The 48,339-nt window shown below is 61.1% G+C and carries 50 protein-coding genes; 21 read left to right on the plus strand and 29 right to left on the minus strand.

Annotated elements, in window-relative coordinates; genetic code table 11:
- The 4 genes from minC to KBF66_RS06950 form a co-directional block, all read left to right on the plus strand.
- On the plus strand, positions 1–624 hold a 624-nt coding region (minC, locus tag KBF66_RS06935; RefSeq protein WP_296654450.1), incomplete at its 5' end, for a septum site-determining protein MinC.
- A gap of 25 nt (positions 625–649) precedes the next feature.
- The gene (minD, locus tag KBF66_RS06940; RefSeq protein WP_296654452.1) at positions 650–1,465 is read left to right on the plus strand and encodes a septum site-determining protein MinD; all 816 of its coding nucleotides are present in this window, start codon (positions 650–652) and stop codon (positions 1,463–1,465) included.
- Positions 1,466–1,469: 4 nt separating this feature from the next.
- Positions 1,470–1,730 carry a cell division topological specificity factor MinE gene (gene minE / locus KBF66_RS06945; RefSeq protein ID WP_296654454.1) on the plus strand — a complete coding sequence of 87 codons (261 nt, stop codon included), beginning with the start codon at positions 1,470–1,472 and terminating at the stop codon, positions 1,728–1,730.
- Between the two features lie 77 nt (positions 1,731–1,807).
- Positions 1,808–2,428 carry a c-type cytochrome gene (locus KBF66_RS06950; protein ID WP_296654456.1) on the plus strand — a complete coding sequence of 207 codons (621 nt, stop codon included), beginning with the start codon at positions 1,808–1,810 and terminating at the stop codon, positions 2,426–2,428.
- A 93-nt stretch (positions 2,429–2,521) separates the two neighbouring features.
- Here the strand turns inward: KBF66_RS06950 and KBF66_RS06955 are convergent, their stop codons facing one another.
- Complete coding sequence (locus KBF66_RS06955; protein WP_296654458.1) at positions 2,522–4,741, minus strand: heavy metal translocating P-type ATPase; 2,220 nt, start codon at positions 4,739–4,741, stop codon at positions 2,522–2,524.
- 75 nt (positions 4,742–4,816) lie between these two features.
- Here KBF66_RS06955 and KBF66_RS06960 point away from each other — a divergent pair, with 75 nt between their 5' ends.
- Together KBF66_RS06960 and KBF66_RS06965 are read left to right on the plus strand one after the other, a co-directional pair.
- Positions 4,817–5,014 (plus strand): heavy-metal-associated domain-containing protein, encoded by a 198-nt coding sequence (locus tag KBF66_RS06960; RefSeq protein ID WP_296654460.1) that lies wholly within the window; start codon positions 4,817–4,819, stop codon positions 5,012–5,014.
- 4 nt (positions 5,015–5,018) lie between these two features.
- Positions 5,019–5,693 carry a Crp/Fnr family transcriptional regulator gene (locus KBF66_RS06965; protein ID WP_296654462.1) on the plus strand — a complete coding sequence of 225 codons (675 nt, stop codon included), beginning with the start codon at positions 5,019–5,021 and terminating at the stop codon, positions 5,691–5,693.
- A gap of 3 nt (positions 5,694–5,696) precedes the next feature.
- Here KBF66_RS06965 and KBF66_RS06970 read toward each other — a convergent pair whose 3' ends face one another.
- The 4 genes from KBF66_RS06970 to KBF66_RS06985 all read right to left on the minus strand — a co-directional run bounded on the left by KBF66_RS06970 (position 5,697) and on the right by KBF66_RS06985 (position 11,684).
- Complete coding sequence (locus KBF66_RS06970) at positions 5,697–8,822, minus strand: PAS domain S-box protein (protein WP_296654464.1); 3,126 nt, start codon at positions 8,820–8,822, stop codon at positions 5,697–5,699.
- A 109-nt stretch (positions 8,823–8,931) separates the two neighbouring features.
- Positions 8,932–10,215, minus strand: coding sequence for a TRAP transporter large permease (locus tag KBF66_RS06975; RefSeq protein ID WP_296654467.1), 1,284 nt, complete (start codon positions 10,213–10,215; stop codon positions 8,932–8,934).
- The gene (locus KBF66_RS06980) at positions 10,212–10,703 is read right to left on the minus strand and encodes a TRAP transporter small permease (RefSeq protein ID WP_296654470.1); all 492 of its coding nucleotides are present in this window, start codon (positions 10,701–10,703) and stop codon (positions 10,212–10,214) included. Before KBF66_RS06980 ends, KBF66_RS06975 begins: the two co-directional genes overlap by 4 nt.
- 9 nt (positions 10,704–10,712) lie before the next feature.
- A complete protein-coding gene (locus tag KBF66_RS06985) occupies positions 10,713–11,684 on the minus strand; it encodes a C4-dicarboxylate TRAP transporter substrate-binding protein (RefSeq protein ID WP_296654472.1) in 972 nt (323 codons plus the stop codon).
- A 225-nt stretch (positions 11,685–11,909) separates the two neighbouring features.
- On the opposite strand from KBF66_RS06985, the gene manD reads away from it, so the two are divergent.
- Positions 11,910–13,115, plus strand: a complete 1,206-nt coding sequence (gene manD / locus KBF66_RS06990; protein ID WP_296654474.1) for a D-mannonate dehydratase ManD — start codon at positions 11,910–11,912, stop codon at positions 13,113–13,115.
- 49 nt (positions 13,116–13,164) lie between these two features.
- Here the strand turns inward: manD and KBF66_RS06995 are convergent, their stop codons facing one another.
- The 8 genes from KBF66_RS06995 to KBF66_RS07030 all read right to left on the minus strand — a co-directional run bounded on the left by KBF66_RS06995 (position 13,165) and on the right by KBF66_RS07030 (position 21,367).
- Positions 13,165–13,866, minus strand: a complete 702-nt coding sequence (locus KBF66_RS06995) for a GntR family transcriptional regulator (RefSeq protein ID WP_296654476.1) — start codon at positions 13,864–13,866, stop codon at positions 13,165–13,167.
- 57 nt (positions 13,867–13,923) lie between these two features.
- Positions 13,924–14,661 carry a 3-oxoacyl-ACP reductase FabG gene (fabG, locus tag KBF66_RS07000; protein WP_296654478.1) on the minus strand — a complete coding sequence of 246 codons (738 nt, stop codon included), beginning with the start codon at positions 14,659–14,661 and terminating at the stop codon, positions 13,924–13,926.
- Positions 14,658–15,092, minus strand: a complete 435-nt coding sequence (locus KBF66_RS07005) for a hydroxymyristoyl-ACP dehydratase (protein WP_296654481.1) — start codon at positions 15,090–15,092, stop codon at positions 14,658–14,660. The genes fabG and KBF66_RS07005 overlap by 4 nt, the downstream gene beginning before the upstream one ends.
- Positions 15,086–15,901, minus strand: a complete 816-nt coding sequence (locus KBF66_RS07010) for a beta-ketoacyl synthase chain length factor (protein ID WP_296654484.1) — start codon at positions 15,899–15,901, stop codon at positions 15,086–15,088. The genes KBF66_RS07005 and KBF66_RS07010 overlap by 7 nt, the downstream gene beginning before the upstream one ends.
- On the minus strand, positions 15,898–17,088 hold the full coding sequence (locus KBF66_RS07015; protein ID WP_296654486.1) for a beta-ketoacyl-[acyl-carrier-protein] synthase family protein: 1,191 nt from the start codon (positions 17,086–17,088) through the stop codon (positions 15,898–15,900). The genes KBF66_RS07010 and KBF66_RS07015 overlap by 4 nt, the downstream gene beginning before the upstream one ends.
- A 102-nt stretch (positions 17,089–17,190) precedes the next feature.
- On the minus strand, positions 17,191–19,686 hold the full coding sequence (locus tag KBF66_RS07020; RefSeq protein WP_296654488.1) for a right-handed parallel beta-helix repeat-containing protein: 2,496 nt from the start codon (positions 19,684–19,686) through the stop codon (positions 17,191–17,193).
- Positions 19,687–20,201: 515 nt separating this feature from the next.
- Positions 20,202–20,465 (minus strand): hypothetical protein, encoded by a 264-nt coding sequence (locus KBF66_RS07025; protein WP_296654490.1) that lies wholly within the window; start codon positions 20,463–20,465, stop codon positions 20,202–20,204.
- A 332-nt stretch (positions 20,466–20,797) separates the two neighbouring features.
- Positions 20,798–21,367 carry a hypothetical protein gene (locus tag KBF66_RS07030; RefSeq protein ID WP_296654492.1) on the minus strand — a complete coding sequence of 190 codons (570 nt, stop codon included), beginning with the start codon at positions 21,365–21,367 and terminating at the stop codon, positions 20,798–20,800.
- Between the two features lie 368 nt (positions 21,368–21,735).
- Here KBF66_RS07030 and KBF66_RS07035 point away from each other — a divergent pair, with 368 nt between their 5' ends.
- Both KBF66_RS07035 and KBF66_RS07040 read left to right on the plus strand, forming a co-directional pair.
- Positions 21,736–23,082 carry an AarF/ABC1/UbiB kinase family protein gene (locus KBF66_RS07035; RefSeq protein WP_296654494.1) on the plus strand — a complete coding sequence of 449 codons (1,347 nt, stop codon included), beginning with the start codon at positions 21,736–21,738 and terminating at the stop codon, positions 23,080–23,082.
- On the plus strand, positions 23,079–23,798 hold the full coding sequence (locus tag KBF66_RS07040; RefSeq protein WP_296654496.1) for a cupin domain-containing protein: 720 nt from the start codon (positions 23,079–23,081) through the stop codon (positions 23,796–23,798). The genes KBF66_RS07035 and KBF66_RS07040 overlap by 4 nt, the downstream gene beginning before the upstream one ends.
- Before the next feature lie 43 nt (positions 23,799–23,841).
- Here the strand turns inward: KBF66_RS07040 and KBF66_RS07045 are convergent, their stop codons facing one another.
- From KBF66_RS07045 to KBF66_RS07085, 10 genes are all read right to left on the minus strand, one after another.
- Complete coding sequence (locus KBF66_RS07045) at positions 23,842–24,564, minus strand: class I SAM-dependent methyltransferase (protein ID WP_296654498.1); 723 nt, start codon at positions 24,562–24,564, stop codon at positions 23,842–23,844.
- Complete coding sequence (locus tag KBF66_RS07050; protein ID WP_296654500.1) at positions 24,561–25,361, minus strand: polysaccharide deacetylase family protein; 801 nt, start codon at positions 25,359–25,361, stop codon at positions 24,561–24,563. The genes KBF66_RS07045 and KBF66_RS07050 overlap by 4 nt, the downstream gene beginning before the upstream one ends.
- The gene (locus KBF66_RS07055; protein WP_296654501.1) at positions 25,358–25,999 is read right to left on the minus strand and encodes an alpha/beta hydrolase; all 642 of its coding nucleotides are present in this window, start codon (positions 25,997–25,999) and stop codon (positions 25,358–25,360) included. The genes KBF66_RS07050 and KBF66_RS07055 overlap by 4 nt, the downstream gene beginning before the upstream one ends.
- Positions 26,000–26,075: 76 nt before the next feature.
- Complete coding sequence (locus tag KBF66_RS07060; protein ID WP_296654503.1) at positions 26,076–28,418, minus strand: MMPL family transporter; 2,343 nt, start codon at positions 28,416–28,418, stop codon at positions 26,076–26,078.
- Positions 28,415–28,969, minus strand: coding sequence for a LolA-related protein (locus KBF66_RS07065; protein WP_296654504.1), 555 nt, complete (start codon positions 28,967–28,969; stop codon positions 28,415–28,417). The genes KBF66_RS07060 and KBF66_RS07065 overlap by 4 nt, the downstream gene beginning before the upstream one ends.
- Before the next feature lie 14 nt (positions 28,970–28,983).
- Positions 28,984–29,889: an acyl-CoA synthetase gene (locus tag KBF66_RS07070; RefSeq protein WP_296654506.1), complete on the minus strand. Its 906-nt coding sequence runs from the start codon at positions 29,887–29,889 to the stop codon at positions 28,984–28,986.
- On the minus strand, positions 29,886–30,191 hold the full coding sequence (locus tag KBF66_RS19610) for a hypothetical protein (RefSeq protein WP_365732528.1): 306 nt from the start codon (positions 30,189–30,191) through the stop codon (positions 29,886–29,888). The genes KBF66_RS07070 and KBF66_RS19610 overlap by 4 nt, the downstream gene beginning before the upstream one ends.
- The gene (locus tag KBF66_RS07075; RefSeq protein ID WP_365732529.1) at positions 30,184–31,518 is read right to left on the minus strand and encodes an AMP-binding protein; all 1,335 of its coding nucleotides are present in this window, start codon (positions 31,516–31,518) and stop codon (positions 30,184–30,186) included. Before KBF66_RS07075 ends, KBF66_RS19610 begins: the two co-directional genes overlap by 8 nt.
- Positions 31,515–32,195, minus strand: coding sequence for a hypothetical protein (locus tag KBF66_RS07080; RefSeq protein ID WP_296654507.1), 681 nt, complete (start codon positions 32,193–32,195; stop codon positions 31,515–31,517). The genes KBF66_RS07075 and KBF66_RS07080 overlap by 4 nt, the downstream gene beginning before the upstream one ends.
- A complete protein-coding gene (locus KBF66_RS07085; protein ID WP_296654509.1) occupies positions 32,192–32,473 on the minus strand; it encodes a phosphopantetheine-binding protein in 282 nt (93 codons plus the stop codon). The genes KBF66_RS07080 and KBF66_RS07085 overlap by 4 nt, the downstream gene beginning before the upstream one ends.
- 161 nt (positions 32,474–32,634) lie before the next feature.
- Here KBF66_RS07085 and KBF66_RS07090 point away from each other — a divergent pair, with 161 nt between their 5' ends.
- Positions 32,635–33,282: a phosphatase PAP2 family protein gene (locus KBF66_RS07090; protein ID WP_296654511.1), complete on the plus strand. Its 648-nt coding sequence runs from the start codon at positions 32,635–32,637 to the stop codon at positions 33,280–33,282.
- 41 nt (positions 33,283–33,323) lie between these two features.
- On the opposite strand, the gene KBF66_RS07095 is transcribed toward KBF66_RS07090, so the two are convergent.
- Entirely contained in the window at positions 33,324–34,067 is a 744-nt protein-coding gene (locus KBF66_RS07095) for a lysophospholipid acyltransferase family protein (RefSeq protein ID WP_296654513.1), read from the minus strand.
- A 184-nt stretch (positions 34,068–34,251) separates the two neighbouring features.
- Here KBF66_RS07095 and KBF66_RS07100 point away from each other — a divergent pair, with 184 nt between their 5' ends.
- From KBF66_RS07100 to KBF66_RS07130, 7 genes are all read left to right on the plus strand, one after another.
- Positions 34,252–34,533 (plus strand): acyl carrier protein, encoded by a 282-nt coding sequence (locus KBF66_RS07100; RefSeq protein WP_296654515.1) that lies wholly within the window; start codon positions 34,252–34,254, stop codon positions 34,531–34,533.
- On the plus strand, positions 34,534–35,793 hold the full coding sequence (locus KBF66_RS07105; RefSeq protein ID WP_296654516.1) for a beta-ketoacyl-[acyl-carrier-protein] synthase family protein: 1,260 nt from the start codon (positions 34,534–34,536) through the stop codon (positions 35,791–35,793).
- Between the two features lie 11 nt (positions 35,794–35,804).
- The gene (locus KBF66_RS07110) at positions 35,805–36,299 is read left to right on the plus strand and encodes a 3-hydroxyacyl-ACP dehydratase (protein WP_296654517.1); all 495 of its coding nucleotides are present in this window, start codon (positions 35,805–35,807) and stop codon (positions 36,297–36,299) included.
- A gap of 71 nt (positions 36,300–36,370) precedes the next feature.
- A complete protein-coding gene (locus tag KBF66_RS07115) occupies positions 36,371–37,729 on the plus strand; it encodes an NAD(P)/FAD-dependent oxidoreductase (RefSeq protein ID WP_296654518.1) in 1,359 nt (452 codons plus the stop codon).
- A 51-nt stretch (positions 37,730–37,780) separates the two neighbouring features.
- Complete coding sequence (locus KBF66_RS07120; RefSeq protein WP_296654520.1) at positions 37,781–38,554, plus strand: glycosyltransferase family 2 protein; 774 nt, start codon at positions 37,781–37,783, stop codon at positions 38,552–38,554.
- A gap of 1 nt (position 38,555) precedes the next feature.
- Positions 38,556–39,314: a class I SAM-dependent methyltransferase gene (locus KBF66_RS07125; protein WP_296654522.1), complete on the plus strand. Its 759-nt coding sequence runs from the start codon at positions 38,556–38,558 to the stop codon at positions 39,312–39,314.
- Positions 39,311–40,504, plus strand: a complete 1,194-nt coding sequence (locus tag KBF66_RS07130; RefSeq protein WP_296654524.1) for a cation:proton antiporter — start codon at positions 39,311–39,313, stop codon at positions 40,502–40,504. The genes KBF66_RS07125 and KBF66_RS07130 overlap by 4 nt, the downstream gene beginning before the upstream one ends.
- Positions 40,505–40,554: 50 nt before the next feature.
- Here the strand turns inward: KBF66_RS07130 and KBF66_RS07135 are convergent, their stop codons facing one another.
- Positions 40,555–41,871: a DUF1015 domain-containing protein gene (locus KBF66_RS07135; protein ID WP_296654526.1), complete on the minus strand. Its 1,317-nt coding sequence runs from the start codon at positions 41,869–41,871 to the stop codon at positions 40,555–40,557.
- Positions 41,872–42,053: 182 nt separating this feature from the next.
- Here KBF66_RS07135 and KBF66_RS07140 point away from each other — a divergent pair, with 182 nt between their 5' ends.
- Positions 42,054–42,245, plus strand: coding sequence for a DUF2892 domain-containing protein (locus KBF66_RS07140; protein ID WP_296654528.1), 192 nt, complete (start codon positions 42,054–42,056; stop codon positions 42,243–42,245).
- A gap of 38 nt (positions 42,246–42,283) precedes the next feature.
- Here KBF66_RS07140 and KBF66_RS07145 read toward each other — a convergent pair whose 3' ends face one another.
- Together KBF66_RS07145 and KBF66_RS07150 are read right to left on the minus strand one after the other, a co-directional pair.
- Positions 42,284–43,135, minus strand: coding sequence for a bacteriohemerythrin (locus tag KBF66_RS07145; RefSeq protein WP_296654531.1), 852 nt, complete (start codon positions 43,133–43,135; stop codon positions 42,284–42,286).
- 95 nt (positions 43,136–43,230) lie between these two features.
- Positions 43,231–44,127, minus strand: coding sequence for a recombination-associated protein RdgC (locus tag KBF66_RS07150; protein WP_296654534.1), 897 nt, complete (start codon positions 44,125–44,127; stop codon positions 43,231–43,233).
- Between the two features lie 187 nt (positions 44,128–44,314).
- On the opposite strand from KBF66_RS07150, the gene KBF66_RS07155 reads away from it, so the two are divergent.
- From KBF66_RS07155 to KBF66_RS07165, 3 genes are all read left to right on the plus strand, one after another.
- On the plus strand, positions 44,315–44,818 hold the full coding sequence (locus KBF66_RS07155; protein ID WP_296654536.1) for a Spy/CpxP family protein refolding chaperone: 504 nt from the start codon (positions 44,315–44,317) through the stop codon (positions 44,816–44,818).
- A gap of 147 nt (positions 44,819–44,965) precedes the next feature.
- Entirely contained in the window at positions 44,966–45,796 is an 831-nt protein-coding gene (locus KBF66_RS07160; protein ID WP_296654538.1) for a DUF2189 domain-containing protein, read from the plus strand.
- Positions 45,796–46,008, plus strand: a complete 213-nt coding sequence (locus tag KBF66_RS07165; RefSeq protein ID WP_296654540.1) for a DUF2788 domain-containing protein — start codon at positions 45,796–45,798, stop codon at positions 46,006–46,008. The genes KBF66_RS07160 and KBF66_RS07165 overlap by 1 nt, the downstream gene beginning before the upstream one ends.
- A gap of 41 nt (positions 46,009–46,049) precedes the next feature.
- Here KBF66_RS07165 and KBF66_RS07170 read toward each other — a convergent pair whose 3' ends face one another.
- Positions 46,050–47,630, minus strand: coding sequence for a diguanylate cyclase (locus KBF66_RS07170; protein ID WP_296654541.1), 1,581 nt, complete (start codon positions 47,628–47,630; stop codon positions 46,050–46,052).
- Between the two features lie 16 nt (positions 47,631–47,646).
- Positions 47,647–48,339: EAL domain-containing protein (locus KBF66_RS07175; protein WP_296654543.1), on the minus strand; the 693-nt coding region annotated here is incomplete at its 5' end.

Raw genomic sequence — 48,339 nt, forward strand, 5'->3', positions numbered from 1 at the left:
CTGGTGCTTGATTTTTCAAAGCTGGATGGCCCGATTTCGCGGCACGCGGTCGAGACGCTGTTATCGACTTTGGCGGCCTGCCGCCTGAAGCCGGTGGCTTTCAGGGGCTGCCATCCTTCGGACCGGGCGGGTCTGTTGGAGCTGGGTCTGGTCGAGGCCCCGCCAGACCCGGTGCGATCAAAGTCGTCCGGCAAAACCGCTGAGCCCAAAGCATCTGCCGTCACCGCGGCACCGGTGATCCAGGAAGTGATTCGGGAGGTACGTGTCGAGGTACCCGGCCCGGCTACCCTGGTCATCGACAAGCCGGTTCGTTCGGGTCAGAAGATCTACGCCCGCGGGGCCGATCTGGTGTTGCTGGCCATGGTCAACCCGGGCGCCGAAGTGGTGGCCGATGGCAACATCCATGTGTACGCGCCCTTGCGAGGCAAGGCCATGGCGGGTGCCAGTGGCAACACCCGGGCGCGCATTTTTTCGATCTGCCTGGAGCCTGAACTGATTTCGATCGCCGGGGTATACCGGACCAGCGAAAATCCCCTGGCTGCCGGGATCCAAGGCAAGCCAGCGCAAGTGCGGTTGAGCGACGACGGCCAGGAAAAGCTGCTGTTTGAGGCTTTGACAGCCTGAACTATTTTTGAAAGACTCTGTAGACATGGCAAAAATCATTGTGGTGACTTCGGGCAAGGGTGGCGTTGGCAAGACGACCACCAGCGCCAGCTTTGCAACCGGGCTGGCGATGCGCGGCCACAAGACGGCGGTGATCGATTTTGATGTGGGCTTGCGCAATCTGGACCTGATCATGGGTTGCGAGCGCCGGGTGGTGTACGACCTGATCAATGTCATCCACGGTGAGGCCAACTTGAACCAGGCACTCATCAAGGACAAACAATGTGAAAACCTTTATGTTCTGGCGGCGTCGCAAACCCGCGACAAGGACGCTTTGACCCAGGACGGTGTTGAAAAGGTGCTGGCCGATCTGGGGTCGATGGATTTTGAATACATCGTGTGTGACTCACCCGCAGGCATTGAGACTGGCGCGCTGATGGCCATGCATTTTGCCGACGAGGCACTGGTGGTGACCAATCCAGAAGTGTCGTCAGTGCGCGACTCGGACCGCATTTTGGGTATGTTGGCGAGCAAAACCCGCCGCGCAATGCAAGGTGAGACACCGGTCAAGGAGCATTTGCTGATCACCCGCTACAACCCGTCGCGGGTCAATCAGGGCCAGATGCTCTCGTTGCAGGACATTCAGGACATCCTGCGTATCAAACTCATTGGTGTGATCCCGGAGAGTGAGACCGTTTTACAGGCGTCCAACCAGGGTGTACCGGCGGTTCACATGACCGGCAGCGATGTGGCCGAAGCCTACAAAGACGTGATTGACCGGTTTTTGGGCGAAGAAAAGCCCTTGCGTTTTACCGAACCACCCAAGCAAAGTCTGCTCAAGCGCCTGTTCGGGGGAAAGTAAAGCCATGTCGTTCTTTTCATTTTTCCTCGGTGAGAAAAAGAAAACCGCCAGTGTGGCCAAAGAACGGCTGCAGATTATTCTGGCGCATGAGCGCAGTGGGCGCGGGCCTTCCACACCAGACTACCTGCCGGACCTGCAGCGCGAGTTGATTGCTGTCATCAGCAAGTACGTCAAAATCAACCCGGACGATATCAAGGTCAATCTGGAGCGGCAAGATAACCTTGAAGTGCTCGAAGTCAAGATTGAATTGCCTGACAAACGCTGATTTAAATTGAATGTTGCAGCCTAAAATCGGATGAAAGAATGAACAGACAGTTGAGTCTGTTTGAAATTGGAGCCATCATGATCAAGCGTCAAGTCATTTCCCGTCTGGGTATGGTTGTTCTGGCCAGTTCGCCACTTTTTTTTGGTGTGGCACAGGCTGCCGATAAAACCGGACAACAAGTGGTGCAGGAAGTGTGTGCCAACTGCCACGTCAGCGGCAAGGACGGTGCCCCCATCATTGGTGATGTTGGTGCCTGGACCAAACATTCCAAGAATGGCCTGATCAAGTTGACCGAAAACGCCATTGCCGGCATCGGCAAAATGCCAGCCCATGGTGGACAGGCCAATTTGACTGACCTGGAAATGAGCCGTGCCGTGGCTTACATGGTCAGCGCTGGCAAGGCCAAAGACCCCAATAAGCCCTATGCGTCACCAAGCCGTGTGACAGGCGAACAACTGGTGGCAGAACGCTGCACGGTTTGTCATGAAAGTGGCAAGGAAGGTGCGCCGCGGATCGATGACTTTGCTGCCTGGAAACCTCGCCTGCAAAAAGGTGTGGAGAACCTGGTTCAATCCGCCATCAAAGGGCACAAAGCCATGCCTTCGCGCGCCGGCATGGCCAATCTGAGCGACACCGACTTGCGCAACGCCGTCACCTACCTGATCGTGCAAAGCGCCACTTACAAGCCTAAATCCTGAAACAGGATCTCGAAGGCTTCCAGACTGCAATAAATGTTGTAGCTATAAAGTCATAGCTAGATTGCGCTGAAGGCCATTTTTTCTTGAAATCTTTCATGGTTTCCAGCGTTTTAGCAGGAGTGCGTTGCTCATCACGCTGACTGAACTCAGCGCCATCGCCGCACCCGCCATCACCGGATTCAGGTAACCCAGGGCTGCCAGTGGAATGCCCGCCACGTTGTAGATAAGGGCCCAAAACAGGTTCTGCCTGATTTTGGCCACAGTGCGCCGTGAGATGTCCAGCGCTGCAGCCACCAGCAAGGGGTCACCACGCATCAGTGTGATGCCCGCTGCGTGCATGGCCACGTCGGTTGCGCCCTCTGCGTTGGCCATGGCCATGCCCACGTCGGCTGCCGCCAGTGCCGGTGCGTCGTTGACACCATCACCCACCATCACCACGGTTTTGCCACTGTCTTTGAGGGACCTGATATGGGCTTCCTTGTCGGCGGGCAAGACCTCGCTGATCACCTCGCCTGCTGTGACAGACAAACCCACGCGCAGAGCCATCGCCTGCGCCGCACTGCGGTGGTCACCCGAGAGCATCTGCACCTGCAGTCCCAAGGCTCGCAGCTTGCCGATGGCAGCGTTGGCCTGGGGCTTGGGTTCGTCGGAAAAACCCATCAGTGCCAGCAGCTGCAAGCCCTGCGGGGTGACCATGGCCATGCAAGCCAGCGTGCTGTCACTGGCTTGCAGGCGTTTGAAAGGCAGGTCAAAAGTGTCAAACTTGCCGCCTTGCTCCAGCATCCAGCTCGGGCTGCCAAGCTGGTAGCACACACCCTCGAGCTCACCACTGAGACCTCTGCCTGGCCATGACACGATGTTTTGCACGGCTGGCAATTCCAGAGATTGATCCGCGGCAGCGCGCACCACTGCGCGCGCCAGCGGATGGCTGCTGCCACTTTGCAGGGCAGCAGCCAGACGCAACAACTCGTTGGCCGCCACGTCGGGGTGAACCACAAACTCGGTCAACTGCGCTCGCCCAAGCGTCAGTGTGCCGGTTTTGTCAAACACCACCACATCGGCCTGGTGTGCCAGCTCAAGGGCTTGCGCGTCCTTGATCAGGATGCCATATTGCGCGGCCACACCGGTGCCAGCCATGATGGCCGCCGGCGTGGCCAGCCCCAGCGCACAAGGGCAGGCAATGACCAGTACCGTCACGGCGTGGATGATGGCCAGCTCCAGCACAAGTCCATTCAGCCACCATCCCAGGAATGTGGCGAGCGCGAGCAGCAGTACCACCGGCACAAACACCGCACTCACGCGATCCACCAGCCGCTGGATGGGCGCCTTGGCAGCCTGCGCGTCCTCAACCAGTCGGATGATGCCCGCCAGCACCGTGTCCACCCCGGTGGCCTGTACCCGCACCAATACCCGCCCGTCACCATTGAGGGTACCCCCGGTCACACGATCACCGGCCGCTTTGGCCACTGGCAAGGGTTCACCGGTCAACATCGACTCATCCACCTGCGTCTGGCCCTCAAAGATCAGACCATCCACGGCAAAACGTTCCCCCGGTCGCACCACCAGCTCATCACCGACCATGACCTCATCCATCGGCACGTCAAGTTCGCCATCCAGGCCAATCAGATGGGCCAGCTCCGGGCGCAACTGGTGCAAGGCACGGATGGCCGAGGTGGTTTGCCGCTTGGCGCGCGCCTCCAGCCACTTGCCCAACAGAACCAGACTGATGACCATGGCTGACGCTTCAAAATACAAATGCACCATGGCATCGGGTGCAGCCGTCAGCCACAGCCACATCGACAACAGCCAGGCCGCGCTGGTGCCGATGGCGACCAGCAGGTCCATATTGCCGCTAAGTGACAGCAGTGCGTGCCAGCCGGCCTTGTAAAAGCGAGCACCCAAAATGAACTGCACTGGCGTGGCCAGCAGACACTGCAGCCAGGCTGGCAACATCCAGTGCTGGCCAAACAGGCCGCCCAGCATGGGCAATGTCAGCGGAAGTGACAGGGCCAGGCCAAGCGCGACTGGCGCAAAACCAGCCCAGGCCGAGGTTTCCGTGGCATCAATGGCGGCGCTGGGTGCTACAGGTTCATACCCGGCATCTCGCACGGCACGGCGCAAACGTGCCTCGATGTTGTCGCCTGGTGCCACCATCACCCGCGCGGACTCGGTGGCCAGGTTGACCGCTACGTCCTGCACTCCAGGCACTCTCTTCAAGGCGCGCTCGGCACGTCCGACACAAGAGGCACAGGTCATGCCGCGAATGCCAAGGTCGATGCGCACGGAGTCGTTGTTGTTTTCTGGGGTTGTCATGAAGTGTTGATCTTGAGGGGACACGAAGGTTCACAATACGCGCTTTTGCAAGACACCCATTTTCCAAGCATTTCTATGAAACAAACTTTCCATGTGGACGGCATGACCTGTGAACATTGCGAAAAAGCCGTGGTACGCGCCATCAAGCAGCTCGATCGGGCAGCGCTGGTGCAGGCGGATCGCCTGACCAAGCGGGTCGAGGTGGAGTCGGGCTTGACCACTGAGGTGCTCAGGCAGGCCATCACCGACGAAGGTTACCGCGTGGTTGATTGACACCATGGCTGACCTTGCTGACTTGCCCATTGACCAGATATTGGGCCTGTATCCCTCGCTGGCGCAGGTGCAACCGGCACTGGCTGACCTGGGCCAGACACTGGCGGTATATCAGGTCCCCGCAGACACCGTGCTGTTCAGTGAAAACGCCGCCTGCCAGGGATTTCCGCTGGTCTTGCAAGGCGAAATCAAGGTCTCGCGCAATTCCGGTGACGGGCGGTCACTGGAGCTGTACCGGGTGGTGCCAGGCGAGTTGTGTCTGGTTTCCAGTGCCTCGCTGTTTCGTGCGCAGCCACTCTCCGCCTTCGGCGTTACCACCAAAAACAGCCAGTTCATGCTGATCAAGCCAGATCTGTTCAAACGCTGGATCGAAACCCCCGCGTTTCGCAATGATGTACTGGGTCTGTTCGCAGAGCGTATGGCAGACCTGACCGGTCTGATCGATGCGGTGGCCTTTCATAAGCTGGATCGGCGCCTGGCCGCTGCGCTGCTGGGTCGGGGCCAACAACTCAACCTGACCCATCAGGCACTGGCCGATGAACTCGGGACGGTGCGCGAGATCGTCACCCGCTTGTTGCGGCGTTTTGAGCGCGAAGGCTGGGTGGTGCTGGGTCGAGAGCAAATCCAGATTGTCAACAGTGCGGCCTTGCGGGCGTTGGTAAGTGCTAACTTGAACTGAAAGCTAGCGCCGCACCCACTTGAGAATGACCTCAAACAGGTCGTTGGGGTGGACCGGTTTGGACAGGAAGTCATTCATGCCGGCGCCAAAACAGCGATTGCGGTCTTCCACAAACGCGTTGCCGGTCATGGCGATCACCGGCACCTCAACGCCATTCGGCAGGGTACGTAGCTGGCGTGTCGCGTCGAGCCCGTCCATGCGAGGCATCTGCATGTCCATCAGGATCAGGTCATAGCGTTTGTTTCTGACACATTCCACGGCCTGCAGCCCGTCTTCGGCCAGGTCCACGACCGGCCAGATTTCCTGCAGCATGATGAGGGTGATTTCCTGGTTGAACGGGTCATCTTCCACCAGCAGCAACCGGCGGTCGGCGTAGTCACGCGCCAGTATGGTCTCCGCCGGCAGGGTGGGGACCGGTTTCTGACTGAGCGCACAAGCGGCGCCCCGGCGCAGGCGCGCAGTGAACCAGAATACGCTGCCCTGCCCCAATGTGCTGCTCGCTCCCGCATCCCCATCCATCAGTTGCGCCAGTTTTTTGGTGATGGCCAAACCCAGCCCGGTGCCGCCGTATTGGCGCGTGGTCGAGTTGTCGGCCTGCTCAAACGCGGTGAACAGCCGTGGCAGGACGGCAGGGGCAACACCAATGCCCTGATCCTCGACCTCGAAGCGAAGCAGTGAGGCATCCGCGGTGGACTCCAGCAACTGAACACGAAGGGTCACCGTCCCCCGATCGGAAAACTTGATGGCGTTGCTGCCGAAGTTGAGCAATCCCTGCTGCAGCCGGGTGGGGTCACCGACAAAATTGCAGCTGGACAGCTGGTTGTCGATCACGAAGGAAAGTTTTTTTGCCTGCACCTGATGGCTCAGGATCGACGCCACGTTGGCCACGATGGCACCCACATCCAGCGCCACCTCTTCCAGGGTGAACTTGCCCGCCTCGATTTTGGACAAGTCCAGGATGGTGTTGATGATTTCCAGCAGGTGGCTGCCTGCCATTTCAATTTTGCCCAAGCGCTCACTTTGTTCAGCGGTGACACCCGAGCGTCGGATCAGGTGCGTCATGCCAGTGATGGCATTGAGCGGGGTGCGAATTTCGTGCGACATATTGGCCAGAAATGCGCTCTTGGCCACTGTGGCGGCCTCAGCCTGCTGCTTGGCGTCGATCAAGGCTTGTTCCGCGGCCTTGCGTTGTGTGATGTCGGTCTGGAACGAGATCAAATGTGGCGACATTGCTTCGCCACCCTCATGATAGTAAATAGACACCTCCAGGGGCAGGTACTTCCCATCACGGCATCGCTGTTGTGTTTCGATGCTGATTTGCCCTTGGTTGCGGATGATTTCTTTGATGCGATCGTACTCAGACCTTGGAAAGTTGGGGTCGACATCCATCACGGTCAACTGGAGCATCTCGGCCACCTCGTAGCCGATCATCTGCGCCGCCTTCTGGTTCACGGCGATAAAGCGACCTGTTTCGAAATCGACCCAGTGGATGCCGATGCCAACGCACTCCATGGCAAACTGGGTGCTCAGCAGCTTCTGATGGGAGGCATTGAGTGCGCTGGTACGCTCGTCCACCAGCTGCTGCAGATGGTGCTGGTGCATCACCAGCGCCTCTTCGGTGCGTCGTTGCTCGGTGATGTCGTGCGAGATGCCCAGCACGCCCTGCAAGCTGCCATCGGAGCCGTACATGGGTGTCTTGCAGGTGCTCAAGAGGGCGCGACGGCCGTCAATCGCGTAGGTGATCCATTCCTCGTTGTAGGTCAGTCCCCCGGCTTCAATGGCGGCAAGGTCGTTGGTGCGGAAAAACTGCGCAAGTTCTTCATCCACAAAATCGAAGTCCGTTTTACCCACGATATTGGCCTCGATTTGACCAAAAAACGCCTCGAACGCCGGGTTGCAGGCCAGGTAAACACCCTTGACGTCCTTCAGCCAAACCAGCTCCGGGATGGTGTTGATCAAGGTGCGCAAGGTGTCGTGTTGCTTTTCCAGCGCTTGTTCGAGCGAACGTCGTTCAGAAATGTCGCGTGAAACCCCCAGCAGCGCGGGTTGCCCATTCCAGTGACCATGCACGATGCGGGTGTCCACCATGATCTCCGAGCCATCGGCCTTCAACAGTGGCAGCGGGCATGATTCACGCTTGCCCTGGAGCATCTCCGTGACAATGGACCAGGCCGAGGCGTGTACCCGCTCTGGGTGTACCGCCAGCACGGATTGTCCGAGCAGGCTTTTGTCGTATCCCAGCTTCAGGTGGACGGCCGGGTTGACGTAGAGCATCTCGCCCTGTGGGTTAAGCACGAACACAAAATCCTGCAGGGCGTTGAAGAAGCCGTCCAGGTTCTGGCGTTGATTGAGCGCGTCCTCGCGTGCCACCAGGCGCTCGATGGCCAGGCCGAACTGCTCGGCCAGGCTTTGCAGCAGCGTGATGGAAGCTGGGGGAAGCTGGCGCACATGTTTGCTGGCCAGATTGAGGCAGGCGTGGCCGCGTCCGGCAACCCGGATCGGTAACACCACCAGGGCCACAATGCCCTCGGCCTGAATTTGCGGCAAACGGACCAGGCCAGGGTCCGTACAGACATCCTGTGGCTCGATACAGCTGCAGACCATGGCACCGGCTTGGATCATACCGGCGCGTGGATCGTCGGGCTCGATGTTGCCGGTGTTGATCAGGAACGCCTGACTCAGGCCGCGACTGATCAGCAGGTCAAAGCCGCCGTCACCGCGTTCCCAGTACAGACCACCACCATCCAGATCCGAAAGACCCAGCACGGTATCGAGCATGGTGGCAATCAGGGTGGGGCGATCCGGGCTTTGCGCCAGCACTTCCAGGAATTTGCGTTGCAGTGTGGCGTGTTCCGCCAGACGCTCGCGCTCGGTGATGTCGGCCAGCACCCCAATGAGTTGAACGGATTCAGGGTCCGCCGGGTTTTCCAGCGGCTGCGACTGCAACTCAAACCACTGCCAGGTTCCCAAGGCGTCCATGACCCGGAACACCACTGACTGCGCACCTTCTGCGCCAGCGTGATCGAGAAAGTCCTGCAGTGCCGCAGCGTCCTGCGGATGGATGTGGGTGACATCAACATAACGGGCCAAACCTTGAAGGTTCAAATTCTGAACGATGTGGAGAGGCATGACGCTGGATTCTGGCTGCTGGGCAAATCAACTCTTCATCGTAGCGGTGGGGAAAAGCCCAGGGTTGATTTACGTCAAATGAGTACGGTTTTCTGTGGCACTGGTTGAATCACGGTCCAAACACCAGATCGGGCAGAAACAGCACACTGGTTGGCCAGACGATCATCAAGATGACCAAGGCGATGACCGCACCCAGCAGGGGTAAGGCTTCTTTGATGTATTCGTCCATCGGACACTTCAAGATGCCACAGACAGTGAACATGGCCACCCCGACAGGCGGTGTCATACCGCCCAATGTGACACAAGTCATCATTACCAGTCCAAAATGCACCGGATCAATGCCTACGCGCAGGATGATGGGCATCAGGATCGGGGTCAGCAGCAGCACAATCACGGTCGCTTCCAGAAACATGCCCAGCACCAGGATGAAGCTGATCAGCAGCAGCATCAGCGCTATCCGGTTTTCGGTGATGCTCACCAAAAACGAAGCGGCAGTCTGCGGCACACCCTCGAGCGTGATCATGTAGCCGATCATGGAGGAGAACATGATGATCAGCATGATCATGCCAATGTCGGCGACACTGTGGCGCAAAGCGTTCAGTAGCGCGTCCAGCGTCAGCTCGCGGTAGATCGCTCCACCGATGAAGATCGCGTATGCCACGGCAAAGGCACCCGCCTCGGACGGGGTGAAGATGCCATAGCGGATGCCGACAATCAGCAGAATCGGGAACATCAAGGCCCATTTGCACTCCCAGGTGCGATGCGCAATGACCTTGAAAGACGGTGCGTGCTCAAGTTCTGCGGTGTAACCACGCCGTCTGGCCACCAGGTAAGCCACACTCATCAGAACAATGGTCATCAGGACGCCGGGCACGATGCCGCCAACAAACAGCCGACCGATCGAGACGTTGCCCATGAACCCGTACAGGATCAGACCGATGCTCGGTGGAATGGTGGCGGTGATCAGTGAGCCAACCGCAATCACGGCGCTGGTGTAACCCCGTGTATAGCCACGCTTGATCATGTCCGGGCCCAGAATGCGGGCTTCCATCGCGGCGTCAGCAACGGCCGAGCCAGAAACGCCGCCCATCAGCGCACTGAGCATGATCGCCACCTGTGCCAAGCCACCACGCATCCAGCCGGTGAGCACGGTGGACAGCGAAATCAATCGGCTGGTGATGCCCGAGGCATTCATCAGATGCCCGGCAAACACAAACAAGGGCACCGCCAACAGCGGAAACGACTGGGTTGCGGTGGTGATCTTCTGGATCGCAATTTCGGGCGGCACCGGACCGAAAATATAAAACATCACCGCCGAGATACCGATGGCAAACGCCACCGGCATGCCCAGAAACATCAGCACCAGAAAAAGAAGTGTGAGGATGCCGCTCATATCGCTGTCCCGTCATGACCTTCGAGTGAAAGCACCTCGCGCCCGGTCAAACCGCGCCACAAACGGGTGACCGCCGTGCCCAGCATCAGCAGCGCGCCGACCGGAATGCACCCGGTGACCCAGCTATAACTGATCCCCACGTCACCCAGCACACGTTCCATGTTCTGCAAGGTCAGCTTGGTGCCGTACCAGACCAGAAAGCACAGAAAGGCGGCGATGGCCACCAGCCAGATCACCGCCAGGACTTTTCTGACCTGGCGCGGAAACTTCCTGATCAGGATGTCGATTTCGATGTGGGTATTTTTCTTCAGGGCCAGGTCCGCCCCCAGAACACAGGCCCAGGCAAAACTGAGCTGGGCCAGGTCTACCGCCCAAATGACCGGAACACCCGCCGTGCGGGTGGCAGCTCCGATCAGGACAAAGATGGAGGTCGCTGCAAAGAACGCCATGGCCAAGCGTTCCTCCAATTTGAAGAATAGGCTCGCCATGGCAGGTTCTTACTTGCCCAGGACCACATTGACCTGCTTGCGCAGATCGGTATAACCCAGCTTTTCATAGACACCGCTGGTTGAGGCGATGAACGGCTTGATGTCGATGTCGACGATCTGCACGCCTTTTTCGCGCATCAGCTTTTCGTAGTTACCAATCGAGTCGATGGTGGCTTTGGAGGCGGTATCGCCGGCCTTGAGCGCTTCATCACGGACCACCTTTTGCAAGTCGGCCGGCAGCTTGTCGAACCACACTTTGGAGCCCACCAGCCCGGTGATCAGGCTGATGTGCCCGGTCTTGGTGATGTACTTGACCACTTCGTACAAGCGTTGGCCATAGGTGGCGGGTGCCTGCGCCTCGGCGCCGTCAATCGCCTTCATCTGCAGCGCCGAGTACACCTCGGCCCAGGGCATGGGTGTCGGGGTGGCCCCCAGACCCCGCACCGTTTCCAGCCAGACCGGTGCGCCCGGGGTGCGCATGCGCACGCCAGCCAGGTCGGCGGGTTTGGTCACCGGTTTGTTGGTCAGCAGTTGGCGGTCCCCCTGGTACCAGTTGAACGAGAGCACCTGGTGACCACTGGCAGCACGCAGTTTCTGATTCCACTCCTCCATCATGGGCGACGTGACCACTTTGCGCATTTCGGTAAATCCGCTGGCCAGATACGGTGCACCCAGAATGCCAAACTCCTTGACAAAAGGTGCCAGCCGCCCGCCATCCACCAGCACCGCCACGCCGGCACCAGAGCGTGCCTGTTCGAGTACGTCTTCGTCAGACCCGAGCTGTGAGCTGGGAAACAGTTTGACCGAAATCTTGCCGCCGGAATTTTTCTCGACACCGTCCTTGAACTGTTGCAGGCCCTTGAACATCGGGTCATCGACGGTCAGCGACGAGTTGACGTTGAGGTTGAAATCTGCCGCAAAGGCAGCGGTGGCGACCAGCGCGGATGCTACGGCTACTGACAGCAGTTTGAGCATTTTCATGGTTGTTTCCTTGATCAAGTGTGTGGTTTGAAGCTCTTCGCCCTGAGGTTTTCCTCATAAAGCACTTGTATGGTAGTATTGTTTTTGCGATACTGCAATCGATTTATGAGCCGCGACGCAAAAGTTCATCTCGTTTTGGCGCAATTCTTGTGAAATTGGGTTTGAACCTCTGGCATCAATGACGCCATCGCCATCACCTTCGAAATTGACACGAAAGGGACTTCAATGAAAATTCTCAGCGCCAATGTGATCGTATGTTGCCCAGGGCGCAACTTTGTCACCTTGAAAATCACCACCGACGAGGGAGTGACCGGCCTGGGAGACGCCACTTTGAACGGCCGTGAACTCGCAGTTGCTGCTTACCTGCAAGATCACGTTTGCCCGGCGCTGATTGGCCGTGATCCGCAAAACATCGAGGATATCTGGCAATACCTGTACAAAGGTGCGTACTGGCGCCGCGGTCCGGTCACCATGTCGGCGATCGGCGCCGTCGACATGGCCTTGTGGGACATCAAAGGCAAGCTGGCCAACATGCCGGTTTACCAGCTTCTCGGTGGTGCATCGCGCGAGCACGTGATGGTCTACAGCCATGCCACCGGGCGCGATATTGCCGAAACACTGGACGCGTTTGCCCAATACCAGGAAAAGGGGTTCAAGGCGATCCGTGCGCAGTGTGGTGTGCCGGGCATGAAGTCCGTCTACGGGGTGTCCAAAGGCGGTGCTTACGAGCCTGCCACCAAAGGCTGGCCGCAGGAGCAGGTCTGGTCCACCGAGAAGTACCTCGATTTTGTCCCCAGCCTGTTTGAGGCCATCCGCAACCAGTTCGGTTTTGACACGCATTTGCTGCACGACGTGCACCACCGCCTGACCCCCATTGAAGCGGCCCGCCTGGGCAAATCGGTGGAGGACTACCGCCTGTTCTGGCTGGAAGACCCAACCCCGGCCGAGAACCAGGAAGCCTTTCGCCTGATTCGCCAGCATACCGTCACGCCGATCGCAGTTGGCGAGGTGTTCAATACCATCTGGGATTGCAAGCAGTTGATTGAAGAGCAGTTGATCGATTACATCCGCATGACGATCACCCACTCCGGCGGCATTACCCATATGCGCCGTATCGCCGACTTTGCCGCCCTATACCAGGTGCGCACCGGCAGCCATGGACCGTCTGACCTGTCACCCGTGTGCATGGGTGCCGCGCTGCACTTTGATTTGTGGGCGCCGAACTTCGGCATGCAGGAGTACATGGGTTACCACGAGCAGACCATGGAGGTTTTCCAGTGCGGCTGGAGCTTCATGGACGGCTTCATGCACCCCGGTGACAAACCTGGTCTGGGCGTAGAGATCGACGAGGAGCTGGCCAAAAAGTACCCCTACGAGCCAGCCTCACTGCCGGTTGCACGCCTGGAAGACGGCACCTTGTGGAACTGGTAGTCAGGGCAAAACCTGCCAGGTCGGCGCGATGTGAGGCAAGACGCCCGCGTCAGGAGGTTTCAAACAAGTCTGGGAAGTGCGCGGCAATGTCAGGCAAGGAGACAATGATTTCCCGCAGATGGGCTCGGGTGGCCGTTGCAGCGGCGTCTGGATCTCCGGCTTCGATGCCATCCACAATGCGGATGTGCTGCTCGATGATCAGATCGATCGGTGTTGCATCGTCAAGGCTGAGGTAGCGGATCCGGTCCATTTGCGCCTTGATGCCTTCAATCACCCGCCAGGCATGGGCGCGGCGAACCGACAGCGCAAGGGTGCGATGAAACTCTTCGTCCAGCGCCAGAAAGTCTTCATTTCGGCCATGCGCCACCGCTTTTTGTTGCTCTATCAGATCGCGCAGACCTTTGACGGCCTCCGGTGAGGCGGCGCTGGCGGCCTCCTGGGCCACGGCGACCTCGATGGCCTCGCGCACAAAACGCGCGTCAAGCACATCAGCGACCGAAATCTTCACCACAAAGGTGCCGCGCTGCGGCAAGATCGCCACCAGCCGTTCCTCGGCCAGTTTGATGAATGCCTCGCGCACCGGTTGGCGACTGGTGGCGTACTGTTTGGCGATCTCTGACTCTGACAGGGCCTGACCCGGGCGCAGTTCGCCACGGATGATGGCACCGCGCAGATGCCGATGCAGCTGGGTCCCGATAGAGACCGGCTCAATGTGCTGAAAAGCCCGAACGGAATGAAGAGTAGACCGCATGACACCAAGTATCGCACCAGGGTTCTGACGCATGGCGCATCGCGCCCCGCGCGGCGGTCAAATCATCGCGCCATTGATCGAAATCACTTGGCCCGAAATGTAGGCGGCCTGGTCAGATGCCAGGAAAGCGACCAGATCAGCCACCTCGTGGGCCTGACCAACGCGTTGCATGGGCACCAGTTTTTTGACGGTCTCGGCATCAAATGCGCCTTCAATCATGTCAGTGGCAATCAGGCCCGGTGCCACCGCATTGACGGTGATGCCACGGCTGGCCAGCTCCAGCGCCAGCGATTTGCTGGCCGCATGCAGGGCACCCTTGGCAGCCGAATAGTTCACCTGACCGCGGTTGCCGGTGATGGCTGCCACGGATGAAATGCTGATGATGCGCCCCCAGCGCTTGCGGATCATCGGCATCGTCAGCGGTTGGGTCACGTTGAAAAAACCGTTCAGCGACACATCAAGCACCCGGTCCCATTGCGCGCCGTTCATACCGGGGAACACCACATCGTCGTGGATGCCAGCGTTGTTCACCAGGATCTGAATGGCACCCTCACTCAGCAGGGTTTCCAGTGCGGTCAGCGTCGCCAAGCGGTCGGTGACATCAAAAACCACAGATTCGGCGCTCCCGCCCTGTGCAATGATGCGGGCCACCAGCGCCTGCGCCTTGTCCAGCGCCCGGTGGGTGTGCACGATGACATGCTGGCCGTCTGCCGCCAGGCGCTGGCAAATGGCAGCCCCAATGCCGCCGCTTCCGCCCGTGACCAGGGCTCTTTTTTTGTCGTTGCAGGGTGTCATAAAGTCTGCCTGTCAAGCACCACCGAAGCCCGGCCGTCCATCAGGCAGCGGCCCGCGTGGTGCAGCCTAAATTGGTACAACACCAGTCGCTCATCGCCCGACAGACGTTCGGCGCTCACCTGCAGTGGGCCGTCCAGGTCGTCAAGTCGTTGCACCTGCAGGTTCAGGCTGCGCACGCTGGTCAGGTAGCCTTGGCTGGGTGGGCTGCTGGGCCGGGTCAGCAACGCACCATGCACCGCCATCGCCTGCGCAGCGTATTCCACCCCGGACACCGCACCCAGCCGGTCGGCGTTGCGCAAGGGGTGGTCGCGGGCAAAGTGGCTGGCGGTTTCACACACGATGTGTTGCTCACTCCAGGCCAGCACCGTGTCGAGCAGACACATGCGGCCCTGGTGCGGAATGTGCGCCGCAATCCATTGCCGGTCTAACACGTTTGTAGGTCCAACTTGAGTTGCATCGGAGCCAGATAGTCAAGCACCACACCACCTGTTTGACCCAAAGCCAGCCGCTGCAACAGCGGCAGGGCGCGCAAGGCCGGTATCTGCAGGCGCAAGGTTTCCAGTGCGGCATCGTCCATGACATCGGCGGCGAGCGTGCTGGTCGTCAGCGTGACGCGGGCGAGAGACGATGCGTTGCGCTGCGGACTCAGCAGCAGCGCCACACCGCCACAGTCCGGCGTGTTGCGTTTGGCGTGCAGCGGTTGAGGGTATTCGCTGTCGTAGGCGACCAGCAGCACCGGCTGGCCGTCGCACACCACCTGGGTCAGCGCATCCAGCAGTCCGGCGCCAAAACTGGCATCAAAAGCCGCGATCACCTGGCAGGGTGCCATGCTGTGGGTGGCGATACCCCAGTAGCCGGCGGCGGCGTTGTGCACTGAATTGTGAAAACGGGTGGGCGAAATCTGTCGGTCGTCACTGGCGAGTTGCTCGCACAAGGCATGGCAGTTGTGGCCATCGGCTCCAGACGAGGCAAACACCGTGGCCAGACTGGCGGCATCAGCACCGGCGTGCTCCACCGCTTGCAAGCCCACGCCCAGACACAGTTTGATCACGCGGCTGGCGCGTCGGCGCTCGGCCGTTGGCAGCACCGCAGGCGCTGGCAGCACGCTGGCGGCTGCGGCATAGTCCTGCTCGCCGCGCAACACCGCGCGCGCGCTGGGCCAATCGGGCAGACCGGGGGCGATCAGGCCGATGCCGTCGATCCATGCCTGCGGAGCGCGGGTCGCCGTGGCTGCGCTCATGGGCTGACTCCCAAAATCAGGCTGCAGTTGCTGCCGCCAAAACCAAACGAATTGCTCAGCGCCGTTCGCAATTGCGCCGGTGCACTTTGGTGTTGATAGCGGATGGCCATCGCGGGGTCGAGCACCTGGGTTCCCGGGCTGCCGGGCAAAAGGCTCTCTTGGAGCGCCAGTGCGCAGACCAAGGCTTCAACTGCTCCCGAGGCACCCAGCGTGTGGCCGGTAGCCCCCTTTGTCGAGTTGCATGGCACGCGTTCGCCAAAGAGAGCTGCCACGGCCTGGCCCTCGGCCGCATCATTGGCTGGTGTGGCAGTGCCGTGCAGGTTGATGTAGTCGATGTCTGCCTCAGCCAGCCCAGCGCTGCGCAAGGCGGCCGCCATGGCCAGTTGCGCGCCCAGCCCTTGCGGGTGTGGAGCCGACATATGGTACGCATCGCTTGATTCACCCACGCCCAGCAGCAGCACCGACGCGGGGGCGGGCGTGTCAGCCCGCTCCAGCAGTGCAAAGGCAGCCGCCTCACCGATCGAGATACCGTCACGCGCGGTGTCATAGGGCCGACACGGTTGCGACGAAGTCAATTGCAGCGAGGCAAAGCCGTACAGGGTGGTCAGACACAGCGAGTCCACCCCGCCCACAATTGCCGCGTCGATGTGGCCCAGCGCGATCTGACGCGCCGCTGCGGCAAACACCTTGGCGCTGGATGAGCAGGCGGTGGACAGCGTCATTGCCATGCCCGTGAGGCCGAAATAGTCGCGGGTGAATTCGGTCAGCGAAAACGCGTTGTGGGTGCTGCGGTAGTTGAAGCTGTCGGGCAAGGCGCCATTGGCCGGGTCGCGTGCGCGGTAAGCCAGCTCGGTTTGAAAAATCCCGGCTGTGCTGGTGCCCAGAAAAACCCCGACGCGATCGCGACCGTGATGCGCCACGGCTTCACGCACCCGCTGCGCAAAGCCATCGGTTTCCAGCCCCATTTGGGTCAGCCGGTTGTTGCGGCAGTCGTAGTGGCGCAGCGGTTCAGGCAACACCTGTGCGTCCACCCCGGTCACTTCACCGACCCAGGTGGGGAGTTCCACCGATTCGAAACGGCAGGGTGTCAGACCCGAGCGCCCACTGCGCAGGGCGTCGCGGGTCGCCTCCAGCCCCCGGCCCAGGCAGGTGGTCAAGGTGGTGGCGGATAGCAGCAAAGGTGGCACAGGCGAACTCGAGTGATAAAGATCAGGATCTTAGTCGCTCGCCAAGGCGGACTACATCGCGCCCAGCTTCAACGGTAACGGTTATCTCACTCGCTTTGAGAGCTACTGTCCAAAAAATATCTTCTGCATCGTGAGCGTTGCGCTCTCCGACTCAAGTATTGCGCTGCATGAAATGCCAGCGGCGTCCGCGATCGCTGTGTTGCTGACTCCGGTTCGAGTTGCCCTGAGTGTGGCGTTCTCACTAAAAGTGAAGTCATAACTGACATTGCAGGCTCGATGAAACCTGGTGCCCTTGATTTTTGCCGTTGACCCTGTCAAAGACCCGCTAAGCAAGTCAAACAAATCCAGTTGCGGTACGACCAGAGCTCCACCGGAAGCGGCCCTAAAACTAATGCTTGTGTTGTCATTGAAATAGTTTGTCGCAATCATGTCCATACTATCCTGGTGCAAAGACAAATAATTGCCATCAGTCCAGGCATAGATCCCGTCATAAACACCTGTCGCAGCCACTGGTGGCGACACGGGCGCGCCAAAAGCGATCCTTTGCATGGTGCGTGTGGGGCTCTCGTTGGCAACCATTGCGCTGCACGAAATACCTGCCGCGTTTGCCATCGTGGTGTTGCTCACGCTGGTTCTGGTTGCGGTGATTGTGGCATTGGCACCAAAGACAAAGTCATAACTCACGTTGCAAGCCCTGTGAAACATGGTGCCGCTGATCTTTGCCGTTGTCCCAGTGACGGTCCCAGCAAGAAGATCAAACAGATCGAGCTGTGGAATGGATAAAGTGCCGCCAGTGGTTGCCGTAAAGCTAAAAGCTCCGTTGTCATTGAAATAGATGGTCGCAATCACCTTCGAGGCATCCTGGTGCAGCGACAAATAGTTGCCATCGGACCACAAGTAGATTCCGTCATATAGACCCACTGCAGAACCGGTTGACACGCTCACAGTCGCGCTTGCAACACTGCTCTTGCCGCCGCCATTGACACCTTGCACGGTGTAAGTGGTGTTGCTTGAGGGCATCACCGTACAGGTGGACGATGTTGTTCCAGCACAGGTGCCACCTGTCCATGTGTAGCTTGCTGCAATCGGGTTGCAATTGGCGGTGAGGGTTGAACTTGCGCCCGCGTTGATCAGTGCCGGATTGGCGCTCAGCGTACAAACAGGAGCGTTCGATGTATCGCCGTTCACTTCGTCGGCGCCAATGTCGTTGGCACCAACGCGCGGCTGCCGGTCGATGTCCTGCGCTACTTGCGCCAGCGTTTCACCTTTGTCTATGGCCGGGCTGCCGGGCAGCAAGTGGCCATCGGTCGTGACGCTGATCGCGCCGGTCAGGCTGCGGGCATCCACCATGTTCTGGGCGCGCCACTGCTCCAGCGTGCCACCATCGGCCAGCGTGCTGCCGGGACGATTGTCTGCAAAGTTGCAGGCACCAAGTGCGTTGTAAAACCAGTTGCTGTCCATGCCTGCACTGCCTTCGAGACCGTACAAGCCCGCAGCAGTGATCTCATTGGCCCATCGGATGCGCGCGCAGTCGCCACCGTTTTGAATAATCAGGTTGTTGCGGATGATGGGGTTGATATTGGCGGGCCGCCCGGCAGAAGGTTCAAAGTCCTGCAAGGTGACACCAAAGTAAATGGCGGCGTGCCCGGCCGATGCTGTGTTCACTACGGTGTTGTTCGCCACCACCGCGTCTTTGGCGGCGTACAGGCCAATGCCAGCGTAACCGGTGTCGCGCACCACGTTGTTGATCACGGTGCCGCGAATGCTCTCGTAGTAGCGGGGGTTCAGCACGGTGTCAAAGTAGTCCGGACTGGTGTCAAAGCCTACCATGATGCCACCCAGACCGGTGCGCTCAATACGGTTGCGTTGAACGGTGACATCCTGCGCCCCACCTTTGAAGTACAAACCGGTGGTGGCAATGTCGTGGATGTAGTTGTCTTCCACCAGCATGCGGCTGCCATTCACGTTGTCGATGCCTTCTGCGTTTTTGTCGTCCAGTGGCGTGCCTTCGGGGTAAATGCGGCCCGTGTTGTAAATTTCGCAGCGGCGGATGGTGATGCCATCACTCTTGGGCGTGATCTTGATCGCATCGCGCCCGGTGTCGTGAATCTTGCAGTCTTCCAGAATAATGTTGGACGCTCCCAAGCCCTGCCGGTTGTCCCGCGAGTCCCAGTCGGTCTGCATGAACACACCGTACAAGTTCCCACCCGTTATCTCAAGTCTGGAAAGGCTGCTGCCGGAAGCTGAGGGGTCAATCTGCACGCAAACACCGTCTTGCAGCGTAATGGGGCAGGAGATGACCGCCCATTCCCCTTCAAAAGAACGCAGCGTGAGCGGCACTCGCAGGCGCACCTCGTTCTCGTTGAACACGTTGTTTCCAACTGGCCCTCGCAAGGTGACGGTGTCGCCCGATCTCACCAGGCCGCGCGCCGGGTCAAGCAAAAAGCCCAAGCTCTTAAAGGGTGTTGCCACGCTCCCATTGCCCGCAACATCACTACCCAGCGGTGACACAAACCACTCGGTGGCATGGGCCGAAAAGCAACTCGTGGCAAACAAGGCTGAGGCACAGACTGCGCGCCTGATTTTGAAGCAGTTCATTCAAAATTCCTCAATTGAAAATGAATAAGGCGGCAAACGACAGATATCAGGCAGGCATCTCAATCACACGGGAACAAGCATCACACCATGCAGCGCTCTGCGTTCCAGGTCGATACCCTCGATTCGCTGCTTCACCTGCCGAACTTGGCAGATCGACCACACAAAGTCCTGAATTGGCGAGCGATATCCGGTGTGACAGATCTGCCTTGAGCAGCGTTCATCATCACCAAAAAGAACGAATTGATGCGGATCTTGCCATGGAATGGGATCTGATGCTCACACTGCAAACTTGCTTCTCGAACTCGGCAGATTGAATTCAGCGGTGGTCGTCATCAGGATCACAAACCATTCGACCCAATGTCCGCTTCAGTCCCCAATGGACTTGAAGTGGACCTCGGATTCAAGTCAAGTACTCAAGAGGGTCTGGAATCCAGAAAATGGCTGAATCATGAGCGAAACGAAGAAACGCAAAATTCAGACGCCAGAGTACAAAGCCAAGGTCGTTGGATCTCAGATTACAGGCGTTTGACGCCTGACACATAGCCGATCAGGACGCCATCAGCATACAACGCGCCTTCGGGGGCGCCAGCCTCGGCGTAGAACTCCAGTTCTCGCTCCACCATGGCCCGTGGCCGCGGATTTGGAACGGCAGCGAGTCTGCGGGCAATTCTGGTCAGAACCAGGCCGGCGGCCCGCAAAACTGCGGCCATCAGTAGGCGGGCCCGATATCCCATTTCGGGTGCAACAGGGGCATAACTCCAATACAAGTTCTTTATCATGATAATTTCTCCTTGCCCACTGTGCGTTGAGTTGTCAACTTCGTGGGCGCACTGGGTCTGTGTAGATTTCAGTCATTCGTTTCACGGGAATTCGCCGGGATACAGATGTGCGCTCAGCGGCGTCAGTCGAATCACTTAAGCGGACTCGGCTGACGTCGCCCCTGGCGGTGCGACATCGTTGACGCATTTCAGGCTGCGGACAACATGGATGCGTTGTGGGTTGATGGGTGATCCTGGTTCGCCAGAAATCTGTGAGGAGATCCGACAAACTTGCCCTAATGATAAACAAAATATTATCTTGAGCAAGCAATTGTTGCTCAAGTGCGCCAGCGCTACTTCTTTTGTTTCAAAGGCGCAACACTGGCTTGTGTCTTGCGCCACAGTGCGAAAGCCTCGTCAGCCGCCGACGGGGTTTGGGGCGTATTGGGCGGGGAACTGCTTGCTGAGCGTGTGCTCGCTGGAGCGGGCGTCAATGCTTCACCGAGTAAGTCAAGCAGGCGAGTGCGCGCACGCTGCGGGTGGCGTCGGTAGTAGGTGAGGACCAGTCCGACGATAAAGCGTTCGTCATCATCTTGCGGACCTGGACTGTCATTGCCCGTAGCGGGCAGGTGGCCGTCAGGGTCGGCGGGGGTGAGTTGGGTGGCATGGACCTGATCCATCCAGCCATGGGGTTTTTGGCACAGTTGCTCAAACTGCCGTGCCAGTCGCTCGCCGATCTGCCGTGATCGACTCTTGATTTGACTCCAGTAACTCGGCTGAACCTGAACCCGCAGTGCAAACCGGCCTTCCAATCCCCGCAACGTTGCCGCGTCTGGGTGCTTCACCGTGTTGTGGACGAACTCATCAAACAGCGCCAAAGCGTTCTGGAAACGTATTTGGGCAAGATCCGGCGTACTGTTCATAGCGCTGATGATAAACCGAGCTTATCCAAAGCGAATGCCGGATCAAGTGTCAGCAACCATCAATGACCTCAGCGCAGCACCACGTGGTAACCAGGGACAGCAGTGCGGTGTGTTTGAGCGGCGTGTTGTGCCTGGGTGTAAACCCGGCAAGGCAGCAAGGGCATCGACTGATGTGCCGTAATCTCGAGTCCATCGCGGCCTACCCGGTTGCAAGTCTGAACTGTAGAAGGAGTTGCCATAAATGTCGTGGTGAGGGAAGACCCGCGCAATGCAGATACCCATGACCTATGAACACGATCGCATGGCCCTCAAGCCCAACCCAAACCACAAAGGTGCACACGAGAATGCCCATTGACCCACCTGCTTTGATGACCAGACCGCCCGGCGTCAGCTCAATCGTGCCCAGTGGCCGCCTCAGCCGCTTGATGCGCATGGGGCAAATGGCCTCTGGTGTGGCGGGAAACATGCTGCTGGCGGGTGCCCGGGAGTTGGCGCAAGGCAAACGCCCCAAAATCAGCGACCTGCTGCTGACCCCCGCCAACGCCCTCAAGATTACCCAGCAACTGGCACAGATGCGGGGCGCGGCGATGAAGGTCGGGCAACTGATCTCGATGGACGCCGGCGACCTGCTGCCGCCCGAGATGGCTGCCATTCTGGCGCGCCTGCGCTCGGATGCCCATGCCATGCCACCCCGTCAGGTCCATGCCGTGCTGACGGCCAACTGGGGTGGCAAATGGCAGCAGCGGTTCGAGCCCTTTTCGTTCACCCCCATCGCCGCCGCCTCCATTGGCCAGGTGCACCGTGCCAAAACGCTGGATGGGCGCGACCTGGCCATCAAGATCCAGTATCCCGGAGTGCGAAAAAGCATCAGCAGCGACGTCAACAACGTGGCTACGCTGTTGCGACTGTCTGGCTTGCTGCCCAGCACACTTGACATTGCGCCACTGTTGCTGGAGGCCAAACGCCAACTGCGCCAAGAGGCCGATTACCAGGCCGAGGGCGCTCACTTGCAGCGCTTTGCCGACCTGCTGGCCGATTCACCCGAGTTTGTGGTGCCGCAGTTACACGTCGACCTGACCACCACGCATGTGTTGGCCATGTCGTTTGTGGGGGGTGTGCCCATTGAGTCGATGACCGAGGCGCCGCAGGCCGAGCGCGACCGCATCGTGCGGCTGTTGGTACGCCTGTTGTTCAGGGAGTTGTTTGAGTTTGGCCTGATGCAAACCGACCCCAACTTTGCCAACTATCGCTATGACCCGCTCACGGGTCAATTAATCTTGTTGGACTTCGGCGCCACCCGGGCATTTGCCCCCGCCTTTGGCGCGGCCTATCGCCAACTGATGGTCGCAGCCCTGGCCGGGGACCGCGCGGCCATGAAGCAGGCTGCCATGGAGATTGGCTATTTTGACGAGGACGTCCTGCCCACGCATCAGACGGCGGTACTGGACATGATGCAGATGGCGCTGGAGCCACTGCGTCAGGCGGGTGAGTTCAACTTTGGCCACACCGACCTGGTGCAACGCCTGCGCGAAGCAGGGGTGGCGCTGGGCCTGGAGCGCGACTTCTGGCACATTCCGCCCATTGATACGCTGTTTTTGCATCGCAAGCTGGGCGGCTTGTACCTGTTGGCAGCCCGCCTCAAAGCGCGTGTCAATGTGTGTCAGTTGACACAACCATTTCTGGCGGCACCGGCGCGCAGCAAGGCCATACCATGAGTCTGGCGGCGAATACCGGTCTGAACGCAGACCTCTCCTTGCGTTGTGTCGTAGCCAGCACGGCATTGCCTTGGCAGGCTTCAGCTTGCGCCCAGATTCAGCGCAGACTGCTGGAGGGTGAGGGTGGTGAAGTCGCGCGGTCTACGTCGCTTGTTCGGTATGCAGCTGGAGCCCGTTTTGATGTGCACCTGCACGAGCTGGGGGAAGAAATCCTTGTGCTCGAAGGCACCTTGAGCGACGAGGCCGGTCAGTACGGTCCGGGCACTTACCTCAAGAACCCGCCCGACTCGCGTCACGCCCCCTGGTGCGAGGCGGGCTGCCTGTTGTTTGTGAAGCTAGGCTACCTGGACCCTGCCGACACCGAGTGCTGCGTGGTGGACACCCGTCGCGCGACGTGGTTTCAGGGTTTGGTGGCGGGGTTGACCGTGTTGCCGCTATCCGAATTTGGCACCCAGCACACGGCCATGGTGCGCTGGGCGCCGGGCACTTTCTTCAATCCGCACCGGCACTACGGCGGTGAAGAAATATTGGTGCTTGAAGGCGTGTTCTCCGACGAGCACGGCAGCTACCCCGCAGGCAGCTGGCTGCGCAGCCCTCACCTCAGTCAACACCAACCGTTCAGCCGGGAGGGCTGCGTGATTCTGGTAAAAACCGGGCATCTCCCAGCTGCGCCCCCATTCGTTGACATAGCGCCGGGCGCTGCGATGCCAACCTGAATGTGAGCCGCGAAACAAGCACAAAGTTGGCGCCCATGGGTTTTCAGCACTGCTTTCTGCACACCAGCATCACATTGGCAAACGGCTTGCCTTCGTTCATCGCCTCGCTCTGCACGTCAAACCCGATTTCGCCCAGCAGCCGTTTCCAGTCAGCCAGGCTGCGGCAATACAGACGCGGCAAGCGGTGTCCGCGAAAAAAGGTCACCACATGGTCCACCCAGTTGGACACATGAAACGGCAGTCCCGCGCTGGCGTCGCCAATGCGCGTCAGAAACAGGCCACCTGGGGGCAGGGCGGCGTGAATGCGCTGCAGCACACGCTGCTGTTGCTCATGGTCAAAATAATGCAGCGCATCCAGAATGGTGATGACATCGGGCTGGCCAAAGTCGGCCCGGTTCATGTCACCTTGCTCAATGTGCACCAGCGGGTGCTTCGCACCAAAGGCCAGCGCGGCGCGATCCACATCGTTTTGCATCAGCTCCACGCCACGCAGGCTCAAGGGTTGCGGTGGCGCCGGCCAATCAGCGGGCCACTGACCTTGCTGGTAAAGCTGGCGCGCTGCCAGCAGCCAGGCAAACAGGCTGCCCTGGCCACAGCCCAGGTCCAGAAAATGCCCTTGCGCCGGCAAGATGCCGCGCCTGAGCAGCTCGCGAAAAATGCAGTCACCCCCGAGCTTGCCGCGTGCGTAGTGGTAGGCAAAACGGCCACTGGACCGAAAGGGCTGACTGGCCTGGTCAAGCAGGGTGGGCATGAAGCGGGTCGTCATGTCAAGGCATCCTTCAGGGTCACGGGCTGCAGGCCGTGCCGGGCCATTGTCTGCAGCAACAGGGGCAGGGTGGCCAGGATCACCGGCTGGTTCTGCGGCGTGCGGGCAGCGTGGCCGTCGTGCATCAGCAAAATGTCGCCCGCCGCAAGGCGACGGGTCAGGCGCTGTAGCACCACTTGCGCACGTCCTTCGCGGGTGTCATAGGCGCGGCGTGTCCAACTGGCCAGGTTCAGGTCAAGTTGTGCCAGCACTGGCTCCAGAAACGGGTTGCGCAGTCCGGCGGTGGGTCGAAAAAACAGGGGTGCCTGGCCGGTGATGTCGCTCAGCGTGTTTTGCGCTGTCGATATGTCGCGCCGCATGCGCGCCGGACCATACAGCGAAAAGGCGTTGGAATGCGCATCGCCATGGTTTTCTATCCGGTGGCCTCGCGCCACGATCTCCCGGCATAGCCCCGGGTGTTGCCTGGCGCGCCAGCCGATGCAAAAGAAACTGGCTTTGGCACCGGCACCGTCCAGCAGATCAAGCACACGCGGGGTCACCTCGGGGTCGGGCCCGTCGTCCAGGGTGAGTGCCACCTGTTGTCGGGCGACCGCTGCGGCGGGCAAACGGCTGATGTTCGGACCGAGCCAGTGCGCACGCGGCAGCAATCCTGCCAAGGTCAGTGCGGCATGATTGCTCACCAGTGCCCCCAGGGCCCACGGCCACAGGCCAGGCACGGCCAGCGTGCCCAGAGCCGCCATCGCATGCACGGCAGCCGAAACTTTCAGCAAGGCAGGGGTGACCGGGCGGCGTGTCATGAACGACGGGCAAAGAAACCCAGGTCCAGAAATTGCGCCCACAGCCGCTGCCACACTGGCCAGTCGTGCGCACCGGGCAACTGGCAGTGGTGGGCTGAGGGTAAACGTGCAGCCAGCAAGGCCATGCCATCGGCAAACCGGTCATGCGCGCCGTAACCCATGAAGACCGGGATCTGGATGTCAGGTTGCTTGAGCCATTGCCATAGGCGGAACTCCGGGTCTTGCCACTGCGCGGGGCTGGCTTGCCAGGCATCGATGCCGCCGGCGCGCCGGATCGCGTTGGTGGTCAGGCGGCTGCCTGCATACGGCGCAATCAAGCACAGACCGTCCACCAGTGCGGCGTGCTCGGCCAGGCAGGACAAGGCCAGTTGCCCGCCCCGCGAAATACCGCCCAACCACACCTGCCGGTAGTGCGCACGCGCCGGCAACAGAAGGCCAACTGCCAGCGCGTGCAGTGCGGCGCGGTTGCAGCCCTCCAGGGCGTGCAGATCAGGTGCGATCAGGTCAAGTGGCAACCCACGCTGCTGCACCGCCGCCAATATGCCGGCCTGCTCCATGTGCTGCGGTGTCATCAGCGCGCCGGGCAACATCACCAGCAAAGTGTCGGCCCCGCCACGGTGTACCGCGCTGGTGGCCACGAGGGTTTCATCGATAAATGAACAAAAATGGCGTCTAGCGCTTTCTGTAATTGCGCTTGCAGCTATCATTATTGATTCACCTGGATTGTGCCGGATACACCAGCACTGCCGCCAGGAACAGGGCCAGCAGCGCACCCGGCCCGACCGTGACACCGATGGCCTGCAGCACCGGAACACTCGACAGGGCCAGGGTGCCAAAGCCGATCGCCGTGGTCAGTGTGGCGACTGCCATCGACATCAGCGTGGCCGCGTCCAGCGGCTCACCGCCAGCAGGTCGGTCAAAGAACAAGGCATAGTTGGAGCCCACCGCCACAATCAGCAGCATGCCCACCAGGTGCAGCAGGTGCAGGCGCGTGCCAGACAGGTGCAGCAACGCGATCACGCCCATCACCGTCAACACCAGCGTCAGCAGCACCCGCAGCAGACGCTGCGGTGAGCGCAGCGTCAGCGCCAGCAACAGCACAATCGCCACAAAACCGGCCAGCGACAGTTGCACCGCCTCATCCATATAGCCGCTGTAGAGCGCCTCAAACTCGGCCTTCAAATCGACAAACAACGCGCCACTTCCGGCCAACGCGGCCCGCAGTTTTTCTGGCGGAATGGCAGCATCGGGCGCACCCGGGGCGGGGCGCAAAGGCATCATCACGGTCCAGCCGCCTGATGCCACCGGCATCAGCATCGAGTCCACCGCCAGCGCCAGCGCGCTGCCGCTCAGATCGGCCCGGCGCATCACACCGGCGCTGCGGGCGGCCTGCACGTCAGCCACAAACGGGGCGAGTTTGTCGGCACCCAGTGGTGACTCGGCCAGCGCGCTGCGCAGTCGCACCTGCAAGACATCCGGCGCTGGCAGGCTGGCCAGACGCTGCTGTTGCTGCACGGCACTGGGCAGGAAACGCGCCGGGCTGTCGTAGCCGCCAATCACCGCTTGCGCCACCAGCCGATCGAGTTGCGCGCCAACCCGTTCGGCGGCCTGCAAGGCGCTTTCCTGGTCTGGTGCGTGAATGGTGACCAGGTAGCGCGCATCGGGTGCGGCCAGGTCGGCCCGCATGCGTGAGTCGGCGTTGGCCTCGTCCTGGCTGACGGTGGACAGCGCCGACAGGTTCGCATCCCACAAATTGGCACGCTGCAGCCATAGGTAGCCCCCTGCCAGCAGCGCCAGCAGCGCCACCCCGGCTCGCAGGCGATGCGCTTTGCCCAACTGCGCCAGCGCACGGTGCACCCAGGGTGCCGGCGCTGGCACACTGAAATGCGTGCCTGCCAGCGTGGGCAACACAAACCGGGTCACCAGGGCCGCTGTCACAACCCCGGACAAGGCGTACAAACCTAGTTGCGACAAGCCCGGAAAGCCTGAAAACAGCAGCGCCCCAAAACCCAGCGCCGAGGTCAGCACCCCCAGGCGCACCGTCGGCCAGAACACCCGGCGCCAGTTGTCCAGCCCGATGCGCCCGGACTGCACAAAGAAGTAGATGGCGTAATCCACCGCCTCGCCGATCAGTGCCGAGCCAAACCCCACGGTGATGCCAAACACCGTGCCATGCACCAGACTCACCACGGCCACCCCGGCCAGCGCACCGCTGAGCATGGGCAGCAGCCCCAGAGCCAGCAGCCGTGGCGAGCGATACACCCACAGCAACACCCCCACGATGCCCGCCATGCTGATGAGAAACAGACGCGACACCTCGGTCTTGATGGTTTCGCGTGCCTGCACTGCGAACTTGCCCGGGCCCGAGACCTGCAGTGTCATGCCGCGGCGCCCCTGTTGCGAAAGCACCTCGTCAAAAGCCTGCTGCACGCCTGCAATCGCTGCGCCCTGGCCATCGGTGTCGGCACCCAGCGCGCGGGTTTGTGCCAGCAGCATGGCCCGCTCGCCGTTTCGCGAAGCCCAGACACCGGCGCGCGTTTCAGGCTGGGCACCGGGGTTGAACTGGGTCACCACCTCCAGCAGTTCCCCGGTCGGGTCGCGCGCCAGATAGGGCTTGAACATCAGCCCCAGTGGCGAGGACAGCAAGTCAATGGTGTTGGCGACGGCGGCCTGCAGGCCGGCTTCGGTAAAGCGTTCCGCCGACACCGTCGGACTGAGCTGATAGCGGTAGCGCAGCAGCAGGTCACGCTCGCCTTCGAGTCCACCAGCCTCGCCGTTCTGCACCGACACATAGGCCGGATCGCGGGCCAGGCGTTGGCGCAACGCCCGCGATACCGCAGCGCGCTGCACGGCATCGGCGCCATCGATGGACAACATCAGCAAGCGCGAGACCGTACCGTCTTGCAACTGGCCGACCAGGGCGCGCTGCTCGGCGCTGGGTTTGGATGGCAGGAAAAACGACATGTCGGCGGAAAACCGGCTGTTCCAGACCACCGCTGCACCAGCCAGCATACACAGCAGCCAAAGCAGAAACACCCGCAGCTTCGCAGACTTCATGGGCTGTCGATCGGCTCAATGGCGATCTCGGAGCGGTCGCCATCGACTTGCAGGTACTCGATGTGGCGCACCTGGCTGTTGCTGCCGCTGACCGTGATGCGTTGCAGCAGCGCCGAGATGGCGGGCGCACTGGGCATCAGGGTCAGCACCCATTGCCTGCTATCGCCCTGCAGTTGAAGCGCATAGTTTTGCTCCAGCACCTGCCGGTTGCCCGCCAGGGTGCTGCGGATGCTGTCGACAAAAGCCTGGGCTTCAGGGCGGCTGCTCAAATGGATCGACATCCGGCGCTTGTCGCGCTCCAGGCTGAGCTGGTCTTTGTCAAGCACCATGGTTTCCGGTTTGGGCAACAAGGTGCGCTTTTCGAGCCGGTCGGGCGGACTGTAGAGCATTTCGCCGCTGGACTGTACCGGTTTGTCGAGCAGCGCGATGTGGCGCTTTTCGACAAAGCGCGCGCGGCCCCCCTTGTTTTTAGCCAGTTCACCCATGAGCTGATCCAGATCGAAGGCCGCCCACGCGTTGCCTGCCAACCCCAGCGTCACCATCATGGCCATACAGCAGCATCGGATCATTTTTTTTGCCAAAAATCGAAGAAATTAAACCAGTTGTAGGGTGCCAGCCGACACAGCCGGGTCAGGCTGTCAGCATAACGCTGCACGGCAGTCTGAATCGCGGCATCACGCTGGCGGCGTTCGATCTCTGAGAAATCGGCCAGCAATTCAAAATGCAACTGGTAGCGGTTGCCGCCCAGATACAGCCCGGCCATCAGGAACACAGGGCGTTTGAGCATCGCCGCCATGCGCCAGGGGCCGAGCGGAAAGTCGGCACTGTGCCCCAGAAAATCAGCCGCCAGCGTGGTGTCGCCGCCCAGGGATCGGTCCGCCAGCATGCCCACCAGGTATCCGGCGTCGAGCTTGTCGCGCACTTGCAGCATCGAGTCGAGCTGTCCCAGCGCAATGATGTCTTGCATGGCGCGCGGGTTAATGGCAGCCAGCGTGGCATTGAGCTTGCGCGCGTTCTGCTCGTACATCAGCATCGCGACACGCAGACCCTGCTGGTCCCGGCCGATGGCGCGCAGGGCTTCAAAACTGCCCAGGTGCGCGCCCACCAGCAAGGCCCCGGGCTGTCGTTGCAAGGCCGCCTGCAGCGCCTGCGCCCCCCGCACCTCGATGTCAAACACATCGAAACGGTCGTTGAGCAGATAGACCCGGTCGTGGATGGTGCTGGCGAAGCTCAACACATGGCGATAACCATCGCGCCAGCCGGCGTGCCGACCCAGCGCACGCGTCAGGTAGGCGCGACTGGCGCGCCGTGCCATGGGTGCAAACAGCACAAAGTAGGCGGTGATACCGTGCAGCACCAGCCGGCCCAGGCGACGGCCAAAAGTCAGCGAGATCCAGACCATCAGACGCAACACCAGCGCATGGCTGCGTTCCTGCTGCTGCATCCAGTCGGGACGAGGATCGGGTTTCATGGCAACGGTGGCAACACGCTGCCAGTGGCCATGGTGCGACCGGCACAACTCACCGTGAACGCCAGCGCGCCGCGAGCGCCATCCCGAAAGGAAAACACCAGCGCATCGCCCGGGCCGCACGGACTCAGGAACTTGGCCTGCGTGATCTGCCAGCCCGGTTCAGGCTGTCCCAGATGTTGCTGGGCAAACAGCAGGGCCTGGTCCAGCAGCAGGACGCCAGGCAGGATGGGATGCCCCGGAAAATGTCCGGCAAATGCAGGGTGCTCCGGTGGCACCTGCCAGGTGAACACGGCCTCAGCCATGCGTGTGTTGCTGGTAAAGCGCCTGTAGTGCGCTGCGTGGCAGCTTGCCGGTACTGTTGCGTGGCAGGGCATCGAGCTGGACCAGCGGGCGTGGCAAAAAAATGGGATCGATGCGATGGCGCAACGCCGCCAGCAGTGCAGCGCGCGGCAGGCCCGGTGCCACCACAAAAGCGCTCAGTCGGGTGACGGCCTCTGTCGCCTGGGCATCCGGCAGAAAAAACGCACCGTCCTGCACACCCTCGATGGCGCACAACTGGTGGTTCAGGTAACCCAGCGAAGTTCTTTTGCCCGCAATGTTGACCAGATCTGCATGGCGGCCGTGCAACAGAAAGTAGCCATCGGGCCGTAACTCGATCAGGTCTGACAACGGCACCCGTCCCTCGACGTGGCCGCCCTGCGCGTAGCTGGTGTCGCTCGCCTGTGTCAGTTGCACTCCGGGCAGCAAACGCCAGGCGGCTCCGTCTGTGGTGCGCCGGCAGGCCAGTTGCGACGATTCGGTGGAGCCATAGATCTCATGCACCGGTGCGCCACTGCGTTGCTCCACCTGCGCGGCCAGCTCGGTACTCAACGGCGCAGTGGCGGACAGGCAGCGTTGCAGCGTCGGCCACGCCAGACCCGAGCCCAGCAGCGCCGACAGGTGGTAGGGGGTGGTGACCAGCATGCGCGGTTGCGGTACCGCCTGCAGAGCCTCGACAACATCCTGCGGGTAAAACGGCTTGCCGCTCCAAAAGCTGCAACCCCCGTGCAGCGCCATTAAAAAGGTGGACTCAAAACCGTAGCTGTGCTGTGCCGGCACCGTGCCGACCAGCACCGGCGGGTGCTTGCCCAAGCCCAGCCCAAGCGCCTCGGCCTGGCCGTTTTGCACCAGTTTGCCCCAGGTCTTGCCGTGTGGCTGGGGCAGACCGGTGGAGCCCGAGGTGAACAAGATCGCCACCACCCGGTCGGCGGCAATGGCTGGCATGTCGTTCACCGGCGGGCGCGCCAGCCGGTTGAGCTCAGGGAACGCCATGCGGGCCAAGCCCGGCAGATCAAAGCTGCCATCGGTCACGCAAAAAGCCCCAGCATAGTCCTGCGCCAGGCGCAGCAGCGTTTCAGGTGACTGCGACGCCGGCTGCAGACTGGTCTTGCCAGACAGCAGGCAAGCGGCAAACAGCACGGCAAAGTGGTAGCGGTCTTCGCACAGGTTCAGCACCCAGTTGCCAGCGGGCAGCTCAGCCGCCACCGCCTGCGCGTCCGCCAGGTACTCCCCCACCGTGACCGGCCCTGCGGGGCGCCAGGCCAACGTATCGCCCAGTGTGCGCTCACTCACCAGCGGCAGCAGGCTCATGCACCGTGCTCCGGTGGCTGCTGCGCCGAGTTACCCAAAGCTGCGCGCTGGCGGTAGGCCCGGATCACGTCGGCCAGACCCGGGCGTTCGTGTGGCGGCAAGACACGCTGGCGCACCAGATGCTCGGCCAGAAACATCCCGGCGATCAGGGGTCCGGTCAGCAAGTTGGCGTGTACCGACCAGACGGCCGGTGTGGCCCAAAAAAACAGACCGGTAGAAACCAGCGCGTTGCCCAGGAAGAACAACGTCCAGGCCCAGGTGACTTGCCGCGTGTACCGGAGTTTGCGCGCGGACAGGGTATGGCCAAAGATGTATCGGGCCATGCGGGTGATCAGCGGCTCGCCCGGCTGGCGCAGGGTGCGCCCAAACAGCACGGCCAGCGCCAGATGGGTGCCCAGGTGTTGCAGGTAATACAAAAGCGCGACGTTCTGTCGCAATTGGGGCCACAAGGCCAGCACCGCAGCCAGTGCCAGCAGCAGACCCGCCAGGCGAACGGCGCGCTGCTTGACCTGCCACAACAGCACCGCCCAGGCCAGCAGCAGCGGGGTAGTGGCAATGGCTGCGTTCACATCGGCACTGCCGACGCCGGCACTGCCCAGGTGGGCCGACACGGTCCAGGCCAGCAGCAGTGCGCCAGCCGCCGCGCCGCGCCATGCCTGCGACCAGCTCAGGCTCATTGGGTGCGCTGGCTGGCAATGTGTTGGGTCAGTGCGCGCAGCGACGCGTAGATCTGCGCATTGTGCTCGTTGTCTGAGCGCAGCTGGAAGCCATAGCGTTTGGAGATCACCAGCGAAATTTCAAGCATGTCAATGGAGTCCAGCCCCAGGCCCTCGCCGTACAGCGGGTCATCGGGCAAGACCTCACTGGCCTGAACCTCCAGGTTCAGCGCTTCTATGATCAACTCGGCGACCTCATTCATGAGGGTATCCAGGGCAACAGAGGGAACGTCAGACATTTGAGATTATTTTCATGGTTGGACAGTGCGGCAGGCTGTGTCTACCCTGTCAGGAGCGCACTGCAAAAAGGCGTGGTGGCCGACTTTTACCCCCAAAAAATTATACGCTGGCACAATCGCGCAACCCCTATTTCAGGCGCCGCGACCGCGCCGTTTCCTCCATGAAACCCCAATGGCCACAACGCATTGCAGACCGCCTGGTCCGTTACTGGCCGCTCAAGGCCCTTGGTACCTCGCTGTTCATGGCGCTGTTTTTCTGGGCTTATTTTCAGGTGCTGCACCACCCTGATGGGGTGCCGTGGGTCATGCCCAGGATCTGGCTCGACGACTGGGTCGCGTTCACGCCGTATTCTTTCCCGATCTATGCATCACTGTGGGTGTATGTGTCACTGCCGCCAGCATTGATGGGCAACCTGCGGGCGCTGATCCTGTATGGCTTGTGGGTTGGACTGATGTGCTTGCTGTGTCTGGCCCTGTTCTGGTTTTTCCCGACGCAGACCCCCACGGTTGACATCGACTGGCGCCACTATCCAGCCCTGGCGATGATCAAGGGTGTGGACGCTGCGGGCAATGCCTGTCCGTCGCTGCACGTGGCGTCGGCGGTGTTTTCAGCCTGCTGGCTGGGGCGCATCCTGTGGCAGTTGCACACGCCCAACAGCCTCACCTGGATGAGCTGGGTGCTTTGTCTGGGCATCGCCTGGTCCACCATGGCGTCGTTGCAGCATGTCGCGCTCGACGTGATCAGCGGGGCAGTCGTGGGCCTGGTCTTTGCGGCGGCATCGCTGCGCCACATCCGCAATACCGTCTGACAGGATTGTTGAGGCCAAAAAAACTGCGGCGACCAGGGCTCTCAGAGGCGCAAACCTTCATCAATCGAGCGGGTCATCTGCGCCTCGTAGTAGCGCTGCAGGTGGCGCGCGGTATCGGCGCACGCACCTGTGGCGGGCAGTTGCGCGCCGATACGGGCTTGATAGATCAGTGGAAACCGGGGCGGGCGAAACAGCGTCCAGCCCTTGCTCAGGTAGGGTGAGTTGGTGCGGATCAGGAGGGTCTGCAGCGGTTGCCCGGTCCGCTTGGCAATCAAAGCCACGCCGGGCTTGATGTCATTGACGGGCTGGCGCGTGGTGCGGGTGCCTTCCGGGAACACCAGCAAATGCGGCCCCCTGAGCACCGTGCTGCTGGCGCTGCGCAGCATCTGGCCGGGTTTGTGGTTGGACACATAACCCGCCAGATAGGCACCCGCACCAAACAGAATGTTGCTGCCGATGCTGGCCTTCATCAGGCAGACGCCGCGCCGCACCCTTGAAATCACCAGGAACACGTCGATCATGCTGGGATGATTGGCCACCAGCACCAGTCCCGTTTGCTGATTCAGCGCATCGAGCTGGCGCAAATCGAGCTGCATCAGACCGCTGCGCTCGGCGCCGGTCAAAAAAACGCGAAACACGCCGCTAATCAGCCCCTGCACCAGCGGCTCGCGAAAGCGGCGCGGCGTGGCCAGCAGTGGCAGCACCGCCACATTGCCGGCCAACAGCATCAGGCCGAGCCACAGCAGCATCACATAAAACAGGCCAAGTTGACGAATTCGGACCATCCAAGCCTCACAGGCACCCACAAAAAACGGACCCACAGTCAAACACCAGGCGGTCGTGGCGCGGTGGTCTTGAACGCAAGGTTACTACAGTTTTCGTCGCAGAATGTCCCCCGCAGACCCGCCCTGCGTGCCGTCAGATATCGCCGGTGGCTCATTACAATCCCCTTAAAAATGAGGCTTTTTCATGCTCGACAACATCATCAAAGAGTACTTGATCAACACGGCAGGGGTTGATCCGGAGAAATTCACCCAGCCTGACCTGACCGTGGCTGACCTGCAGCTGGATTCTTTGGGCCTGCTGGAGATGTTGTTTGAAGTGGAAGACAAGTTTGGTCTGCAAATCCCCGAGCCAATGCGCTACCTGAGCATGAGTTTTACCGACATGGTGGCCGACATCGAGGCGTCGGTGCGAGCGCATCACAACGGGCAACTGCCGGTGGTGGATGCCGCACCTTCGGTGGGCTGAGTGAACCGGGTCCTGATCACCGGGCTGGGGATGATCACCCCGCTGGGCAGCGACAGCAGCAGCAGCTTTGCCGCGGCGCTGCAAGGTCAAAGTGCCATCCGGCCAGCCCCGACCGACATCACCGGCGGCTTGTCCAACCTGCTGATGGCGGCGGTGGCGGCAGATCCCGCCAGCCTGCTCGACAAAAAATTTGCCTCCCTTGACCGGGCGACCCAGTTTGCCCTGGTAGCCGCTGACGAGGCCCTGAAACACGCCAGTATCAGCAGCCATCCGGCTGACAGCGCCCGTTTTGGTGTCTTTGCCGGCATCGGTTTTGGTGGCGCGCACACGCTCGACGGCCTGTACGCCCGTTATTTTGCGGCGCTCACGGCACCCAGCCATGCCCACAAGAACCCCACCGTCATGCACCCCTTGTCGGTGCCGCGCATGATGGCCAATGCGGCCGCGGCCGCCGTCTCCATGCACTACGGTCTGGCCGGTGCCAGCAACACCTACAGTGTGGCCTGTGCCTCGTCTGCGGTGGCGGCGGGTGAGGCGTTTCGTGCCATTCGGCACGGCTACCTCGATGCTGCCGTGGTGCTTGGCACCGAATCCATGCTGACGCCGGGTTCGCTGATGGCGTGGAACGCGCTGCGGGTCATGGCCAAACCCGACAGCCGCAACCCGGCACACAGTTGTCGCCCCTTCTCGCTGGACCGCAATGGATTTGTGCTGGGCGAGGGTGCCGCAGCGCTGGTGCTGGAAAGCCAGGCACGGGTGCAACAGCGCCAGGCGCCGGCGCTGGCAGAGCTGGCCGGCTATGGCTGCAGCAGTGATGCCCAGCACCTGACCAACCCGAGCGTGCAAGGACAAGTGGCGTCCATGCAGCAGGCGCTGGACATCGCGGCGCTCGGTGCCGGTGACATTGGGTACCTCAATGCCCATGGCACCGCCACGGACGCGGGTGATGTGATCGAAACCCAGTCCATCCGTGCCGTGTTTGGTGCCGTCGCCGACCGGTTGGCGGTGAGTTCGACCAAGGCGGTGCATGGTCACCTGATTGGTGCCGGTGGTGCGCTTGAGCTGGCGCTTTCCATCATGGCCATGCGCAGTGGTTCATTGCCGCCCACGGCCCACCTGGAGCATCCGGATCCTCGCTGTGACCTGGACTACGTGCCCCTGCAGGCACGCCACCACTGCCGGATCGACGCGGTGATGTCAAATTCGTTCGCCTTTGGTGGCAGCAACGCCACGCTGATCGCGCGCCGGTACGTGTCGTGAGCCCCGCGCAGATGCACTATCCGTTTGAGCTGGACCGGCCACAGATAGAGGCCCTGCTGCCACACCGCGGTGACATTTTTGTGTGCCAGCACCTGGTCATCCACGGTGCGCACAGTTTTGTTGGCAGAGCCAACTGGCCCTTGACCAATCTGATCATTCAAGGGCACTTTCCCGGCATGCCCGTGGTGCCGGGAGCCCTGCTGATTGAAACCGCAGCGCAACTCGCCGGTGCCGGTCTGCTCGCGGGCGACCCGTATGTCAGGTCGCTCACCGGTGATCTGGTGGGCGTGCTGGCATCGGTCAGGAAGTGTGTCTTCAAGCAACCGGTGCCGGCACAGTGCGACGTGGCGTTTGCCATCCAGTGTCGTCAAATGGCACCCATGGCCGTGCAGGTGCTCGCCACGGTCACCGCGCAGGGGCTCGAAGCGGCACAACTCGACATCCTGATGGTGTACACCAGCAAAGGGCATTTGCTCAACGCATTGGGGTCACCGGTCAGCCCATAGTTGGGCGGTTCTGGCGCAGGCAAACCGACTATCATCGAGCGCACCAATCGACCAATCACCGCCAACGACAGATGGGCCAAACCAGGGTGCAATCAACCGCCAGTCAAGCTTCCAGCGACGCGCCACACCCGTGTGATGTGTTGGTGATTGGCGGCGGCCCGGCCGGCTCGACCGTTTCGAGTCTGCTCGCCGAACAGGGCCACAAGGTGGTGCTGCTGGAAAAAAACCATCATCCACGCTTTCATATTGGCGAGTCCTTGCTACCGGCCAATTTGCCCCTTTTCGAGAAGATGGGCATTGCCGACGAGATCAAGGCCATTGGCATGTTCAAACCCGGCGCCGAGTTTGTCTCGCCCACCCACAACGCGAAACAGACCTTTCACTTTGCCGATGCCTGGGACAAGTCCATGCCCCATGCCTATCAGGTCAAGCGCGCCGAGTTCGACCAGATTTTGATCCGCCATGCCGCGCGCAAGGGCGCTGAAGTGCTCGAAGGCTGCAAGGTGATGGCGGTGGACTTTTCAGCCGATGGTGGCGCGCGCGTCACCGCCCGGCATGACGACGAGCGCGAGCAGCAGTGGCAGGCGCGTTTTGTCGTGGACGCCTCCGGGCGCGACACCTTTTTTGCCAACCGCTTCAAGATCAAGCAAAGCAACCCCAAACACAACAGTTCGGCGGTCTATGCCCACTTCACCCAGGCGCGGCGCAACGAGGGTCACGACGAGGGCAATATCACGATATTCTGGTTTGACCATGGCTGGTTCTGGTTCATTCCGCTGACCAATGGCACCACCAGTGTCGGCATGGTGACCTGGCCCTACCACATCAAGACCCGCGGCCAGCGCACGCTGGAGCAGTTTCTGATGGACAACATTGCGTCCAGCCCGGCCTTGAGCGCACGACTGCAAGACGCCACCCGGGTCAGCCGGGTCGAGGCCACCGGCAATTTCTCGTATGTGTCTGAGCGAAATCACGGCACCAACTATCTGATGCTGGGGGACGCTTACGCCTTCATTGACCCGGTTTTTTCCTCCGGCGTCTGGCTGGCCATGAACAGCGCGGTGATCGGTGCCGAGGCCATCCACACCTGTCTGACCGCCCCGGCCCGCTCGGGGGCTGCACTGGCGCGTTTTGACCGCCTGATGCGCCACGGGCCGCGCGAATTCTCGTGGTTCATCTACCGCGTCACCAACCCCATCATGCGTGACTTTTTCATGCATCCGAAAAACGTGTTTCGGGTCAAGGAAGCGCTGTTGTCAGTGCTGGCCGGCGACATTTTTGGCAAAACGCCGATCTGGCGCTCACTGCTGGTGTTCAAGATGCTGTACTACAGCGCCAACATCCTGCAACCCAAACGCGCCTTCATGGCCTGGCAGCAGCGCCGCTTCAATATCCGCAAAGTCGATGACGCCGTGGCGTACAACGCATGACGCGCCAGGCCGCCAGCGTCGGCTGGCCTGCTGCCATCGCCGCAAGATCCGATGACTGAGCCTTTTCGCTTTGCATCGACCAGCCATCTGGTGCTGATCCCCAGTTACAACCCCGGCCCCCAGGTGCTCGACACCGTGCGTCAGGCACGCCAGTTCTGGAACCCGGTCTGGGTGGTGGTGGACGGCAGCACCGACGGCACCGATCTGCAACTCCAGGCCCTGGCGCAGACCGATGCCGGCCTGCGGGTGATGGTGTTGCCCCGCAACCAGGGCAAAGGTTCGGCGGTGCTGCACGGCATCACCCAGGCGGCGCAGGCGGGCTTTACGCACGCCCTCACGATGGATAGCGACGGCCAGCATCCGGCGCAGGCGATCCCGGCTTTCATGGCAGCGTCGATCCAGAAGCCCTCGGGCATGGTGCTGGGCAAACCGGTTTTTGGCGCAGAAGCACCGGCACTGCGGGTGAACGGGCGCAAGGTGTCCAATGGCTGGGCCAACCTCGAAACCCTGTGGATGGGCATCGGGGACTCGCTCTACGGCTTTCGTGTTTATCCGATCAAGCCGCTGATCAAGGTCATGCAGGGCAACCCCTTCATGCGCCGTTTCGACTTTGACCCCGAAGCGGTGGTGCGCCTGTGCTGGGCCGGTGTGGTGCCAGTCAATATCGATGCGCCGGTGCGTTACCTGTCGGCCGCCGAAGGTGGCGTCTCGCACTTCAACTACCTGCGCGACAACGTGCTGCTGACCTGGATGCACACGCGCCTGTTTTTGGGTTTTGTACTGCGCCTGCCCCTGCTGATCTGGCGCCGCGTCACCGGAGAATGAATTGACTCAACCCGCCGCGCGTACCAGCGCCCTCAAGCCCGACCACCGCATGGACCCCTACTTCACCTCCGAAGAGGGTCGGCGCAGCCTGACGCAGGCGATGTTCAACCAGGCCGCACCTGGCTATGACAACGCCGAGAGTCTGACCGCGCTGGGCAGCGGTGCCTGGTACCGGCGTGAGGTGCTGCAACGCAACGGCCTGGCTGCGGGCATGACCCTGCTTGACGTGGCAGCCGGCACCGGACTGGTGACCGTGCCCGGGCACGCCATCGTTGGGCAGCAAGGCCGGGTACTGGCGCTGGATCCCTCACCCGGCATGCTGGCCGAGCTGCGCAAGAAGATTCAGGTCGAGACCATCGAAGCCTATGCCGAGGCCATTCCACTGCCTGACGCCCAGGTTGATTTCATTTCAATGGGCTACGCGCTGCGCCATGTGGGTGATTTGAATCTGGCGTTTGCCGAGTACCTGCGTGTGTTGCGCCCGGGTGGTCGTGTCTGCATCATGGAGATCAGCCGTCCGCGCCACGCCTGGGCGCGTGCCCTGCTGGGTTTTCACATCAAGGCGGTGGTGCCACTGCTGGCGCGCCTGACGCGCCGGCATGCCGATGTGCAACGCCTGTGGGAGTATTACGGCGACACCATCGAGGCGGCGCTGGAACCCGAGCTGATTCTGGACGCCTTGCGTCGCGCCGGTTTTGCCCATGTGGCGTGTTCGGTGACCCTGGGCATTTTTCGCGAGTACACCGGACACCGGCCGTGAACACCACCGAGGTTTTCCTGATGGCGATGCTGATCATTTTCAGCATCCCCTGGCTGATCTGGCGCTTTGCCAAGACCGACTACTTTGCCCCGTTGGTGGTGGTGCAGATCATCGCCGGCATTGTGCTGGGTCCCGGTGTGCTGGGCCGCTGGTTCCCCGAGTACTACCAGTTTGTCTTTACACCCGTCGTGGTGCAGTCATTGAACGGCATCGCCTGGTGGGCGGTGATGCTGTTTGTCATGATCGCCGGTGTGGAGCTGGACCTCAGACAGGCATGGCAACACCGGCGCGAAAGCGCCATCACCGCCGGATTCGCCCTGGGCGCACCCCTGCTGCTGGGTTGTGCGGCAGCGCTTGTACTGCTCGGTTTTGACGGCTGGGTCGGCCGCCAGGCGCAGGGCTGGCAGTTTGTGGCGGGCATCGGCATGGCCTGTGCGGTCACCGCCTTGCCGATACTGATCCTGCTGATGGAAAAGCTCGATCTCCTGCGCCAACCGCTGGGTCAGCGTATCCTGCGCTACGCCAGCCTGGACGACATCGCCATCTGGGGTGTGCTGGCGCTGATCCTGATGGACTGGACGCGCATGGGCAAACAACTGGCTTTTCTGCTGGGCTTTGTTGTACTCGGTCTGCTCTATCGCCGCTTGATGGCCAAGCTCGCTGAGGCCGACCGCTGGTATCTGGCGCTGGTCTGGCTTGCCTTGTGTGGCCTGGGTGCCGACTGGGCTGGCCTGCATTTCATGGTGGGCGCTTTTCTGGCGGGTGCCATCATGGACGCCCACTGGTTCAACCAGAACCAGCTCGACCAGTTGCGCCACCATGTGTTGCTGGTCATGATGCCGGTGTTCTTTCTCTCCACCGGGCTGCGAACCAACTGGGCCGTTGGTGGTGTCGAGGTTTTTGCGGCCGCGGCGCTGTTGCTGCTGGTGTCGGTGGCGGGCAAGCTCATCGGTGTGCGTCTGGCAGGCTGGCTGCTGCGCTGGGCACCCGGTGAAGCCTCGGTGATCGGCTGGCTGCTGCAAACCAAAGCCCTGATCATGATCATTTTTGCCAACATCCTGCTGGACAAACAGTTGATCACCAGCGAAACCTTCACAGCCTTGCTGCTGATGGCGGTGGCCAGCACCATGTTGACCGTGCCGATGGTCGAGAAAAAAACAAGAAAATTAGCCTCCAGCCCAATTAGATAGGGCTTTGATAGCTATCAAAATAAATTCGCCACTCCGATGGCGCATGGCCCTCACACAATCTTTCTGGCTTCCATATAAAAGCGTTTTTCGTGGGCGTGACCGAGTGAAAACGTCTTGCGTGGCAAGGCCCCTTCCAGAATCACCGTCTTGAACAGCTCGGACTTGTGCATCCCGGCAAAGTAAAAACCGGCATGACCTGGTTGCAAAGCCAGACGCTCCAGCACGTCGGCGCCGTGCACATAGTCGATCGCCTGCGCGCCACCCTGCTGTAAAAACCGGTCCAGAAAAGTCTGTACCGTGCCCACCGGCAGGTTCGACGAGGGCTGATCGATCTCCATCACCCCGTAACGCTGACCGCCGCCGATCAGCCCGACTACCTGCCGGGGGCCATGCGCGCCATCGACGCGTTCGCGCATGATGTCGGCACTGGCCACCTCGGTGTAGTGCAAATTCCCGCCCCAGGCGGCTCTGAGTTCAGCCAGTAAATCGGTCTTCAGGCCAAACAGCAGGCGGTGGATCGCTTCAAACTCCAGGCCCTGATCGTGCACGTTTTCTATTTCAACCAGCGCGTAACGGCTGGGGTGGTCCATGCCGACCACGGGTTTTTTTGCCTCCCAGATCGCCTTGGCAGTGGCCAGCGAGTGGTTGCCATCGCCCATGGCATACAGGAGCACCGGTTGCTCCGGCCCGACGCCGTATTTGCTGGCAAAGGCACCGGGTTCCGCCAGCGCGCGCAGCGCCTGCACCACCTGCTGTTGCGCCGCTTCGGTGACCGCAAAGGCCGCCAACTGGCCGCTGCCCTGCATCAACTCAAAATCGTACAGCGCCTTGAACCCGGCTTTGGCGCGGGTCAGTGGCGCAATCACCTGGTGTTGCGGGTCGTCAATCAGCACCAGAATGTGCGGCAACTCCAGCGCCGCCGCTTCGCGAATCTTGATGCGCGGGGGCAGCCGGTCCACAATCGTGCCTTCGGTGGCGCGGATCAGGCTCGAAGAGCCGGCCCGGTAGTCATAACACTCCAGGTCCAGACACAACAGGATGCCGTGCCGGGTTTTACCGCCCACGCGGCGCTCGACGTAGATCAGCGCGTCGTGTGGCACCAGCACGTCCGCCTGCAGATAGTCCTCCATGGTGCGCCCGATCGCCGCAATGCGCGCCGGTGCGCCGGGCTGCTCCAGGTACACCTCGGGAAAAATCATCTTCAAGGTGGAGGGGGCGTCGCCGACCTTTTGTTCAACCTCTTGCCAATACTGTGGCTCTGAGGTGTATTGGTCACAGGCGATGACCGCCCATTTTTGCAAGTCGATACCGTCTTTGGGCAGATACACCGGCCCGATCTGGACACCAATGTCAGGGTAATGATTCATAGCGTGCTCGTGGAAATGAGGGCTCAAACCAGCCCTCAGGGAACTCAATTATCGATCGGGCGGCCAAGGTGCCCGCGCCGGTGGCTGGGTGACCTGAGTCACAGACGTCAGGGCGCTGCAGCGGGTGTAATTCGCCTGCCTTCCTGTTCATCTGTCTTTTTTCATTCATCCGAGGAGTTTTCATGAAATCAAATGTTGGCGGCATCGACCGTATTTTGCGCATTGTCGTGGGTCTGGTTCTGATCGGCCTGACCCTGATGGGCACCTTGCCGGTGTGGGGCTGGATCGGTGTGGTGCCACTGGCCACCGGACTGATCGGCTGGTGCCCCCCGTACGCCATCTTTGGCTGGAGCACCTGCTCGATGAAGAAATAACGCCACTGCGCCACCGCAACGGTGGCGCGGGCGGTCAGTCAAACGGCGCCTGAGTCGCAGGTCTTGAGGAACTCGGCCAGCTTGCAATCCGAGTTGGCAATATGCCCCAGAAACCATTGCGCAATGAAGTCTTCAAGCTCGTCCTTCACCAAGGTGTCGCGTGTGATGTGCTGCAAGAACAGCTGCAGTTGCCTGATCAGCGCCTCGTGCTGCGCCAGGTGCGCAGCCATATCCGGGTAGTGCCAGCGGCGCATCAGGCTCTCCTCGTGCGAGAAGTGGGTGCGCGTGTACTGGTACAGGCGCAAGGCACTCAGCGTCTGGCTCTCATGGTTGACGGCGGCAATGATGTCTGCCGCCCGCATGAACAGCTCCTGGTGCTGCTCGTCAATGCTGCTCTCACCCACTTTGTAGCTGTTGTTCCACTCGACCAGTCTTGAGGTCTGGCGGATTCTGGACTTGACCCAGTAATGCGCCGTGGCGTAGTCCTCGAACACCTGGCATTCAATGTCCGCCCCCTGGTAGCACTGCTGGAACAGCGGTGCCATGGCCTGGCCACCCTCAATGGCGTGCCCGAACACCAGCGCGGTCACCGGGCGGGTCTCCGGGTTGACGTAACGCCGCTTCAGGTACTCGGTAAATTCCTGCAACGCGGCCGTTGAGGTCCAGGCGTTTCGCTCAAAGGTGACGATCTGCCCCCATTTGCCCTGCTGAATCAGCTTGACCAGCAAGATCTTGATGCCCGGCGGAATGGCGGCGACCAGCTCGTCGTTGAACGGGCCGACCGCCGTGGTGCGCAGAATGCGCCCCTCAATCCGGTAATCAATCCGCGCACCAGATCCGCTGGGCCCGCCAATTGAAGGACCGTTGGGTTGGCTTTCAGAGTTGGGCATGCAAAGCACTCCTCCAAGGTTGGTGACGGCCCCGCGCCGCAGGCAGCACAGTGTCAAGCAAAGCCGCGATGTCTGCAATACCGCCGTGTGCGGCCTCAGGCCAAAGGCTTCTCTCCGCCGAGCGCGGCCAGCACGTCGGGCAGCATTTTTTGCAACTCACCGGTGGCAATCGCCACATCGGCATCAAAACCATCATCACCTTGCTTGCTGCTGCCCTCAAACACCCCGTCCAGAAATGCCAGTTTCTTCAGTTGCAGCCCTTCGGTCAGCACAAATGACACCCGCTCATCCCAGGTCAGCGCCAAACGGGTGGGCAACTTGCCCTCGCTGACGTACTGTTTCACCTCCTCCGTGTCCAGCCGGTGCCGGGCGTAACGCACCACCGCCTTGGACTCATCGGCGGCCTTGAGCTCACATTCACGGTCCACACTGAAACCGGCCGGCGCTTCCTGGCTGATCAGCCATTCAGACATGGCCGTCACCGGTGCCACCTGGGTGTCGATCAGGCTCAGCGCCAGCCCGGGCAGGGTCTGAACCAGCAGCGTCACCACTTCGTCGGCGCGCGCCTGGCTGGCCGCATCAATCAGCAGCAAGCCCGCTTCGCGGTCGATCCAGACCTGCAGCGTCGACTGTTTGGTAAACGCCATCGGCAGCAGCTCCAGCCGGATGTCGTCCTTGAGATCACGGGTTTCCTTTTTGCCAGGTTTGCGCCCGGTGCTGGCCTCAATGTGGGCCACGCGCTCCTGCACCTTGCGTTGCAGCACCGACGCGGGCAGGGCGCGCGTCTCCACCATCAGCTTCAGGATCCACTGCCCCGCCACCGACTCCAGCAGCGGGCCATGCTCGTGGCCACGCGGCTCGACCCAGCCGAGCGACTTTTCCTGCGTGGCACCGCACTCGACAAAGCGGCCCGGCTGCAAACGCTCCTCAAGCTGCTCGGGGGAAATCTGCCAGTCAGGGGCAATGCGGTACATGATGATGTTCTTGAACACGGGTAACTTTCTGTGCGATCTGGTTTTGACGAAGGCGCAGATCATCCCACCAAAACGGGGCTAAACTTTCATGCAACTTTACAAAGCTTTTGGTTTGACGCATCGCCGCGATACACAAGCGGCGCACACTTCTCCCCATGCCGACGCCACCTTCTGATGCAGCGGCTTCAACTGAAAGGAAATCAACATGAAATCAAGTCTCAAACTCTCGCTGCTCGGCGCGCTCCTGGCCGTGGCCGGTACGTCTTTTGCCATGGGCCCGATGGGCGGCCAGTGCGATATGGGCGGCGGCATGTCAGGCCGTCATGGCATGCAGCAAAGCCATCGTGGCAACATGGACCCGGCACGTATGCAGGCCCGCATGGAGCAGCGCCACAACATGCTGAAAACCCAGCTCAAGCTCACGGCCGAGCAGGAAGGCGCCTGGACCGCCTTCAACGCCGCCCACAAAGCACCTGGCATGATGAACAAGCAGCGCCCTGACCCTGCCGAGATGGCCAAGCTCACCACCCCCGAGCGCATCGACAAGATGAAGGCCATGCGTGCCGAACATCAGGTCGAGGCTGACAAACGCGCCGATGCCACCAAGGCTTTTTATGCCGTCCTGACGGCGGATCAAAAGAAGGTGTTTGACAGCTTTGCCATGCAAGGCCATGGCAAATCCGGCCGTCAAGGTCCCGGTCGCAGCTAAAACCACCCGGGCTCAAGCCCATTGCAAAGCGCCAGCACTGCGTGTGCTGGCGCTTTTTTGCGTCTGGCGCACCACATGAGCGCCCGGCGGGCCCGGCTTGTGGCAACATCGCAGGCTTTTGCGCCCAAGCCCCAAGCCCGCCCTGCCATGCCCCAAATGCCGCCCACGCCCCTGTTGAGCCCTGCTGCCATCGCGCGCAGCGTCGATCTGGCGCAGCCCGTGCAGTGGCTGGCGCGCGGCTGGCGTGACCTGTGGCGCAGCGGCTGGGTCAGCCTGTTGCACGGCGTGCTGATGGCGCTGGGCGGGGCCGTCATGTTTGGCCTGGCGCGCGAGCACTTCTGGTTTCTGGCGGGGGCTTTTTCCGGCTTTCTGCTGGTCGCGCCCATCCTGGCGACCAGCCTGTATGCCCTGTCCTGTGCGCTTGAGCGTGGTCAGCCACCCGGCATGGCCATCGTGCTGCGCACCTGGCTGAACTGGCATGACGGCGCCGTCCAGCCCTGGGGCCTCACGCACTGGCGGTTGCTGCAGTTTGGTGTGCTGCTGGCCGCAGCAGGCACCGCCTGGGTGCTGGTTTCGGCGGCACTCATCACCTTGCTGGCACCCGCCACCATCGATACTCCGCTCGCCTTCATTGAACACGTGGTACTGGCCAAACAGGGTTTTCTCTTCGAGTTGTGGCTGGCGCTGGGCGGCGTGATGGTGGCACCCATTTTTGCTTCCACCGTGGTCACTATTCCCTTGCTGCTGGACCGTCAGGTCAGCATACCGGTGGCAGTGGCCAGCAGCTGGCAGGTGATTCTTGCCAACCCGATTCCCATGGCCTTGTGGGGCGCCATCATCATGGTGCTGACCTTGCTGGGCTTTGCCTCGGCCCTGGTGGGGCTGGTGCTGGTGGTGCCCTGGCTGGGCCACGCCAGTTGGCACGCCTACCGCGACCTGCTCGACGTGTCGGCCTTGCCTGAGCGGGAGCGGCGCTGATGTTTGGCCTGAATGAAGAGCAGATCACCGAATTCGGCATGACCTTCGGCATTGGTGCCGGCATTCTGTACATGCTGTTCATCATTGGCCAGCTCGCCTGGGAGTCCAAGGCCGGCAAGTTCGGCACCTTTGTGATGTTTCTCGGGCTGGCCTTCGGTTTTGTCGGGTTCATTGCCAAGTACCTGATCCAGTACTTCATGGGCATCAAGTAAGGAGCCTGACCCCCCGCCCGGTGCTGCGGTGTGTGGCCTGCTCAGGCGCCAAGCACCCGGTTCTTGCCAGCACGTTTGGCCAGATACATGGCCTGGTCGGCCCGCTTGATGGCGTCCACCCCGGTCTCCTGGTTGGCCAGTTGCGCCACCCCGGCACTGAACGTGATCAGCACTTTCTCGGTGCCCGCCAGGAAAAAGCGCTTCGTCAGCTCGCGCTGCAAACGCGTCATGGCCTCAATGCCGCGCTCCAGCGGGGTGTCGGGCAGCAGGATCACAAACTCCTCGCCACCGTAGCGGGCCAGCGTGTCCTGCGGGCGCATCACCTCGCGCGCCACACTGGCCAGATGTGCCAGCGCCGTGTCACCGGTGTCATGCCCCAGCGTATCGTTGAGCTTCTTGAAATTGTCTATGTCCAGCAGCGCCACACACAAGGGGGTTTCCTGGCGCCTGACGGTGGACACCTCACGGTTGATGGCTTCTTCCAGGCCCTGGCGGTTCAGGGCGCCGGTCAGCGGGTCGTGCCGTGCCAGTGAACTCACCCGGTCCAGCTCCTGATGCAGTTTGCTCAGCTCGGCCTCGGTCACCTCGGCGCGCTTTCGCATGTTCAGCAGCTCACTGCGCGCCGTCTGGCTGTCATTGGCCATGTTGCGGGTGGCTCCCACCACATCCTTGAGCACCGGCGCAATGTCGGTGATCGAGCGCGCCTGCTCGATCAGGCGGGCACTCTCTTCCAGTTTCTGGTGAAAACTGCCGGTGGTCTCGGACATCGCGGCCAGACGCTCGACAAAGGTGGCGAGCATCTGACGCATTTCCTCTTGCGCCTGCACGCTGCGGGTCTTGGCTTCGGTCTGCTTGAAAATCACGTCTTTCAGGCGCTGCTCCACATCGTCGAGCCGGCGCAGTGTCAGCGGTGGCACACACACCTCCATCAACGCATCCACCTGACCCTTGAGCCAGCCGTCGTCCAGACTCAAGTGGCTGATGTTCTCGATGATCAGGTGCAACAGCTTGAGCAGCACATTCTTGATTTCGGCCTGATCTTCCGCCGCAAACGACAGGCGGTGCCCATACTGCACCAGCAGTTGTTTGGTGGCCACCGCATCGGGCTGCGGCAGTCGCAAGGCTTTAATCAGGCTCTGCGTTTGCTCGGTAAAGCGCTCATCGTCCTGGCCCAGGGCTGGCATGGCGTACTCAATCAGCCGGGCCACTTGCGCAAAAAAGTCAGCCGTCAACGCTGGCGCCGTCAACACCGGTGCATCGGTTGGCGCCACCACCGTGGTGGGTGTCGTCACCAGTGCGGGCGGCTGCGGGGTCGGGGTGGGGCTGTCTGCCACGCTCGGGCTAAAGCCACCGTACGCCATCAGCGCGTTCTTCACGCCGTCCCAGTTCAGATTGTTGATGGCCGACTCCAGCAAACCGCGCTGGCGCTGCTGCCCCGGCGTTTTGGTGGGCAAGGCCGTGGCAATGTCGCGCAGGCGGTCCGCGGGAAACGCAGGCTCTATCGGCAAGCCGGCTATCTCGCTGTAGATACGCTGGTAATTCATCGGCGTCGGTGCCAGCTTGCGCGCGGTCAGCTGCTTGAGCGTTTCGCGGGCAATCTCGAATGGGGTTTTGTCAGTCATGGATTTGGATCAGCAGTCATTGAGGCGCACCGAAATAATAGCCCTGGCCGGCGTCCACCAGTGCCACTTGCAGGCTCGACAATTGTTGTTCATTCTCAAGTTGTTGTGCAATCACCATCACATCCAGTGAATGCGCCAGTGTCACAAACGACAGCAGCATTTCAGTGGCTGTCTCCACCGACGACAGATCTGCCATCAGTGCACCCGACAGTTTGACATAGTCTGGCACCAGCTGGCGCAGCAACTCCAGTGCCTTGGGCTCCAGGCCAAAATGGTCAATACCAAACTTGCCACCCAGCCGCTGCACCAGCGCCTTGGTGCGCTGTGCCGCAGGCACGTTGCGCACCGCGCCAAACTCCGACACCTCAATGGCCAGAAACCGTGCCATGCGCCCCAGCTTGCCCGCTTCGAGCTCCAGCCAGGTCATAAAGGCGGCATCACCCAGACTCTGGGGCGACAGATTCACCGCCACCGTCACCTGGTCAAAACCGTCCTGGCGCAAGCGCTCAAAAGCCAGGCTCAACATCGCCTTGTCCACCTCGGGCATCAATTGGTGGCGCGCCGCCATGGGCAGGAAGTTGGCCGCAGGCACCAGTGCGCCCTTGTTGTCAATCAGCCGCGCCATGCATTCGGTCTGCAAAACACGCCGCGTCGTGTCCAGTGCCAGCACCGGCTGGAACAGCAAACGCCAGCGCTTCTCCACCAGCGC

Source organism: Rhodoferax sp. (genome assembly GCF_018063565.1).
Classification (GTDB): Bacteria; Pseudomonadota; Gammaproteobacteria; order Burkholderiales; family Burkholderiaceae_C; genus Rhodoferax.

Excerpts from the sequence above, each read along its gene's own strand:
- minD (WP_296654452.1), top strand. The coding sequence starts at position 650 with ATGGCAAAAATCATTGTGGTGACTTCGGGCAAGGGTGGCGTTGGCAAG.
- minE (WP_296654454.1), top strand. The coding sequence starts at position 1,470 with ATGTCGTTCTTTTCATTTTTCCTCGGTGAGAAAAAGAAAACCGCCAGT.
- KBF66_RS06950 (WP_296654456.1), top strand. The coding sequence starts at position 1,808 with ATGATCAAGCGTCAAGTCATTTCCCGTCTGGGTATGGTTGTTCTGGCC.
- KBF66_RS06955 (WP_296654458.1), bottom strand. The coding sequence starts at position 4,741 with ATGACAACCCCAGAAAACAACAACGACTCCGTGCGCATCGACCTTGGC.
- KBF66_RS06960 (WP_296654460.1), top strand. The coding sequence starts at position 4,817 with ATGAAACAAACTTTCCATGTGGACGGCATGACCTGTGAACATTGCGAA.
- KBF66_RS06965 (WP_296654462.1), top strand. The coding sequence starts at position 5,019 with ATGGCTGACCTTGCTGACTTGCCCATTGACCAGATATTGGGCCTGTAT.
- KBF66_RS06970 (WP_296654464.1), bottom strand. The coding sequence starts at position 8,822 with ATGCCTCTCCACATCGTTCAGAATTTGAACCTTCAAGGTTTGGCCCGT.
- KBF66_RS06975 (WP_296654467.1), bottom strand. The coding sequence starts at position 10,215 with ATGAGCGGCATCCTCACACTTCTTTTTCTGGTGCTGATGTTTCTGGGC.
- KBF66_RS06980 (WP_296654470.1), bottom strand. The coding sequence starts at position 10,703 with ATGGCGAGCCTATTCTTCAAATTGGAGGAACGCTTGGCCATGGCGTTC.
- KBF66_RS06985 (WP_296654472.1), bottom strand. The coding sequence starts at position 11,684 with ATGAAAATGCTCAAACTGCTGTCAGTAGCCGTAGCATCCGCGCTGGTC.
- manD (WP_296654474.1), top strand. The coding sequence starts at position 11,910 with ATGAAAATTCTCAGCGCCAATGTGATCGTATGTTGCCCAGGGCGCAAC.
- KBF66_RS06995 (WP_296654476.1), bottom strand. The coding sequence starts at position 13,866 with ATGCGGTCTACTCTTCATTCCGTTCGGGCTTTTCAGCACATTGAGCCG.
- fabG (WP_296654478.1), bottom strand. The coding sequence starts at position 14,661 with ATGACACCCTGCAACGACAAAAAAAGAGCCCTGGTCACGGGCGGAAGC.
- KBF66_RS07010 (WP_296654484.1), bottom strand. The coding sequence starts at position 15,901 with ATGAGCGCAGCCACGGCGACCCGCGCTCCGCAGGCATGGATCGACGGC.
- KBF66_RS07020 (WP_296654488.1), bottom strand. The coding sequence starts at position 19,686 with ATGAACTGCTTCAAAATCAGGCGCGCAGTCTGTGCCTCAGCCTTGTTT.
- KBF66_RS07025 (WP_296654490.1), bottom strand. The coding sequence starts at position 20,465 with ATGATAAAGAACTTGTATTGGAGTTATGCCCCTGTTGCACCCGAAATG.
- KBF66_RS07030 (WP_296654492.1), bottom strand. The coding sequence starts at position 21,367 with ATGAACAGTACGCCGGATCTTGCCCAAATACGTTTCCAGAACGCTTTG.
- KBF66_RS07035 (WP_296654494.1), top strand. The coding sequence starts at position 21,736 with ATGACCAGACCGCCCGGCGTCAGCTCAATCGTGCCCAGTGGCCGCCTC.
- KBF66_RS07040 (WP_296654496.1), top strand. The coding sequence starts at position 23,079 with ATGAGTCTGGCGGCGAATACCGGTCTGAACGCAGACCTCTCCTTGCGT.
- KBF66_RS07045 (WP_296654498.1), bottom strand. The coding sequence starts at position 24,564 with ATGACGACCCGCTTCATGCCCACCCTGCTTGACCAGGCCAGTCAGCCC.
- KBF66_RS07050 (WP_296654500.1), bottom strand. The coding sequence starts at position 25,361 with ATGACACGCCGCCCGGTCACCCCTGCCTTGCTGAAAGTTTCGGCTGCC.
- KBF66_RS07060 (WP_296654503.1), bottom strand. The coding sequence starts at position 28,418 with ATGAAGTCTGCGAAGCTGCGGGTGTTTCTGCTTTGGCTGCTGTGTATG.
- KBF66_RS07065 (WP_296654504.1), bottom strand. The coding sequence starts at position 28,969 with ATGGCCATGATGGTGACGCTGGGGTTGGCAGGCAACGCGTGGGCGGCC.
- KBF66_RS07070 (WP_296654506.1), bottom strand. The coding sequence starts at position 29,889 with ATGAAACCCGATCCTCGTCCCGACTGGATGCAGCAGCAGGAACGCAGC.
- KBF66_RS19610 (WP_365732528.1), bottom strand. The coding sequence starts at position 30,191 with ATGGCTGAGGCCGTGTTCACCTGGCAGGTGCCACCGGAGCACCCTGCA.
- KBF66_RS07075 (WP_365732529.1), bottom strand. The coding sequence starts at position 31,518 with ATGAGCCTGCTGCCGCTGGTGAGTGAGCGCACACTGGGCGATACGTTG.
- KBF66_RS07080 (WP_296654507.1), bottom strand. The coding sequence starts at position 32,195 with ATGAGCCTGAGCTGGTCGCAGGCATGGCGCGGCGCGGCGGCTGGCGCA.
- KBF66_RS07085 (WP_296654509.1), bottom strand. The coding sequence starts at position 32,473 with ATGTCTGACGTTCCCTCTGTTGCCCTGGATACCCTCATGAATGAGGTC.
- KBF66_RS07090 (WP_296654511.1), top strand. The coding sequence starts at position 32,635 with ATGAAACCCCAATGGCCACAACGCATTGCAGACCGCCTGGTCCGTTAC.
- KBF66_RS07095 (WP_296654513.1), bottom strand. The coding sequence starts at position 34,067 with ATGGTCCGAATTCGTCAACTTGGCCTGTTTTATGTGATGCTGCTGTGG.
- KBF66_RS07100 (WP_296654515.1), top strand. The coding sequence starts at position 34,252 with ATGCTCGACAACATCATCAAAGAGTACTTGATCAACACGGCAGGGGTT.
- KBF66_RS07110 (WP_296654517.1), top strand. The coding sequence starts at position 35,805 with ATGCACTATCCGTTTGAGCTGGACCGGCCACAGATAGAGGCCCTGCTG.
- KBF66_RS07115 (WP_296654518.1), top strand. The coding sequence starts at position 36,371 with ATGGGCCAAACCAGGGTGCAATCAACCGCCAGTCAAGCTTCCAGCGAC.
- KBF66_RS07120 (WP_296654520.1), top strand. The coding sequence starts at position 37,781 with ATGACTGAGCCTTTTCGCTTTGCATCGACCAGCCATCTGGTGCTGATC.
- KBF66_RS07135 (WP_296654526.1), bottom strand. The coding sequence starts at position 41,871 with ATGAATCATTACCCTGACATTGGTGTCCAGATCGGGCCGGTGTATCTG.
- KBF66_RS07140 (WP_296654528.1), top strand. The coding sequence starts at position 42,054 with ATGAAATCAAATGTTGGCGGCATCGACCGTATTTTGCGCATTGTCGTG.
- KBF66_RS07145 (WP_296654531.1), bottom strand. The coding sequence starts at position 43,135 with ATGCCCAACTCTGAAAGCCAACCCAACGGTCCTTCAATTGGCGGGCCC.
- KBF66_RS07155 (WP_296654536.1), top strand. The coding sequence starts at position 44,315 with ATGAAATCAAGTCTCAAACTCTCGCTGCTCGGCGCGCTCCTGGCCGTG.
- KBF66_RS07160 (WP_296654538.1), top strand. The coding sequence starts at position 44,966 with ATGCCCCAAATGCCGCCCACGCCCCTGTTGAGCCCTGCTGCCATCGCG.
- KBF66_RS07165 (WP_296654540.1), top strand. The coding sequence starts at position 45,796 with ATGTTTGGCCTGAATGAAGAGCAGATCACCGAATTCGGCATGACCTTC.
- KBF66_RS07170 (WP_296654541.1), bottom strand. The coding sequence starts at position 47,630 with ATGACTGACAAAACCCCATTCGAGATTGCCCGCGAAACGCTCAAGCAG.